At 55.0% G+C, this 57,671-nt stretch carries 51 protein-coding genes (1 of these 51 running past the window's edge); 21 read left to right on the plus strand and 30 right to left on the minus strand.

The genetic code is table 11. From position 1 onward, the window contains the following. The coding region (locus HXY34_01225; protein ID NWF94740.1) for a glycosyltransferase at positions 1 to 367 on the minus strand (367 nt) is incomplete at its 3' end. A gap of 91 nt (positions 368 to 458) precedes the next feature. On the opposite strand from HXY34_01225, the gene HXY34_01230 reads away from it, so the two are divergent. Further along, entirely contained in the window at positions 459 to 1,133 is a 675-nt protein-coding gene (locus HXY34_01230) for a PIG-L family deacetylase (GenBank protein ID NWF94741.1), read from the plus strand. Here HXY34_01230 and HXY34_01235 read toward each other — a convergent pair. Together HXY34_01235 and glmM are read right to left on the minus strand one after the other, a co-directional pair. Further along, the gene (locus HXY34_01235; protein NWF94742.1) at positions 1,119 to 1,526 is read right to left on the minus strand and encodes a hypothetical protein; all 408 of its coding nucleotides are present in this window, start codon (positions 1,524 to 1,526) and stop codon (positions 1,119 to 1,121) included. The two genes, HXY34_01230 and HXY34_01235, sit on opposite strands and share 15 nt — an antisense overlap. A gap of 336 nt (positions 1,527 to 1,862) precedes the next feature. Next, complete coding sequence (gene glmM, locus HXY34_01240; GenBank protein NWF94743.1) at positions 1,863 to 3,242, minus strand: phosphoglucosamine mutase; 1,380 nt, start codon at positions 3,240 to 3,242, stop codon at positions 1,863 to 1,865. Positions 3,243 to 3,378: 136 nt separating this feature from the next. Between glmM and HXY34_01245 the strand changes: the two genes are divergently transcribed. Next, positions 3,379 to 4,107: an acetoacetate decarboxylase family protein gene (locus tag HXY34_01245; protein NWF94744.1), complete on the plus strand. Its 729-nt coding sequence runs from the start codon at positions 3,379 to 3,381 to the stop codon at positions 4,105 to 4,107. Positions 4,108 to 4,115: 8 nt separating this feature from the next. Here the strand turns inward: HXY34_01245 and HXY34_01250 are convergent, their stop codons facing one another. Together HXY34_01250 and HXY34_01255 are read right to left on the minus strand one after the other, a co-directional pair. Continuing rightward, positions 4,116 to 5,831: a hypothetical protein gene (locus HXY34_01250; GenBank protein NWF94745.1), complete on the minus strand. Its 1,716-nt coding sequence runs from the start codon at positions 5,829 to 5,831 to the stop codon at positions 4,116 to 4,118. Beyond that, positions 5,831 to 6,613, minus strand: coding sequence for an ABC transporter ATP-binding protein (locus HXY34_01255; GenBank protein ID NWF94746.1), 783 nt, complete (start codon positions 6,611 to 6,613; stop codon positions 5,831 to 5,833). The genes HXY34_01250 and HXY34_01255 overlap by 1 nt, the downstream gene beginning before the upstream one ends. Before the next feature lie 82 nt (positions 6,614 to 6,695). Between HXY34_01255 and HXY34_01260 the strand changes: the two genes are divergently transcribed. Next, entirely contained in the window at positions 6,696 to 7,781 is a 1,086-nt protein-coding gene (locus HXY34_01260; protein ID NWF94747.1) for a GHMP kinase, read from the plus strand. Between the two features lie 271 nt (positions 7,782 to 8,052). Here HXY34_01260 and ftcD read toward each other — a convergent pair whose 3' ends face one another. The 3 genes from ftcD to HXY34_01275 are packed head-to-tail and all read right to left on the minus strand — an operon-like array spanning position 8,053 to position 12,213. Continuing rightward, complete coding sequence (gene ftcD / locus HXY34_01265; GenBank protein ID NWF94748.1) at positions 8,053 to 9,615, minus strand: glutamate formimidoyltransferase; 1,563 nt, start codon at positions 9,613 to 9,615, stop codon at positions 8,053 to 8,055. 57 nt (positions 9,616 to 9,672) lie between these two features. After that, entirely contained in the window at positions 9,673 to 10,608 is a 936-nt protein-coding gene (locus HXY34_01270) for a bifunctional 5,10-methylenetetrahydrofolate dehydrogenase/5,10-methenyltetrahydrofolate cyclohydrolase (GenBank protein NWF94749.1), read from the minus strand. Between the two features lie 12 nt (positions 10,609 to 10,620). Then, positions 10,621 to 12,213, minus strand: coding sequence for a formate--tetrahydrofolate ligase (locus HXY34_01275; protein ID NWF94750.1), 1,593 nt, complete (start codon positions 12,211 to 12,213; stop codon positions 10,621 to 10,623). Between the two features lie 230 nt (positions 12,214 to 12,443). On the opposite strand from HXY34_01275, the gene HXY34_01280 reads away from it, so the two are divergent. The 7 genes from HXY34_01280 (at position 12,444) to HXY34_01310 (ending at position 19,076) form a co-directional block, all read left to right on the plus strand. Continuing rightward, on the plus strand, positions 12,444 to 13,649 hold the full coding sequence (locus HXY34_01280; protein NWF94751.1) for an NAD(P)/FAD-dependent oxidoreductase: 1,206 nt from the start codon (positions 12,444 to 12,446) through the stop codon (positions 13,647 to 13,649). 85 nt (positions 13,650 to 13,734) lie between these two features. Continuing rightward, the gene (locus HXY34_01285; GenBank protein ID NWF94752.1) at positions 13,735 to 14,343 is read left to right on the plus strand and encodes a TlpA family protein disulfide reductase; all 609 of its coding nucleotides are present in this window, start codon (positions 13,735 to 13,737) and stop codon (positions 14,341 to 14,343) included. A 9-nt stretch (positions 14,344 to 14,352) separates the two neighbouring features. Next, positions 14,353 to 15,033, plus strand: coding sequence for a hypothetical protein (locus tag HXY34_01290; protein ID NWF94753.1), 681 nt, complete (start codon positions 14,353 to 14,355; stop codon positions 15,031 to 15,033). Positions 15,034 to 15,284: 251 nt separating this feature from the next. Further along, a complete protein-coding gene (locus HXY34_01295; GenBank protein ID NWF94754.1) occupies positions 15,285 to 16,469 on the plus strand; it encodes a hypothetical protein in 1,185 nt (394 codons plus the stop codon). Positions 16,470 to 16,592: 123 nt separating this feature from the next. Beyond that, a complete protein-coding gene (locus HXY34_01300; GenBank protein ID NWF94755.1) occupies positions 16,593 to 17,036 on the plus strand; it encodes a ribonuclease HI family protein in 444 nt (147 codons plus the stop codon). A gap of 124 nt (positions 17,037 to 17,160) precedes the next feature. Next, positions 17,161 to 17,670 (plus strand): nitroreductase family protein, encoded by a 510-nt coding sequence (locus tag HXY34_01305; GenBank protein NWF94756.1) that lies wholly within the window; start codon positions 17,161 to 17,163, stop codon positions 17,668 to 17,670. Positions 17,671 to 17,870: 200 nt separating this feature from the next. After that, positions 17,871 to 19,076, plus strand: a complete 1,206-nt coding sequence (locus HXY34_01310) for a ribulose 1,5-bisphosphate carboxylase (GenBank protein NWF94757.1) — start codon at positions 17,871 to 17,873, stop codon at positions 19,074 to 19,076. A 324-nt stretch (positions 19,077 to 19,400) separates the two neighbouring features. Here HXY34_01310 and HXY34_01315 read toward each other — a convergent pair whose 3' ends face one another. The 10 genes from HXY34_01315 to HXY34_01360 form a co-directional block, all read right to left on the minus strand. After that, a complete protein-coding gene (locus HXY34_01315; protein ID NWF94758.1) occupies positions 19,401 to 20,072 on the minus strand; it encodes an NAD(P)H-dependent oxidoreductase in 672 nt (223 codons plus the stop codon). Next, positions 20,069 to 20,680, minus strand: coding sequence for a flavodoxin family protein (locus tag HXY34_01320; protein NWF94759.1), 612 nt, complete (start codon positions 20,678 to 20,680; stop codon positions 20,069 to 20,071). Before HXY34_01320 ends, HXY34_01315 begins: the two co-directional genes overlap by 4 nt. A 70-nt stretch (positions 20,681 to 20,750) precedes the next feature. After that, positions 20,751 to 22,328 (minus strand): xylulose kinase, encoded by a 1,578-nt coding sequence (locus HXY34_01325; GenBank protein ID NWF94760.1) that lies wholly within the window; start codon positions 22,326 to 22,328, stop codon positions 20,751 to 20,753. Between the two features lie 239 nt (positions 22,329 to 22,567). After that, a complete protein-coding gene (locus HXY34_01330; protein NWF94761.1) occupies positions 22,568 to 23,098 on the minus strand; it encodes a methylated-DNA--[protein]-cysteine S-methyltransferase in 531 nt (176 codons plus the stop codon). Next, on the minus strand, positions 23,095 to 23,754 hold the full coding sequence (locus HXY34_01335) for a hypothetical protein (GenBank protein NWF94762.1): 660 nt from the start codon (positions 23,752 to 23,754) through the stop codon (positions 23,095 to 23,097). Before HXY34_01335 ends, HXY34_01330 begins: the two co-directional genes overlap by 4 nt. A gap of 353 nt (positions 23,755 to 24,107) precedes the next feature. Continuing rightward, on the minus strand, positions 24,108 to 24,887 hold the full coding sequence (locus HXY34_01340) for an SAM-dependent chlorinase/fluorinase (GenBank protein ID NWF94763.1): 780 nt from the start codon (positions 24,885 to 24,887) through the stop codon (positions 24,108 to 24,110). Further along, positions 24,871 to 26,001: an ATP-NAD kinase family protein gene (locus tag HXY34_01345; GenBank protein NWF94764.1), complete on the minus strand. Its 1,131-nt coding sequence runs from the start codon at positions 25,999 to 26,001 to the stop codon at positions 24,871 to 24,873. Before HXY34_01345 ends, HXY34_01340 begins: the two co-directional genes overlap by 17 nt. A 4-nt stretch (positions 26,002 to 26,005) precedes the next feature. Then, a complete protein-coding gene (locus HXY34_01350; GenBank protein ID NWF94765.1) occupies positions 26,006 to 26,605 on the minus strand; it encodes a hypothetical protein in 600 nt (199 codons plus the stop codon). 358 nt (positions 26,606 to 26,963) lie between these two features. Next, complete coding sequence (locus HXY34_01355) at positions 26,964 to 27,512, minus strand: GTP-binding protein (GenBank protein ID NWF94766.1); 549 nt, start codon at positions 27,510 to 27,512, stop codon at positions 26,964 to 26,966. A 356-nt stretch (positions 27,513 to 27,868) separates the two neighbouring features. Beyond that, positions 27,869 to 28,741, minus strand: coding sequence for a phosphatase PAP2 family protein (locus HXY34_01360; GenBank protein ID NWF94767.1), 873 nt, complete (start codon positions 28,739 to 28,741; stop codon positions 27,869 to 27,871). Between the two features lie 126 nt (positions 28,742 to 28,867). Between HXY34_01360 and pepD the strand changes: the two genes are divergently transcribed. Next, on the plus strand, positions 28,868 to 30,385 hold the full coding sequence (gene pepD / locus HXY34_01365; protein ID NWF94768.1) for a beta-Ala-His dipeptidase: 1,518 nt from the start codon (positions 28,868 to 28,870) through the stop codon (positions 30,383 to 30,385). A 12-nt stretch (positions 30,386 to 30,397) separates the two neighbouring features. On the opposite strand, the gene HXY34_01370 is transcribed toward pepD, so the two are convergent. The 3 genes from HXY34_01370 to HXY34_01380 all read right to left on the minus strand — a co-directional run bounded on the left by HXY34_01370 (position 30,398) and on the right by HXY34_01380 (position 34,609). After that, complete coding sequence (locus HXY34_01370; GenBank protein NWF94769.1) at positions 30,398 to 32,221, minus strand: aldehyde ferredoxin oxidoreductase family protein; 1,824 nt, start codon at positions 32,219 to 32,221, stop codon at positions 30,398 to 30,400. 11 nt (positions 32,222 to 32,232) lie between these two features. Continuing rightward, entirely contained in the window at positions 32,233 to 33,408 is a 1,176-nt protein-coding gene (locus HXY34_01375) for an iron-containing alcohol dehydrogenase (protein NWF94770.1), read from the minus strand. A 112-nt stretch (positions 33,409 to 33,520) separates the two neighbouring features. Continuing rightward, positions 33,521 to 34,609: a nitronate monooxygenase gene (locus tag HXY34_01380; protein ID NWF94771.1), complete on the minus strand. Its 1,089-nt coding sequence runs from the start codon at positions 34,607 to 34,609 to the stop codon at positions 33,521 to 33,523. Positions 34,610 to 34,827: 218 nt separating this feature from the next. Between HXY34_01380 and HXY34_01385 the strand changes: the two genes are divergently transcribed. Beyond that, positions 34,828 to 37,674 carry a cation-translocating P-type ATPase gene (locus HXY34_01385; GenBank protein NWF94772.1) on the plus strand — a complete coding sequence of 949 codons (2,847 nt, stop codon included), beginning with the start codon at positions 34,828 to 34,830 and terminating at the stop codon, positions 37,672 to 37,674. A gap of 155 nt (positions 37,675 to 37,829) precedes the next feature. On the opposite strand, the gene HXY34_01390 is transcribed toward HXY34_01385, so the two are convergent. Continuing rightward, positions 37,830 to 38,267 (minus strand): SCP2 sterol-binding domain-containing protein, encoded by a 438-nt coding sequence (locus HXY34_01390; protein ID NWF94773.1) that lies wholly within the window; start codon positions 38,265 to 38,267, stop codon positions 37,830 to 37,832. Between the two features lie 549 nt (positions 38,268 to 38,816). Between HXY34_01390 and HXY34_01395 the strand changes: the two genes are divergently transcribed. Continuing rightward, complete coding sequence (locus HXY34_01395) at positions 38,817 to 39,233, plus strand: hypothetical protein (GenBank protein ID NWF94774.1); 417 nt, start codon at positions 38,817 to 38,819, stop codon at positions 39,231 to 39,233. 11 nt (positions 39,234 to 39,244) lie between these two features. Here the strand turns inward: HXY34_01395 and HXY34_01400 are convergent, their stop codons facing one another. The 4 genes from HXY34_01400 to HXY34_01415 all read right to left on the minus strand — a co-directional run bounded on the left by HXY34_01400 (position 39,245) and on the right by HXY34_01415 (position 43,686). Beyond that, positions 39,245 to 39,895, minus strand: coding sequence for a PHP domain-containing protein (locus tag HXY34_01400; protein ID NWF94775.1), 651 nt, complete (start codon positions 39,893 to 39,895; stop codon positions 39,245 to 39,247). A gap of 190 nt (positions 39,896 to 40,085) precedes the next feature. After that, a complete protein-coding gene (locus tag HXY34_01405; GenBank protein ID NWF94776.1) occupies positions 40,086 to 41,237 on the minus strand; it encodes a leucine-rich repeat protein in 1,152 nt (383 codons plus the stop codon). A 626-nt stretch (positions 41,238 to 41,863) separates the two neighbouring features. Beyond that, positions 41,864 to 42,457, minus strand: coding sequence for a hypothetical protein (locus HXY34_01410; GenBank protein ID NWF94777.1), 594 nt, complete (start codon positions 42,455 to 42,457; stop codon positions 41,864 to 41,866). Next, positions 42,454 to 43,686, minus strand: a complete 1,233-nt coding sequence (locus tag HXY34_01415; protein NWF94778.1) for a hypothetical protein — start codon at positions 43,684 to 43,686, stop codon at positions 42,454 to 42,456. Before HXY34_01415 ends, HXY34_01410 begins: the two co-directional genes overlap by 4 nt. A gap of 449 nt (positions 43,687 to 44,135) precedes the next feature. Between HXY34_01415 and HXY34_01420 the strand changes: the two genes are divergently transcribed. From HXY34_01420 to HXY34_01435, 4 genes are all read left to right on the plus strand, one after another. After that, the gene (locus HXY34_01420) at positions 44,136 to 45,050 is read left to right on the plus strand and encodes a hypothetical protein (protein NWF94779.1); all 915 of its coding nucleotides are present in this window, start codon (positions 44,136 to 44,138) and stop codon (positions 45,048 to 45,050) included. A 75-nt stretch (positions 45,051 to 45,125) separates the two neighbouring features. Then, a complete protein-coding gene (locus tag HXY34_01425; protein NWF94780.1) occupies positions 45,126 to 46,046 on the plus strand; it encodes a hypothetical protein in 921 nt (306 codons plus the stop codon). A gap of 5 nt (positions 46,047 to 46,051) precedes the next feature. Beyond that, positions 46,052 to 46,696: an ArsR family transcriptional regulator gene (locus tag HXY34_01430; GenBank protein NWF94781.1), complete on the plus strand. Its 645-nt coding sequence runs from the start codon at positions 46,052 to 46,054 to the stop codon at positions 46,694 to 46,696. Continuing rightward, positions 46,693 to 47,454, plus strand: coding sequence for a hypothetical protein (locus HXY34_01435; GenBank protein NWF94782.1), 762 nt, complete (start codon positions 46,693 to 46,695; stop codon positions 47,452 to 47,454). Before HXY34_01430 ends, HXY34_01435 begins: the two co-directional genes overlap by 4 nt. 325 nt (positions 47,455 to 47,779) lie before the next feature. On the opposite strand, the gene HXY34_01440 is transcribed toward HXY34_01435, so the two are convergent. Next, entirely contained in the window at positions 47,780 to 48,196 is a 417-nt protein-coding gene (locus HXY34_01440; GenBank protein ID NWF94783.1) for a hypothetical protein, read from the minus strand. A gap of 188 nt (positions 48,197 to 48,384) precedes the next feature. Here HXY34_01440 and HXY34_01445 point away from each other — a divergent pair, with 188 nt between their 5' ends. The 4 genes from HXY34_01445 (at position 48,385) to HXY34_01460 (ending at position 52,737) form a co-directional block, all read left to right on the plus strand. Further along, complete coding sequence (locus HXY34_01445; GenBank protein ID NWF94784.1) at positions 48,385 to 49,680, plus strand: MFS transporter; 1,296 nt, start codon at positions 48,385 to 48,387, stop codon at positions 49,678 to 49,680. Between the two features lie 69 nt (positions 49,681 to 49,749). Then, positions 49,750 to 51,114 carry a hypothetical protein gene (locus HXY34_01450; GenBank protein NWF94785.1) on the plus strand — a complete coding sequence of 455 codons (1,365 nt, stop codon included), beginning with the start codon at positions 49,750 to 49,752 and terminating at the stop codon, positions 51,112 to 51,114. 55 nt (positions 51,115 to 51,169) lie between these two features. Beyond that, on the plus strand, positions 51,170 to 52,165 hold the full coding sequence (locus HXY34_01455) for an ATP-grasp domain-containing protein (GenBank protein NWF94786.1): 996 nt from the start codon (positions 51,170 to 51,172) through the stop codon (positions 52,163 to 52,165). 29 nt (positions 52,166 to 52,194) lie between these two features. After that, the gene (locus HXY34_01460) at positions 52,195 to 52,737 is read left to right on the plus strand and encodes a GNAT family N-acetyltransferase (protein NWF94787.1); all 543 of its coding nucleotides are present in this window, start codon (positions 52,195 to 52,197) and stop codon (positions 52,735 to 52,737) included. On the opposite strand, the gene HXY34_01465 is transcribed toward HXY34_01460, so the two are convergent. From HXY34_01465 to HXY34_01475, 3 genes are all read right to left on the minus strand, one after another. Further along, positions 52,730 to 53,758 carry a pyridoxal-phosphate dependent enzyme gene (locus HXY34_01465; GenBank protein NWF94788.1) on the minus strand — a complete coding sequence of 343 codons (1,029 nt, stop codon included), beginning with the start codon at positions 53,756 to 53,758 and terminating at the stop codon, positions 52,730 to 52,732. The genes HXY34_01460 and HXY34_01465 overlap by 8 nt on opposite strands. A gap of 116 nt (positions 53,759 to 53,874) precedes the next feature. Then, complete coding sequence (locus tag HXY34_01470) at positions 53,875 to 55,152, minus strand: tetratricopeptide repeat protein (GenBank protein NWF94789.1); 1,278 nt, start codon at positions 55,150 to 55,152, stop codon at positions 53,875 to 53,877. Positions 55,153 to 55,242: 90 nt separating this feature from the next. Continuing rightward, a protein-coding gene (locus HXY34_01475; GenBank protein NWF94790.1) for a hypothetical protein crosses the window boundary here: on the minus strand, positions 55,243 to 57,671 show its 3' end. The gene runs 4,306 nt beyond the window's last position; only the last 2,429 of its 6,735 coding nucleotides appear in the window; the start codon falls outside the window, past its right edge; its stop codon occupies positions 55,243 to 55,245.

Genomic DNA, 57,671 nt, shown 5'->3' on the forward strand with positions numbered 1-57,671 from the left:
CGTCCGAACCGTGCATGGTCAACACATATGGCGCTCCAGAGACCTCTCGCGCCATGTAGGCTGACATTGCGTGTGGTATTGCATAGTGAACGTGGTACAAGTCGAGTCTGGAGCTGTTGGTCACCTTGAGCATCTTGGATGCCAGGCAGAAGGTGTATGGAACTCCAATGTCTTCGAACAGCGGGTAGTCCAGATTGTCCACCAAGTCGACATACACCCTGCTGTGTTCCTCCCACATCAACGAGAAGGGGCGCTTGTACGTGATGAAGTGTATTTCATGGCCACGGTCGGCAAGGTGTTGACCAAGCCTGGTGGCAAGATAGCCCGATCCACCTAGAGAGGGAAAGAGGTTAACGCCTATCTTCAATGGACTCGCCAGACGAAGTTCTGTCTGGCGAGTTAAAAGAACGGTGGTTGAGACAAAGATTGATTAGCTGCCGACATGAGAGGTGTTCAGAATGAGTCCAGCTGAAGAGGAGTCACTGCTTGTCATTGCAGCCCATCCTGACGATGAATGCCTGGGCGCAGGAGGTACAATAGCCAAGCATGTGGCTCAGGGCACCCCGGTCGATGTGTTGTGTCTCACGGGCAACGAAGTGAGGAATCGTGAGCTGAGGGCTGCCTGCAGACGACTGGGTGTCCGCAAGACCTTTGTCAGCAGTAGAGACGACTTTGGCATCGACCTGACCGCCAGAGATCAGGTGGTCAGTGTGATCTTGGAGAGTCGTCCCGCAGCAGTCATCACGCACTCCTCCGACGACTACAATCACAATCATGTCCTCTGTTCCCAAGTCGTGACTCAGGCCATTGAGTGGGCCTCGCATGTGACTCTGCATGACGATGCCCACAGGGTCGGACGGGTGTATTTCATGGAGGTGAACTCAATCATGAGTCACCCTCACGTACTGATAGACATCACTGAATACTATCAGACTGCTGTCGCTGCTCTTCAGGAACACGCTTCTCAGATTACCAAGGCAGAGGGTTTCTACCCGAGGCTGTATGATGCACGTACAAGACTGCGCGGCGTTCAAGGCGCCTGTGAGAGAGCGGAAGCGTTCATGATGACACTGCCTGAGCACGCAGGTCCGTTCTACCCACGTAACACGTCACGGAGTCTACTCGGTCTCTGAGCCCACCTTTTTCTTGCGCGCAGCGAGGAGTGCCTTCAGCTCACCCATCATGCCGCCACCAGTGGGTGTTGATGTTGCTGCCTTTGGTGCAGCTGCTACAGGTGCCTTTGCAATGGCCGGACCGGCCTCAGCCGGGCTCATGTCCGCACCTGGCGAGGGGGCAACTCCTCTGGAAACCCTGCTCTCCAGAGAACTCACCTTTGCCTCAAGTGACTGCAGCTGACTCTGAATCCCTGCGACCTTTGACTCAATCTGGCCCATGGCTTCGACCATCTTCATGGTTATGGTAGTGACTACATCTCCAAGCCCACGAAGCTTCTCTTCCGTAGGGTCCTTGAGGGCCCACTCGAACTCGTCCTTGATTGCTGCTTCCAGGTCGTCATCGTCACCCATGTTTCTGGCCTCTGTTCTAGTTGACACTTGCTCATACTTGCTATAAAGATTGTCCGTTCGGAGAATGCTGCATCGCCCGCGTGCCCCTCTAGATATACTGCAACACTCCCTGAACAGCGGTGGCTGTTCTTGGCTTTGAACCTACTCATGGTGTTCTCCTGAGAGCAACTCTTCCATGACCGTCAGCAGCTGCTCGGCCGGTAGTACGTGAAACGACCGTCCCCGTGAACAAAGCGGATATGGAGTCTGCTGTCAGTGACAGTCTTTCGCATACTCGGCGTATGTCATAGTCCTAGGCGTGTGCTGGTTCAAGACCGAGCTGGAGCGCAATGCCTCTCAGGACACGCTCTTCACTGCCGCAGTCACCAGTCGTTTTGCGGTCTCAAGAATGTGGTCCACATTCTCATCTCGCTGAGCCTCGCATGTGATTCGGATGACTGGTTCAGTTCCCGAAGGCCGCACCAAGACCCAGCCGTCTCTCATGAAGACCGCAAGACCGTCAACGGTGAGTACCTTCGTTACCTGTTTCATACCTGCAGGAAGCTCCTCTCTTAGATGGGCCATTACTGACTCCTTTCTCTCGTTTGGACACGCGACCTTTGTCTTTCGCAGTGGATAGACCGGAATCTCCGATATCAGCGCGCCGAAGCTCTTGCCTGTCTTTGCCATGAGCTCGAGGACTCTGCACACGGTCAGGAATGGTTCCGGTGCGAGATGAAAGTCTGGGAATATGAAGACCCCACAGGCCTCACCACCAAACGAGGCTCCCTCCTCCTTGATCCTGATGGCCACTTGAATATCGCCGACGGGAGTCCGTACCACTTTTCCCCCGCTCCGCTCAACAGTCATGTCCAGCACTTGGGAACTGTCGACTGTGGTCACGGTGAGCTTGTGGGGGCTATTGCTAATGGCCTCCCTCGCCAGGAGCGCAATGATCCTGTCACCACGGATGACCTCTCCTGACTCGGTCACAAAGACCACCCTGTCAGAGTCACCATCATGTGCAACTCCCAAGTCTGCGCCTGCACTCTTCACCATGGCGACCAAGTCCCCGAGCGACTCCTCGTCAGGCTCGGAGCGTCGGCCAGGAAAGTGTCCGTCGAGCTGTGCATTAATGCTGAGGACCTTGCAGCCAAGCTTCTGTAGCAAGTAGGGTGTCATGACGCAGGCCGCTCCGTTGCCCGGGTCGACCACAACTCTGAAGTTCTTGGACCTGACGAGTCCCGCATCGCATCTCTCCAGCAGGGCGGCTATATGCTCAGAGACTGCACTCCCAGTAGACGAGAGTGTACCCAGTTGATTCCACTCTGCTACTTTGAAACTCCTCTCGGCAAACAGCTGTTCGAGTGTCGCCTCTTGTTCGGGCGTGTACCCCATTCCGTCCGGCCCCCAGAACTTCACCCCCGTATACTCTGGAGGGTTGTGGGATGCGGTCACCATGACTCCCGCTTCGAAACCGCCCTTCTTGGTCATGAACGCGAGGGTCGGTGTCGGAACGATACCCGCCCTGACAACGTTCACTCCCGTCGACATTATGCCGGCCACCAAAGCGTCTGCTATCATCTCTCCTGTGGTTCGTGCATCCTGAGCCACCAGCACACGGCCTGAACGAAGATAGGTGCCGAGTGCCTTACCAAGATTTAGCGCATCCTCTACGTCAAAGTCGGTGCCGTAGACCTTTCTCACGCCAGTCGTACCGAACAGCTTGCCGGCCATGTTGCTCGTTCTGGCTCTGACCCAAAGGGTGAGAAAAACCTAGTGCCGTGGCGAGTTCGAATCAGAATCACTCTGAGTGGCTCAATCTCGGCAGATTCAATAGGTGCACTCCAGACTGAGTGGAAAGGTGACGTGAATGGAAAGAGGCTACTCCGTTCCCCTCTCAAGTCCACTGTACTCGAGACCTCCGTATCACTATGACGGTGCCAAGATATTCCTCGCGCTGTTCTATGCGTCTGAAGACACAGTCAGGGAGCTGCTTCCTCCTCCGCTCAAGCCATCAGACATGAGGCTAATGGGCGTGATGTTTGGTGAACAGCCGTGCAGAGAGACCGGCCGCTTCATGGAGTCTGGAGTCCTAATCCAGTGCCTGTATCCCAACCCCGATACCGGACAGGACGAGGTTGGCGTATACTTCTCTCACAACTACGGGGACACAGACGTTTCACTGGTCTCAGGGAGAGAGATCTGGGGGTATCCGAGGAAACTGGGAGTCACTACGATGGAGTGGTCCGGTGACACTCTTGAGGCGAAGACAGTGCGAGATGGCATCACAGTCTTGCGTGCCAAGTGCACCTTCAATGAGGATGGGGAGTGGATTGACAGTGGTCCCAACATCAATGTCAAGATGATACCGAGCGTTGATGGCAAGGGGCATGACATTGCTGCAATCACGGCAGCCCATCTGACGTATGATGTGAAGGCCGGCAGGTCTGGTGAGGTGGAGATTGAATTGCGCAGCGGCCCGCATGATGACCTGAGCATGATCGAAATAGAGAGCACAATGATAGGTCTCTTCTTTGAGACCGACATTGTCGTTCCCCCGGGGAGAGTCGTCGCACGACTTGATGCACACACCTCATGAGTGCCCGTCTAGAGATACTCTGACGCCTCTTTCTGAGCAAGTCGTAGTCCTGCACTGTAAGAGTTCTGATTGGTCGACTTCCAGCAGATGAGAGAGTAGACTACGAGGACCACGTATGCCGCAACTGGATGAATGAGTATCCCGACCAAGAGCATCGACGCGAGTCCAGCCATGCCGATGACTCCCGGTAGCATCTGAGCCCGAAGAATCGACCAGCCACGAATCGGCATCTGGACCGCCGACCCCCGCTGTCTCAAGAACATCCGTTCTGCTCTGAAGTCGCCACCTATAGCCGCGGCATTCGCAGCAATGGCGCCCGAGGCGAGGTTTGTGAAGACAGCCGCTACTACGATGAGAGGCGCAAACACGAGGAGCGTCGGTTCAATTATGACAACAAGAGTCGTCACAGCGATACTGGCGACCGACGCAAATGGGACGGCACTGTAGACCTTGCCCTTGACATAGTCGCTCATATTTGCAGCGGCAAGCTGCAGATTCATGATGTTCTTTCCCTCGTAGACAGTCTCATAGCCTGCGAAGTACAGACCATATGCTGTGACGAACGGTATGATGGTCGCGACCACGAGGAATGGGATGAATGGCTGAAATCTGGTGCCACTCGCTCCAAAGACAGGGATGAAGAGAAACACAACGTAGCGTAGAGGTCCCATCAGGTAGTTGGCGAACACCCTCGCCTCTCTGCGAATGTTGGTTATGTTGTACCAAATGGACACACTGATGGTGGAGTTGAATCTGAATCCGGGGATAGAACGCGGCTCCCATGTGGGGTGTTTGACAACAACCTCCTTCTTTGAGGTCCGGACCGATTCCGTGGCCAGCCAACCACTGTAGTGTGCCACCTCGCTGACATATCCATTGGCATACACCAGAGCGCACGCGATTGCCCAGAAGATAATGCCTGCGAGCATCTCCTGAGCTGAGAAGGTGTATCCCACAAGGACTCCCAGTGAAACTCTACTGACAATACCTCCCGGTGTCAACTCCGAACTGAATCCCAGTCTCTCGGCAAGGGCGAAGAGCCACTCGAAGAACACGACACTCCCTTCCCCGCTGTAGAAGGTGTAGTAGTACACGAAGGTGCCGAGTATCGCTGCTGAGGTGCCTATGAAATAGCCCACCTGCTTCAGTCTCCTGCGTCCAGCGACAATCCTTGAGAATCCCAGTCCGAGAAGACCACCCGCGGATGTTCCTATTGTGAGAAGCGCGAGAAAGAGCAGGATGAATGCAGGTGCAGACAGAAGTGCCAGAGGGCTCGTCGAAACCAAACTCAGGCCCACGAAGACAGGGGTAATGAAGACAAGCCAGAACACAGAGCTGTAGAGAGTGATGAGAATCGCCTTCTCCATGAACAGGACACGCATTCTCAGGGGCATGATTAGCATGTACTCCATTCTCTTGCTGTTTCCAACCGTGGTTGCGGAGAGCATTATTGAACCGAGGAAAGAGAACAGTAGAATGGCGTTGAAGAGAGCTGCACCTATTCCCAGATTCGCTGCTATTATTTCAGAGAAGAGTCCCCATCCAATGACACGAGCTACATTTACGGTCATCCACGCGATGGCTGGTGCAATCACAAGTGCGGCGATTACGAATGTCATTCTGCGGACAATACTCTTCTGCTTCGTGCGACTTCCCTTTGCACCTCTGACACGAAAGCTCTGGAGCACGTCAAGCCTCAGCAGCAGGACTAGGTCTTCGAGCATCAGTCAGACCCACCGACCTGGCTCAAGTACTGCGTTATGAGCTGCATGTCTGGTCCTCCAGTGAGCTGCAGAAAGATCTGTTCAAGACTTCCCTGGTCCGCAGCTCTCTCCCGGAGCTCCGCCATGGTGCCTTCCGCCACCATCACTCCGCCACTGATGATACCAATCCTGTCCGCCATCTGTTCCGCAATCTCGAGAATGTGAGTGGACATGAGGATGGACGCTCCCCTCTCTCGCAGACCATTCAATATGCTCTTGATAGTGGCCGCTCCTCTTGGGTCGATACCGGCTTGTACCTCGTCAAGTACCAGCACACTTGGGCGGTGAATCAGGGCTGCCACAAGGCTGACCTTCCGTGACATTCCCTTCGAGTAGGTCTCAATCAGGTCATCACTGGCATCCATGATGTCGAGCAGCTTCAGCAGCTCCTCTATCTCTTGGTCACGCTTGGGCCCCCTCGGAATTCGCCAGATGTCGCTGACATAGTTGGCGTACTCCCAGCCCGTGAGACGCTCGGGCAGGACGGGCTCCTCGGGGACGTACCCCATCACTCGCTTTGCATCCACTATGTTGGTCCGCAGATCATGACCCGCAATCCTTGCGGTTCCAGCGGTCGGTCGCAGGAGTCCCAAGAGCATCCTCATGGTCGTTGACTTGCCTGAACCATTGGGCCCCAGCAGTGCATATATCTGACCGGGTTCGACTCGGAAAGACAGATTATTCACTGCAACAAACTCATTGAACTTCTTGGTCAGTCCTACGGCCTCTATCATGTCAACCATGGACTCACACCAGAGCATGACATTTATGCCTTCGGTTCGATGCGGCGAGTCGTGGATAACAATGTCATCCGAGATACACTCGTTGACTGAGAATGACCAGTTTGTGGTCAGTGCACCGGGGAGAGTGTGTCTATTCGGAGAACACAGTGACTACTTGGGCCTGGATGTGATAGCTGCGGCCATTGATCGCTACGTGACCATTGTCTGCAAGCCCAGAAGAGACCCGCTGATATCCGTAGGATATCCTGACCTAGCAGAATCAGATGAGTTCGCCATCGACCAGGAAGTCGAATACAGACACAGACGAGACTACCTCCGAAGCGCTTTCAACGTCTTGGCAAGGAGAGGTATGCGACCACTGGGCGGGGCAGAACTCATCGTGACCGGGGACCTTCCCATTGCATCGGGCCTGTCAAGTTCCTCGGCACTGACAGTGGCTGCAGTACACACCGTGGCCGCTCTAGCACACGAGACCCTTGGTCCCAGAGATGCAGCCCTTCTTGCATACGAGGCGGAAGTGAGAGAGTTCGGTGAGAGCGGTGGCACGATGGACCACATGGCCTCAGCATACGGTGGCATAGTCCATGTTGAGATGGTACCAGATGGGGTGACGTCTCGTCTGCCTGCGAAGATTGACGGGATTGTCATTGGCGACTCACTTGAGCGAAAAGAGGATACAGTTGGGGACCTGCGTAGAATCAGGGCTATTGTTGAGAGCGAGTACCGGGTCCTTGCAGGTATGATCAAAGACTTCGATCAACGTACCACGCCTTTGAGCATTGTATATGGTACGTGTCATTCCAGACCGAGCGCGGAACGGAGAATGGCTGAGGCGACTCTTAGGAACAGGGACCTGACAGCCGATGCCCTCACTCTCTTGAGCTCAGAGTTCCCTGACCCGCACAGACTGGGCGAGATGCTTGATGAGCACCACAGGATACTCCGAGATGACCTAGAGCGGTCCACTCCGAAGATCGAACGACTCATACGGGCTGCAAAGGACGCGGGAGCACTAGGATGCAAGATTAATGGGAGTGGCGGAGGTGGAACGATGATGGCTTATGCGCCGGGACGCGAGGAGGACGTAGCAACCGCAATTGAACGGGCAGGCGGAAAGGCACACTGTGTTGGACTGGGCAAAGGCGCTTCGGTGCAATTCAAGTTATGACAAGTGTCGCCTCTCATGACTTGGACAGCGTGCAGCGGAGACTCGAGTCACGTGTGCAGATGGAATGATGCATCGTGTCGCAGGATGAACGGTCTGCTCTCTTCAGACAGCTGGCAGTTGTCGCTTCAATCAGTTGCTGCGAGTGCTCCTTGTGGCTTGTGGCAACGCGTATGGAGCCTCTCGTGCGCTGGCTCTCCACTTGCGTACACTAGGTGTAGAGTCCACAGTATTCCGCACTTAGCGGGTAATTGCATTCCAACGTGTTTCAGGTCTATGCGACCTGACTCAGCTCTCGCATCCTTCGTTCCACGACCTGGAGCGTTTCCGCCTTGAGCTTGGACGCTTCCGATATGATTCTCTCGACCTCCGCCGCCATCTCAGTCGTGAACCCTCGGTCCCGGATGTTTCCAAGGTTGATACGCACGTTGAGCGCAGCACCTTCGATTGCGGCCATCAGTGCGTGTGCGGCGACGCCAGCATCTGTTATCGCATTGGCATTGCCTTTCTCGGCGGCAACCCTTGCACCGTGCATCGCCTTGAGAGAGTGTCTCATTGTGTCGAGTGGCACCTGTGCGGCATGCTTGGTCGCCTCCTCCAGCACCTGGGCCTTCTTCTTCCTGTCCTCCTCGGATTCCTCTGGGAGCCGAAATGCGGCCATCACTGAGTCAAATGCTGCAGAGTCCAGCTCAACGTTCTCCATGAGCTTGCCTCTGTCCACTTCTGCAGCATGCCTGACCTCTAGCATCTCCTCTTTCACTGCGGCAAACTTGCGTCCTGTCAGTGACAGTCCGGTGACCATGCAGACCAGTCCCGCACCGAACGAACCCATTGCAGCTGCGACGCTACCCCCTCCGGGGGTCGCACGGGCCCTGCGCACCTCATCACCGAACTCTATGAGCGACATCTCTGTGAATGTCTTTGCAGTTGGGTCCTGCGCTCCGCCCATATAGTACAGGTCAAGAATCATCGACTCCTCAAGTCGCTCGGGCTGCACGTAGTACTTGAATGCGTCAAGGATGGCAAACAGGGGTATCATGCCAACAATCTCGGTCTCCACGACCGTTGCACCATACCTGCGAGCCTCGGTCCGTACCGCCTCCAGCACTTGATGTATCCTTGTTCGTCGAGGATGAGTGAGGTTCAGTGAGACCTGTACCATCCCCTTCTTTGGCAGGTCAAGACCAATGCCCTGAACATGCACGAAGCCGCCAGTCGTTGCCCGCACTGCGTCTGCGCACTCCTTTGCAACTCGCACATCTGTCGTGTTGAGGTTGCAGTTGAAGGCGATTAGGAAGTTCCGCGCACCTGTCGCTGTGCAGCCTGCGGTCGGGTGGATCTTCTTAGGCCCATAGTCTGGATCCTTGGTGGGGTCCATACCTATCAGCTCACGAAGACGTTCGAACTCTCCCTCGCGGATGTTTGGCAGGTCGACACGGTCAGGTCGCGTTGCAGACTTGGCGTAGAGAAAGACGGGGACACCACAGCGCGTCGAGAACTCCTGAGCGAACTCCTTTGACAGCTCTATGCACTCACCGATGGTCACACCGTGCAGTGGAATGAATGGGACAACGTCCACTGCGCCCATCCGCGGGTGTGCACCCTGATGCTTGTTCAGGTCGATGCTCTGCACGGCCAGCTCTGACGCCTTGAGAGCAGCCTCCTTGACTCTCAACGGCTCTCCGATGAACGTGAACACGGAGCGGTTGTGGTCGCTGTCATACTCGACATCCAAGAGACGAACGCCCTCGACACTCTTTATGGCCTCAGCAAGGGCATCAATGACGTCTTTTCTTCTGCCTTCAGAGAAGTTGGGCACACACTCGACTATTCGCACGTTATGTCACTGCGGCGGCTCCCAATCTTCCAACAGAAAAGCGTTTGGGCATGAGTGTCAGCTGACATAGGAGCCGTAATCGAGGGCATCTGCCGTCAACACGTTTGTCTGCGCGAGCTGGAATGAGTAGGCTGCAAGAACATTTCTCAGGAGCATGGTTATCGTCATCGGTCCGACACCCCCGGGCACAGGGCTCACCAGCATGGCCTTGCACTTCACTGCCTCGAAGTCGCAGTCACCATGCGGAGTGGCGACGTCAATCACAATTGCCCCTTCCTTCACCATGTCGGCAGTTATGAAGAACGGGTCTTGCGGCGACTTCCGCCGTCCAATGGCAGTTATCAGCACATCTGCTTGACGAGTGAATGACGCGAGGTCTTTTGTGTGAGAGTGGCAGACGGTCACGGTGAAATTGCGATTAAGGAGCAGCATCACCAGTGGCTTTCCCACTATTGTGGAACGATTCACTACTACCGCGTGCTTGCCCGAGAAGTTCTGTCCAAGCGAGTCCAACATTGTGACAATGCCCTGAGGTGTGGCGGCGCTCAGCAACTCGCCACCGTAGAAGAGCCGGTATATGTTCTTGGGCGAGAAACCGTCCACGTCCTTGATGGGATCAATGGCACTGATTATGCTCTCTTCGCTGATGTGTCTGGGAAGCGGCAGCTGCACAAGAATGCCATGCACCTTGGGGTCTTGGTTCAGACGTTGGATTAGGTTAAGGAGCTGCGCCTGCGTTGTATCCACCGGCAGTTCGTGGCTCTCCGACAGAATCCCTGCCTTGCCACAAGCTTTGTGCTTCATTCTCACATACATCTTTGAGCCCGGGTCTTCACCAACGATGACGGTCGCCAGCTTGGGCATTATGCCGTGCATCTCAGCTAGCTGACGAACCTCAGCAGCGATATGCTCACGAATCCGGTCGCCAAGTTCTTTGCCATCCAGAATGTGGTCGTGACAGAAGTCCTCGGGCCGTATCTGCGACTCGGTCATCGGTTGTACCTCCTAGAAGACCCCAAATATGTTGCCATCCTCGTCGATTCCCATGCCCTCAGCGGCAGGCTCCTTTGGCAGTCCCGGCATCAGCATCACATCTCCCATGATCACTACCACAAAGCCCGCCCCTGCGCTGACTTCCACATCACGAACGAAGACATGGAATCCTCTCGGTCGGCCTTTGAGTCTTGGGTTGTCAGAGAGTGAGAACTGGGTCTTGGCAATGCAGACTGGCAGTTCACCGTATCCACGCTTCTGTAGAGAGCGAATTGATGCCTCCGCTTCCTCGGAGTACGTCACTCCGTCAGCCCCGTAGATGTCCATTGCCACTCTCTCAATCTTCGTCCGCAGGTTGTCCTTCAGTTCGTAGGTCCTCTTGAGATGAGGCTCTGTGCCCATTGCATCTAGGACTGCCTTTGCAAGGGCCAAGCCCCCCTCTCCACCTCTTGAATAGACTTCGGACGTTTCCACCCTCCACCCTTTGTCCGCGCAGAGCCGCCTGACAATATCCAGTTCTTCAGAGGTGTCCTGTGGAAACCTGTTCAGTGCTATCACCACGGGTAGTCCGAAACTCGTGATGTTCTCCATGTGTTTCTCCAGATTCGGGAAGCCTGCCTCGATACTTCCGTCACCATGTTCTTTCAGGGCACGGACAGAAGTCACAAGGACCACAGCATCAACAGTAAAGTCCCCAACACGCGAGGCAAGGTCTATGAACTTCTCGGCACCCAGGTCTGCGCCGAAGCCGGTTTCGACCACAACGTAGTCAAAGAGCCGCAGTGCGAGGTCAGTCGCAATGACGGAGTTGGTTCCGTGGGCGATGTTGGCAAATGGACCTGCATGGATTATCGCCGGAGTACCCTCTGAGGTCTGCACCAGATTCGGCATGAGCGCGTCAGTGAGAAGAACGGCCATTGCTCCCTCGGCTTTCAGGTCGCCTGCTGTTATCTCCTTCCTGTCACCACGCGCCACGACGATTCTTGCCAGGCGTGCCCTCAGATCCTCGTAGTCTGTTGCAAGTGCTAGGATTGCCATTATCTCCGAGGCGGCGGTTATGACATACCTGTCCTCGCGCGGGTAACCGTTTGCCTTGCCACCGAGTCCCACTATCACTTCTCGAAGCGCGCGGTCGTTCATGTCGACAGTCCGAGGCCACGATATCCTCCTGACATCGATACCAAGTGCGTTGCCTTGATGTACATGGTTGTCAATCATTGCGGAGAGGAGATTGTGTGCTGCACTGACAGCGGGAAAGTCTCCTGTGAAGAGCAGATTGATTCGCTCCGAAGGCAGGACCTGCGACTTGCCACCTCCAGCGGCTCCTCCCTTGACTCCAAAGACTGGACCCAGAGATGGCTCACGCAATGTCACGACTGCGCGGTGCCCCATCCGATTCAGCGCCATAGAGAGGCCTATCGAGTTGGTGGTCTTGCCCTCTCCCGCAGGTGTAGGCGTGGTAGCTGTGACAAGAATGAGCTTTGCCCGTCTCTCGCCCAAGGTCTTTCTGATGCCCAAGTTGATCTTTGCCATGTACTTGCCGTAGGGTTCCAGATACTCGACAGGGATTCCTGCTCGCTTCGCCACGTCATATATCGGTATCATTTGACCATCAGTCCTTCTGCGCACAGTCGCTCTCACGCCTGTTGCTTCGTCCTTTGCGCACAGAGAGCCCGTCTGAAGAAAAACCCTTTGTGTTGTAGCAGTCCCCGCCCGGTCTTGGACTCAGAAGCGAAGACACTTCGTCACTTCGGTGGCTGTCGAATTGTGTCCCACATCAGCACACAACCATATTAGGGGGACTGGGAGCAGATAGCGGAGAGGTGACACTTTGAATGACACGTGACCTCATTGTTGTTGGTGGCGGCCCGGCTGGGTCTGCATGTGCGCGGACCGGGGCAAAGGCTGGACTGGACGTGCTTGTGATTGAGAAGCAGCCGCATCCCCGGCGAAAGGTATGCGCTGGCGGCTTCAGAAGTGGTCTTGTAGACTTGTTGGACTTTGAACTCAGTCCTGCAATCGAACGCATTTCTTGTGGAGCGCACCTCTACGCTCCGTCGGGCACCAAGGTCGTCTGCACCAAAGACATGACCACGGGCTATACTGCCAAGAGAAGCGTCTTGGACCACTTTCTGCTGAAGAAGGCAGAGGAGGCCGGGGCTGAAGTCACGTCTGGTGTGGAGGTCATCGATGTCACAGAGAGCAGCGAGGCAGTCACTGTACACTGCAGCGATGGTACCTCTCACGCAGGCAAGTATGTTGTCGGAGCTGATGGCGTAAACAGCAGAATCGCTAGAGCCAGCGGCATCAAGCGGCAGTGGCGTGACGACGAGATAGGGCTGTGTATCGAGGCAGGCGTACCCATGGACCAGTCTGAGATACTGAGGATAACCCACGGTCCGTATGATGATGACCGTGTGTGCATAGAGATCTTCTTTGGCGGGCTCCAGCACGGCTACGGGTGGTGTTTTCCCAAGAAGGACGAGGTGAGCATGGGCCTGGGCTGTCTGATGCCATTTGCTGGGGGTCTGAAGGCAGCTTGGGCTCGATTCATCCAGAAGTTTGAAGAGCGTAATGGCGTAAAGCTTGACCTCTCCACTCAGAGTGCCATGCGGGTGCCACTGAAGGGACCTATCAAGAACACCATCACAAAGAGAGTGATGCTTGTTGGTGATGCTGGAGGCTTTGTCTCTGCTGCAACAGGAGAGGGCATCTACTATGCCATTGCCAGCGGTCAGATGGCCGCCCAGACAGCAGCAGACATCATCCACGGACAGGCCTCAGGAACGCATGAGTACCAGACACGCTGGAAGAACACAATAGGCAGACAGCTCGACGTGTCCAACTTTCTGGCAGGCCTGCTCTTCAACTCAGAGAAGAACATGGAGCTGGTCATCCAGATGGCGGCTCGCGACGATGTGATTAGGGGTCACATGACCGACCTCATCTCGGGGCTGAGACCGTACAGTGAGCTCAGGAACTCAATAATGAAGCGTGTGCTTGCGAAACATGCGAGAACTGGGATTAGTCTACTCAGGTAGAAGGATGCAGTCACACGCATAGCATGCCTTATTAGCAACCAAGCTGACGAACCGGAACAAAAGCCGATATGGAGCGAGATGTGCTGTGCAGCCAAAGTCAATCACAGCTGTTGGACTGGTCCTCGCAGTCGTGCTTGCAGGAACTGCAGGCGGTATCGTAATCCTTCAGATGCAAGCAAGCGGCCCAACCAACGGAAACACCACGACGACCACAACCACCACGACAACCACGACACTCAAGATTATTCTTGAGGACACGGACCTACTCCAGTATGAATTCAAAGTGCCAGACTGGGTATTCCTTGGCATCGATGGCCTAAACCACTCAATCTCCGACTATGCCGGCAAGTTCCTGATACTGGACTTCTTCGCCACTTGGTGTGGCTACTGCAAGCTGCAGAATGCCGACATGGTCCAAGTGTACAACACATACACAAGAGATCAGCTTGACATAATGCACATCACTATCGCTCTCTCTGACACAGTCGAGATGCTTGAGGACTATGTTGCCGAGTACGGAATCACATGGGCGTGCGTCTTTGGCACGGACGATGTCGCTGCAGACTATATCGGAGTCCGATACATACCCACCATCGCGATAATCGACGGTCAAGGTATGCTCAGATGGAAGCACGTTGGCTGGTGGACGTTTGACGAGATGAACCCGGTAATCAGTAATCTCATGGGAGTATGAAGCAGTCTGATGTTCATAGAACAGCTTGTTGAAGTGTCTGCAGTGTTCTTCACCGGTCTATATGTGGCAGTGTCCCCATGCCTGTTTCCGCTACTGCCTCTCTTCCTGATACGAAGTCTTCAGTCGGAGGATAGCAGAAAGAAGAGCCTCATGGTCACCTCAGCATTGGTGTTGGGCATAGTCAGTTCCTTGGTCGTGTTCATGTTGATTTCGAACTACATAGGGCTGCTGCTGATGAACTACTATGCATACATAAGTGCGGTCCTCGGATTGGCCATTGCCTTCACCGGGATACTGACCATGTCCAGCAGACTCAGGGAAATACTGCGAGTCGGCAGGCTGTCCATGTCCGACCCCGGAACACCCTCCACTCTGGCAGGCGTCTTCTCGATAGGTTTTGGTTACTCGTTGCTGGCAGCTCCATGTGCACTGCCTGCAGTGTTCTCCCTCTCGTTTGTATTTGCGACGCAGACCAATGCACTTGTCCTTCTTCTCATGTATGTGGGTCTAGCAGTGGGTGTGGCAGTACCTTACCTTGCACTCGCACTTGTCACTGGTGAAGCAAGAATGGTCATGGCCAGCAGAATCTCCAGTCAGGCGAGGAAGATTGAGATTCTTGCGGGTGTGTTGCTCGTAATCGTCGGGGTCTGGCTGATGCTGCCATGGGTCGAGTCCGTTCTTGCCGACTAGCGACAGTCCCTCTGGTCATCTCTTGTCCCTCACCTGATGAGCCGCAAGAACAGGACTCTTGCATAGGTGGTCATGCCATGTCACCTCACGGCCGGGAATGACACACATGGTGGCTTTCATTGTCTGTACTCGTACGAGTCAGGCAACGTTGTTGCCTCTGCCGACTCTGGACATGGCTTCTGCAACAGACTCCGGAAAGAGACAATTCCTATAAGTTTGCGAAGCGCAAGGACAAAGCTGTGGTGATCTCGTTGAGATATGGAAGTAGGTTAGTTACAGTACTGGCCTTCAGCCTTCTGCTCATCATGGTTTCTGCGCCCGTGAGACCTTCGACGGCCTTTGCCAGCGATGGTGTCAACCAAGTGTCTTATGCGGGCGTATTACCTGGTGACATGATCATACTTGGGACTCCCGGCTCGTTCTTCGACTACCTGATTCCCGGGGCATACTCGCACTCGGTCATATACTGTGGTCTTGTTCAGGCAGGTGAGTCTGTGTGGGACCGGACCAACAAGGTCTGGATGAGCGTGGGGACTCCGTATGTCATTCACTCCACAAAGAGCGATGTGCAGGGTAACGGACTGGGATTTGACACATGGGCGACAGCTGTGAACGCGCACGCGGAAGACGCCCTTGTCTTGAGAGTGATGAAGCCCGGTGGCGTGCCGCTCACATCGGCGGAGCGTTCTTCAATAGTGGCGTTTCTGAAGTCACAGTTGACTGGTGGGACAGACGGATACCCAGTTGGTCCTGCATATGACTGGGGCTGGACAAGCAAGCAGGTATATGCAAGTGAAACCAACCCTCTCTCCGGTGTTGCAGGTTACTACTGCTCTGAGGCTGCATGGGCTGCCTACTACCATGTGCTCGGCATAGACCTCGACAGCGAGACAAGCACACTTGGGCTTGGCGTCTCTCCTGACGACCTTCTCAACTCACAGCACACATCGGTGATAGCTGGAGAAGTCGGCGCCTCAACATGGTCTGCTTCATCCGGCCTGTACAAGCTCACTGTCTTTGTCGATGAGGTCTACTATGACGACGACTACGACCCGTGGCCGAAGGGAGCTGGTGAGATGTATCTCAAGAGCTTCAGCGGTGATGGCCTGATCCCCACACAGGAGGGCTACCCCGGCTGCGGAAAGATCGGGTCGACTCCAGACGGATACTGGTCGCGCAATGGTGCTGGTGCACTCGACTGGAACAAGTACTTCTACACCATTCTGAACTACAACCGTGATGCAAAGGTGAGAGTGGAAGCGTGGGAGGACGACGACATCGACGGTGATGATCAGTATCCTGTATGGCAGTGGTACTGGTCGCCTTCGTCTTGGCACTCGTACATCAACGCAGGGTGGTATTGGTCCGGATCACGCATCGACCTCGGCGACTGCCGGTACACAATCTACTTCAGAATAGACAGTGTCACGTGGTAGGGCTCTCTTGTGCCCTATCACTTCTTTTTCTTCTTCTCTTTCCTCTCCTCCCGAATTCTCAGACTCAATCGGCGCTTGCGTTGCAGACATAAGGAACTGGTGAGCTGTGTCTGCTGAGTGAAAATGACCTCATACACGCTCTTCTTTGATGGCGCCTGTGAGCCGAAGAACCCCGGTGGAGTGGCCAGCTATGGGTATGCACTTGACGAGTCGGGACAGCTCTTGCAGAAGGGGGACGGTGTTGTCGGTGAAGGTCCCGCCATGACCAACAACGTTGCGGAGTACCACGGTCTCATTGTGGGACTTGAGGTTGCCAGCAAGAGACTGAGAGCTGGAGACGAGTTGAGAGTAGTCGGTGACAGCCAGCTCGTCATTCGCCAGATGAGAGGTGAATACAAGGTCAGCGCATCAAGACTGGTCCCTCTACATCGAAAGGCGAAGGAATTGGTATCGGCTCTCAGCAAGAAGGGAGTCAAGGTCTCGTTTGAGTGGGTAGCTCGGGAGGAGAACGAGGTGGCGGACAGACTCTCCCATGAGGCCTTCGAAAGGCACAGGCGTGGACGATGACTGCTCTCCACCAGGGCCTCTCTGGCACATCTCGTGGCCTCACATACGCGGCAAGTGCCACGCGGTCTTCCAGTAGGATGCACTTATCTGGACAGATCATCATTCCTGACTCGGTGATCACCAGTTGGACGCATTAGAGGCCATCCGGACAAGACGCAGTATCAGAAAGTACGAAGCCCGGCCTGTTTCGAGTGACATGATTGAACAGATTCTTCGTGCAGGGATGAGCGCCCCTTCTGCGGGGAATCAGCAGGCATGGCAGTTTGTCGTGATTACTGACAGGGACATACTCGACAAGATTCCAAGTGTCCATCCTTACTCGAAGATGGTACGGGAGGTGTCCGTTGCAATACTCGTCTGCGGGGACCTGGATGCAGAGAAGTACAAGGGCTTCTGGATTCAGGACTGCTCGGCAGCGACGCAGAACATGCTCCTCGCAGCACATGCATTGGGACTGGCATCAGTGTGGCTCGGCATTCACCCCCGAACGGAGCGCGAGGAGGGCCTCAAGAGACTACTGGGCTTGCCCGAACACATTGTGCCGCTGGCTCTTCTGCCAATAGGCTACCCGGCCGAGAAGAAGGCCCCAGAGGACAGATACCGGAAGGAGAAGGTGCACCACAACAAGTGGTAGTCGATGCCAGATGTGAACGCGCACCAACATGACCTCTCAGGTCGCTACGCTCAAAGAAGAGATAAGCAAGAGACTGCATCAGGGACTCTGGTGATTATGTGACCAGACTTCCGCTTGAAGCCCTGCCTGACGCATTGCCAGATGCCATTGATCCAGAGCGGTACGTGATCTGTACGTACTACGTCGGACTACCGCCCTTCATGAACGCAAGGGATGTCGCCTATGCCGCAGCAGTCGAGCAGAGCACGGGAACATGGACGCTTGTGCCCGGCGAGACCCCTGAGGTAAGAACGAGGCATGTTGCAAAGGTGATTGGCATATACGAGGTTCCTGCCTATGAGTACAGCACTCCAAAGGACCTAGAGCGCAGAGAGTACATCATTCAAGTCGCCTTTCCGTGGGAGAACTTCGGCGCGCAGATACCCATGCTGATGAGCACGGTCATAGGCAACATCTCCCTCGGTGGTCGTATCAAGTGCGTGGACATGAGGTTTCCCAAGAGCTGGCTGAAGGAGTTCAAAGGACCGAAGTTTGGAATCAAGGGGCTGAGAAAGCTTCTCGGCGTGAAGAACCGACCCCTTCTCAACAACATGATAAAGCCCTGTGTGTACACCTCTGCCAAGATGGGGGCGGACCTGTGCTACGAGGCCGCTGTCGGTGGTTCGGACATAATCAAGGACGATGAGTTGCTCGCCAATGCCGCCTTCAACACACTTGAGGAGCGAATACCTCTCTTCATGGACGCAATCGATCGTGCCAGTGCTGAGAAAGGAGAGAAGACTCTGTACACGGTGAACATCACTGACGAGGTCACCCGGCTATTTGAGCACGCAGAGAGGGCTCAGGAGCTTGGTGCGAATGCACTCATGATAAACTTCCTGGCGGTGGGCTATTCGGCCTTTCGTCAAGTATGCGAGGACCCCTCCGTGAAGGTCCCGGTGTTAGCACACATGGATATCACCGGTGCGATGTCCTATTCGCCAATAACTGGAGTTGCGACCAACTTGGTGATTGGGAAACTACCGAGAATATGCGGTTCGGACATCACGGTCCTTCCCGCACCCTATGGCAAGGCCCCCATCCTGAAGGAACGCTTCCTGAGCATCGCTCACGACATGGTAATGCCACTGCACAACATCGAACAGAGTGCGCCAATGCCCAGCGGGGGGATCTCTCCCGGGATGGTGGAGGAGGTTGTGGATGACCTTGGTCCGGACATAGTCATCGGTTCAGGCGGAGCAATACACGCACATCCGGATGGACCACGGGCAGGGGCTCGCGCCTTCCGGCAGGCAATAGATGCGAAGATGATGGGAGTCTCCGTCAAGAAGGCCGCACAGGAGAACGAGGAGTTGAGGAGGGCCCTAGAGTCGTGGGGCTCGGGTCGAACGGGATTTGACCTGTAGTATGTGTGTACGCGTCGCGTCGAGAAAGAGGCTGGAGGGCCCCTAGTCCTCCACTCTTCTGCCAGTCTGACACACTGGAACGTACTCATACTCCCAGATTCCTTGCGCGTGATGAGCGGATGGAGCTGCCAACTGCCATCGCACTGTATGCGCCGCGACCAGAGCGAAGGTGGCTCCAGTGTGACCGTTCAGTGGAACGATGTGTTACAATGCTGAATCAGAGCGCCTGCACTCGAACTCGTGTCAGACCATGCGTTTCGAGATGCCTGCCCAGACCATGTACCGGCCGCCGTCACGCTTGCCGTTGAGTTGACCTGCGATGTCTCACTCTCGTGCAAATGGCATTGCACCCAGCTTATTATGCGCCCCGTGGTGCTTGGCTATTCTCTTCCACGTCCTTGTGGCCATGGTGAGGTATATGCTCGTAGGCAGCATCGGTCTGGCAGCGAGCCGGATTGCGCTATCTGGAATCGGGTCTCCTTTGGCTAGGGCTGCAGCCGCCATGTCGAGCGCAGGTCTGAGAAAGCGAGTGATGCCTCCTGTCTCCTGAAGGGGCCTCCCGGCGATTGCTGCTCCCCCTCCAAATGCGATGCCGCCCGCCCATTGGAGACTGGCTCTCTGAGCGAACAGGCGGCAGTTCTCGATTGCGCAGTCACTCTGGAATGCCTCGGGAAAACCACTGTTCATGACCACTCCGAACATGGGCCTGGTGGACCTGCTCTCTTGAGTACGATGCGAGGCGATGAACTGCAGGGCCGAGATGACAGGTGCAGGAAGGCTGTCCACATAGAGCGGTGCACCGAGGACCACGATGTCTGAGGCATCCACAGATGCCAAGAGCGACTCAAGTCCATGTTCATCCTGCAGACGATAGAGATACGTCTTCTCGATGGTCACTCCATGTTCCACAAGTCTTGTGCCCAAGTAGTCCAGAATAGAGTTCGAGGAGCTCCTCTCACTCCTTGGACTGCCGACAACAAGCAGTGCTCGCTTCATCTTCCGACCACTTCCACTCTGGTAAGCAGGCTGCCCAACACGGAACGCAGACTCGGGGCACCCTTACTCTCGGACTTTGCATACAGCGACTCCTCCGGCAATGCAACCCCGGCGTAAGCCACACTGCGATTGTTGATGCTCATCCTCGTCATCAGTCGCTCAAACAGCGTGCGGCCCTCTGTGTCATCAGTGTCGGCTATGCCTATGGCGACCATCGAAGGATACCTCTTGTACCTTCGCTTGTGATGCACCTCGCCGTTGACTCTCTCGAAGAAGGGCTGTACCAGGCATATGTTCCGGTCCATGGCAGCCTTCAGTGTGGGAGAGACACCTCCAAAGACAACTGGCGTGACGTAGACCATGACATCGCACTGTGCGATCATTCGTGCGACTCCTATTGCATCATCATCTATCACACAGATGCCCGGAGTCTTGGTCCAACAGTGAAAGCAGCCCCTACAGGGGGCTATCTGAAGACGTTCGACCTCAATCCACTTCCATGTGGCGCCGCGCGACTCCAATTCTGCAGTCAGGGCACTGCGGACCGGGTCTCTACGAGCGTCTTCTCCCTTGAAGCCGTCAAGTATCAGGGCGTGCATGATCTTCAACCCAGTTGTGTGGACATTGAGCATTAGACTGTCGGATGCATATGGACTTGCCGTTGTCCGCCGGGGCCGTTCAATGAATGGCAGTATTCATCTTGCGCCACAGGCTCTTGTTACGTCTATAGTACTCCTTCAGGACATCGTAGAGGCGATTGTAGGTGGCAAAGACCTCAGGGTTGGGTTCGAATGTCCGATCCACCTTGACTTTCTCTGCAGCTGTGCTGAAGTTGGGCATTTCACCCATGCCGACGAATGCGACCATAGACACTCCGACGGTGCCGGCCTCGAGCGGGTTCGCCATGCGGTGGACTGGTTTTTGCAACACGTCTGCATAGATCTGGGGCCAGAGGTCCGAGACTGCGCAGCCGCCAATCATGTTCACCGCTCGTACCTCTCCCAACATGCGTTTCTTCTCAAAGCTCTCCATCATCCAGCGAGCATGATATGCGACGCCCTCAAGCACAGCTCGTGTCATGTGCCTCTTCTCGTGAGCCAGAGAGAGATTGAAGTAGCCTCCCCGGACACTGTGGTCGTCAAGGGGACTTCGCTCACCGAACATCCATGGTGCGAATACCAAGTTGTCAGAACCAGGTGGCGCCTGTGAGGCCACCGCATCAAGGCTCTGGTACGGATTTCGTTTTCCGGACCTGCACTCGTCACACGCGGGGCTGGCGTAGTCAAGTGTGTACTTGCACAGGTCGCAGTGCCAGTGCTCTCGCAGGTGTTTGAGGCAAGCTCCGGCAGACTCCTGTTCTGCAATCAGGATGAACCTTCCCGGTATTGCAGAGCGTATGGACCCAGTGTAGGTGAATATGTCGAGCTTCCGCTGTCTGACGTGAGCACCAAGCCATGCACTCGAGCCTGCGTAGAGGTGGACTTCCTTGTCCCGAACAGCACCTGAGCCCACTCCTGCCGCGGTCATGTCCCCCGCCCCGTTCACCACCGACGTTGACGTGCTAAGGCCAAGTTCTCGGGCCGCCTTCTCAGTCAGTGTGCCAACCACATCAGTTGACTCTGCCAGTCTTGGCAGTCGGTCCTCATCCAAGTCCATCCAGCCCAGAATGAGGGAGGACCACTGGTTCTTCTTGGAGTCCATGAACCAAGTCAGAGTGGCGCAGTCCACAGATGTGACGTACTCGCCCGTGCACTTGTAGATCAGATAGTCCTTGCAGTCCAAGAACTTGTGCGTCTTCTCATAGACCTCAGGACGCTCCTCTCTCACCCACAGGATCTTCCCTATGATGTCCTTTCCCGACGGAAGACCTCCTGTAATCCGAAGCATTCTGAGCATTCTCAGCGGGCCCTTAGCAATGGCCTTGTTCTGACGAGCAGCACGTGAGTCCATCCAAGTCATGCAGTTCATGAGCGGCTGCCCGTCAGCATCTACAGGGATAGTCCCCATCATCTGTGTGCAGAATGTCACTGCCAGCACATCAGCTGGCCGCACCTCTGCCTTGGACAACACATCCCTTGTCGTTGTACAGACGGCTCGCCACCAGTGCTCCTCAGGGTCCTGCTCCGCCCATCCCGGCTGCGGATAGAGCACCGGGTACGGCTGCATGGCTGAGGCTAGGATATGGCCGTCGGTGTCCACAAGTGATGCCTTGTTGCCGCCCGTGCCAAGGTCATGGGCAAGGACATAGCCCGTCATGTTTTCACCGTGTAGGTAAATGCATGCATACAGTGCAGGACGTGAAATATCTTTCGTCCGACAGGTCGTGTGCCGACTTGCATGTGTTGTTGTCCGAAACGTACCTTGTCCGGTTCCGTCAGCACGACAAGTGTGTCCAAGCATGTGACTCCAGTTCCTACTCTGCTCAGTCTAGACACTACTGGTTGCATAGATGACACATATGAGACCGGACTGGAGGGACCTGTTGCTCGCCAGCATCACGGGAGAAAGAAGTCGACAGAAACGCGACCGTCCGGATCGAACCGGACTCCTTCCATCTCGAGAAGGCGGCGCTTCATCGGCGTTCCACCTTGGTAGTTGCCCAGAGTCCTGTCTGAGCGAATGGCTCTGTGGCAGGGCACAACGATTGGAAACGGATTGCGTGCCAAAGCGCTGCCCGCAGCCCTTACCGCTTTCGTCCCAGCTCTTCGGGCAAGCCATGTGTACGATGCTGTCATTCCCCGTGGTATTGACCGCTCCGCTACTAGCACTCTGAGTTGAAAAGGCGTGCACACAGAGGTGTTCACCAAGTCTAGTGGGATGTCAACGTCTTTGCCGCTCAGGAAGTCGACGACTCTCGCAACGAGTTCCTCTGCTAGTGTAGGCTCCTCAACGGAGTGAGGCCACGTCTGTGCAACTCGTTGTCGTGATGTGTCATAGTCTGCAGGTAGCAGGACTGCAAAGATGCCCTGTTCGTCTCCCAAGACTGCGCTGATCCCCATTGAGGTCCTGAAGAAACGGTGCTTCATACATGGCCCTCGCGGATGACTTCAGGTACCACGCCGGTCGGACGAAGACCCTGAACACCGTGGCGCGCACTTCTTATCCCATCCGCTCCGAGTCCCATCTTACCCAGCTGGTCTGATATTCGTCTTGCGAGGAGCACAAAGTACACTTGAAGGTCAAGGTCGTCCCATGCGGCTGCCGTAGCACTTCTGGCAGACTCGATGACGGTCTGACCGTCAACTTTCAGTGCGGCCTTTGCATCATCGATTGATGCCTTCTGCACGTTGTCCTCATTCTGGCACCAGTAGGTTGCAGAGATTGGGTCGAGGAAGACCTCGTATCCTTTGACGCCATGACCCAGAAAGAACACATCACTGTCCCCGGGTGACGGTCTGGTGGGGCATGTTGATGGTCTCCTTCCGAAAGTGGCGGCGACCTCCTCCTCTGCCTTATGAACATGGCTCATGGGCGTGTCGATATACCTCAAGGGCAGTCTCAGACCGAAGAAGGACAGAGCAGTGTCGGCGTGGCGAAGAACAGCACCACCCTCTTCGACAACCCACACCGACTCGATTACCAGCGGCTCAGTCCCAATACATCGTAGGGCAGTCATCACCCTGATTCGTCCGTCGTCACCATCGCGTTCTGCAGTTGTTGCTATTGTGTCGCCTTCGCTCAAGTCCTGCGCCATCCTTACTTCTGTCTCTTGCCTATGTGTCCATACACTTAAGCGCCGTCCCGCATCAACTGGTCCTTCCGTGTGCAGATACCGGCGAAATGACACTTGGGACTCCCTTTGGCTTATTTGCCTATTGTGACTCCGTTGTATGACTCGTTTATCCCGCCCATGTGAGCTGTGGGGGTATGTAACAGCTGCCCGGGAGTTGGACAGTTTCGGGAATCGCTGAGTGGTGGATATGCATGCCTCCACGCGAAGACGGAGAAACCATGGTCGGCTTGTGACTACTCAAGGCCATCTCGCCACACTCTGGTTCTCTACCGCCTGTCATGGTCATTGTGCGACAATGCTCTCTATTGCAATTCAAGTAAGTCACCAGGCCGCATCTCAAGGACATCGTTTGCACTACCATTCTTCACAGTGAGCTCCAGAGTACCATAGCTACTCTTGGTGACAAACAGGCCACTGTCGGGGCCCTCCGCATAGGTTCTGCAGAATGGGAGTGAGTGCCTCTTGCTGCCGACTACAAGCTTGACTGACTGCAGTCCAGACGGAGGTATGTTGGTGATGATGTTGCCGAAGCGGTCGATTCGTACTACCTGTCCCGCCCGTCCTGACAGGTAGAAGTGAAGTTGCTTGTTCAGACTCTCGCACTGAGACCCCAGTGCAAGAGGCTCTGTGCCGCACCACAGGCGCGCAGCAGCCCGCGCGAACACGTCGCGTCCATGAAATGTGGGGGCCGCATCCTCAGGGACCTCTAGGTCAACTATCAGTCTGACTCTGGAGCCGGAGACTGTCGGCCAGAGAAGACCATTGTCGGGCGCAAGAAAAGTGTAGTCCGATGTCTGGACCAAGACTGCTCTACGACTGGTACCCACACCGGGGTCCACAACACATACGAAGACTGTTTCAACAGGAAAGAGCCTGTGGCTGTGCATCAGGACCCACGCTGCCTCTATGACGGACTGAGGACTTATGCTGTGTGTGAGGTCAACTACGGTTGCACTCGGGCAGTGGGAGTAGATCACCCCCTTCATCATGCCTACGTATTCCGACTCCCCGAAGTCTGTCAGCAGCACAATCATGTGAACCATCACAACCTCTGCATAGTCGCCTCTATTCAATGCTAACAAGACGAATCTCTGCGTAATCCGTGATGACCCTCATATAGCCGCGCAACATCTCATCAACACTTGCATCGCCCGTATCGACTCTCAGCACGCCTCTCTCAACCCCCTGAAGCTTCGACTGTGTACAGACGACCCATATGTTGTCGCGGCCTGCTCTCCTTATCACCTCTGGGCTGATCTGCTGGTTTCCTCTGCCGAACAGCATACCCTGATGACCTATCGGTGAGACGATGATTCGGACCTTTGTGAAGTCCGCAACCATCTTGAGAATCACCTCCTCGTTCACATCGTTATAGGCAGTCCCGTGATGGTAGATGTCAACGCCGAGAACGGTCTTCCTCACACCGAGCAGGTCAGCAATTGTCTTGACCGTAGTACCGGGCCCAAGGATATAGAACTCATCGTCACGCATCTTCTCGACAATGTATCGTGCGATGGCCTCTTGCGCTTCATGCTCATCTATGGTCTCTGGACTGGCCTGCTTGGCACCTTGAAACCGGGCTGGCACTGCGGGCCCACGTAGATAGCCATAGAGTCGCAGACTGAATCGGTCCTCGCGGATGGCATCTTCATCCGCGTCCATGACCTCAAAGTCGGAGGGCTTGGCTTCGCCTGACATGACAAGCTGAATCACAGCAGGAGCATCCTTGGGACTGATGACGAAGACACCGCTGTACATCTTGACTCCCGAGGGTACACCCAGTACGAGCATGTCGGTGAGACCGTGTTCGCTGACAACGTCGAGGATGTCGCGTGCAGTGCCATCACCACCAACAAACACCAAGAACCGAACACCTCTGTCATACAGCGCCTTGACACACCTTCTCGTGTCCTCAGCATTGGTCAGCTCCCCTATCGATATGTCCAGAGCCTCGTACGGAATATGCAGGGGTGCCACAATGTCAGCACCCATAGGACCCGGACAGACAACCAGAGTGACCGGCTCCGCCATGAGTGTTTGCGACTCCCTCAGTGCGCTCAGAAACTCCGCGGCGCGCTGAGGAGCCACTGGCACTGCGCCCCGGCGTCGAGCCTCGTCCAACACTCCATCAGTGCCTTTGAGACCAACACGACCTCCCATTCCAGCAATGGGGTTTACAAGAAGACCGATCCGCATCAGTCTAGCCTCCGGATGAAGAAGTTCTCAAAGCCTTAACTGCAGCAGCAGCTTGAAACCAGAATGATGTCCTCACCAAGAGTTCCTCAAGAAACCGCTCCATGTCGTCGGGCTTGATGTCCTCAGGCCATCGGGTTCTGCGATACTCGTCGAACTTCTGGAAGGTCTTACCGTACTGCGTGGTCAGCGGGATTTGCACGTAGCGGTCACAGACGGTGGTCAGTGCACGAATGAACAGGACGAGGTCCAAGTCTAGGCGCAGCAGCCACTTCCGGATGATCTGGAAGAACTTTCGTGTGTTTATCTCAGTCCAAGAGATCTGTTTGAGGGTCTCTCTGTCTCGTGCTTCAAGTCGCTCACTGTTGAAGCTGCATGACTTGGTCTCCATGCATCTGGCCCTGACGTACATCTGTCTGCTGGAGATCCATACTGTGATGTTGTGTTCTGCCTTCTTCTTCATCATCTCCTTGTGATGACCTGCTGGCAGAATCACCTCTACGATGGGTACGTCTCTGAAACGGCCATTGTGCCTGAAGTAGAGATCGAATGTCCATGCAAGAGGTGGCAAGGTGTTCACAGGATAGTACTCGTCGGGGTCTGTCATGGCGTCGGACTAGAGCCTGAGTCTCTACCTGATATGCGTTGGGTTTGCAACAGCTGCGGAGAAGATGGGCCCATTGAGCGGTCCATGTTCCGAATCCAGGCGTTGGTGGAGAGACACTACAACTGGGATTCTGCGACGATTCGACCCGCCTCGACGAGTCACCCTTCCCCCTCAACGCGCCTTGACAGTACCAATGTCTCCGGCCCTGTGCATTTGACAGTGAACATTCTGAACGGTCTGTCAACAGTCGGCGCTGCAGCCCTGTGCATTGCAGGCGTATCATGACAAGGCGCAGTGTCTGGCCTGTCATATCGGGTTCCCGTTGTCAGAGAAGAACTCAGTGTGAACGGCGTCCGGTCTACTCCTCGCCACGCTCGCGCATCTGGACCAGTATGATTGCGAGCTGCTCAAACACATCGAGAATGCCTTGACCGGTCTTCGCACTTGACTCGACATAGGGCATATTGTGCTGCTGTGCGAACTGACGCCCCTCGGCGGTCGTGACAACTCTGTCAGGCAGGTCAGTCTTGTTAGCCACAAGCACGAGTGGAATGTCCTTGTTGATGGCCTTCTTCAGCTCCGCAAGCCATTCATCAAGGACAAGGAAGGTCCTACGTCGTGTCACATCGTACACAAGAATCCCGCCGCTAGACCCACGGTAGTACATGGGACGCAGAATCTGGAACCGGCTCTGTCCTGCGACATCCCAGATCTGCAGCTTGACCGTGACCTTGGAGCCGCTCTTGGTTGCCACATCGATGTTCTTCACTGCAAACTGTGACCCGATGGTGGTCTTGTAGTCCGTGCGGAAGAAGCCGTGCGAGAACCGCGTCACAATGGCGGTCTTGCCGACCGCGCCCTCTCCCAACACCACAGTCTTGAACAGATAGTCGTACGTACTACTCATGCGGTTCTAATCCCTCTGATGTGACCTTCTGTACCATGGATGGTCGCGGGCTAAGGAGGCTAGGGCGTGCGGACCTAATAAGCTTTCTCGGGCCATTGTCAGAGCTGTCCGGAATGTCTCCGTCAGCGGCCAATGACGGCATCCTGTATGATTGACCAGTTCTTGATGTACTCCAACACCTTGACACTGATCTGCGCCACAGGCTCTTGATTCAACCGTGGGACTGGCCGCAGTCCCGGCATTGCGTACGGCATTCGGATCACTGTTACTTTTCAAGATGCACGAGCGGATGTCCGCCCGTGCCAGCATCTCCCGCATACCACCGGTCACACTAGGTAATGTCGAGTATCTGGTGTCTAGAGCTTCGCCTTGGAGAAGATGAGTGGCCAAACGAATCCGCCTATCAGGGCAACTATGAAGTACCTCGTGGCCCTTAGCCACACATCAGCAGTCGGCAACAGTGGACTTAGGCCAATCATGACTACTATCACGAGGGCTAGACCCAATACGACACGCAGTACCAGACGCCACTTCGCTGTCGCTTCAGTGGTGAAGTTCACGTATCGTCTTTCCAGTGGGAATGCCACTGCGACTCCCATGACCAGTCCCCCTATGTGTCCGAAGTTGTCGTCCGGAGGTAGAGGCAGCAGCACATAAGTTCCGACGACTGTCATGAGCAAACCTATGACGAAGAGAACTCCATAGAGCGCATTGGTGTCATACTTTGACAACAGGGCCTGCAGCGGTCTCTCGATTCGGATCGACAGAAGCAGGAGGCCAAACCCAACCGCCCAACCGACCAGGACGTCTTCAACGAAGTGAAGTCCAAGGTAGACCCTGGAGACTCCTATGAGGAGCGTCAATGTGACCGCAAGAATCACTGCCCACCATGTCTTGACTCTGGCAGCTAGCCATCCGAAGAGCATTGTAGAGTTCTGTGCATGACCGCTCGGCATGCCGTAGTTTGCTTCGGACGCCCCCGGGTACCAATATGACTGGGGTGGTCTCGGACTGTGGATCGCCACCTTGAGCCAGTAGTTGGTGACTATGGAGGTCAGCAAGACAAATACGACAATGACCGACTCGCGCTTCCTGTAGGCCCAGTATCCAACCAGTGCCAGTGGGACATAGAAGAGCTCTGAACCCAGCTGTGTCAACAGCTTGAAGAGCTCACCAGCCCATGGGAGTAGGTCTCTAAGGACATTGGTGATTTCCGGATTGAACTGCATACGCTCTCTCCTCAGTTCATCGTTTCAGCTACCCCGGTATTTGAAAGAGCTGCTTGGCTGGGAGCCTGAGTCTGAAGCCAATGCTTATAGCGCAGGAGGAGCGCGCAGACCCACGGTTGAGCTGAGATGGTACTGGAACATCTTGAACCAAGACATGTGTGGCGCATATTCGAGAGAGTCTTGGTAGCGACCCCACGAGAGTCGAAGAAGGAGGAGAAGGTCAGGGCAGCTGTGCTGGAATGGCTGTCGTCTGAGGTTGCCTCCAGAGGTGTCCGACTCAAGACGACCGTGGACTCTACTGGCAACCTGCTGATATCAGTGCCTGCAACCAGAGGGATGGAGTCATGTCCAACAGTCATGCTTCAGGGTCATCTTGACATGGTCTGCGAGACCAATCGTCCACACGGTTTCGACTTCCAGAACCTGCCGATACCTGTCCGTATCCAGGACAACGGAGAGTGGGTGGATGCGGACGGCACGACATTGGGGGCTGACAATGGCATAGGGGTGGCTCTGGCTCTGGGCCTACTCGTGGACGATGACCCCGGTCTGGCTCACGGTCCGCTGGAGATCCTCCTGACTGTGGACGAGGAGACCGGTCTCACAGGGGCCTTTGGTCTTGATGTGAAGGCCATGAGTCTGCAGAGCAAGTATCTCATCAACATCGACTCAGAAGAACTCGGTCTTCTGACAATCGGGTCTGCTGGCGGTGGTGATATCCAACTTGACAGAGAAGTGAGTCAGCATCCGCCGCCGAAGGACTACGCGTTCTATGCTCTCTCGGTCTCAGGTCTGCTCGGGGGGCACTCCGGGATGGAGATAGTGAATCCGAGAGCAAATGCGAACAAGCTGGTGGCTCGCATGTTGTCCTCACTGATTCGAGATGTACCCATCATGCTGTCCAGTTGGCATGGTGGCAGCAAGCACAACGCGATACCTCGTGACTCTGTCGCTGTGTTCTGTGTCAGAAAGAGAGACACCGGGAGAATGGAGGAGATCCTGAAGGCTGAGCGCGACGCGATTCTCTCCTACTACAGAAGTATGGTCAAGAACGCAATGGTCCTTGAACCCGAGATGGTGGTGGAGTGGAAGCAAGCCAGTCCGTCAACCTGCATGAGTACCGAGGAGTCTGCCATCATTGTACGTACCGCGAACGCGCTGCCGCATGGCTACCGTAACTTCTCCCCTGAAGTCGCTGGACTTGTGGAGACCTCATGCAACTTCGCCATTGTCCGGTCTGAGGACAGGAGAGTGAGCTTGCGCCTGTCGGTTCGAAGCAGTGTTGACTCTGAGCTGTCAGCATACCGCTACTCGATTGCGGACATGGCGGAGCTTGCCGGCTGGTCAGTGGAGATGAGTCCCGCATACCCGGGGTGGAAGCCAGAACCCAATAGCCCGTTCCTGCAGTTTGTCAGAAAGCACTACGAGGAAGTTCTTGGTTCCGAGGTCCGGATGGAGGCGATACATGCAGGTCTCGAGTGTGGGATTATTGGTGCTAAGATGCCCGGCATTCAGATGGTGTCACTCGGGCCGACTGCAAAGAATGCTCATACCCCCGATGAGCGACTGCGGATTGCAGATGTGGGCATCGTCTATAGGGTCTTAAAGGCAGTGCTGAGAGACCTGCCGAGACTTGAGAGTTGAGCGGGTGTCCTCTCAGCTGTTGAGCCGGGACAACCCCAGCGCTTCAAGTCGCTCCTCGTGTGGCACTCCAGTCTCTCTGTCCCACTTACGATATGCGTACCATGTGTCGAGTTGAGCATTGACGTCAGGCACATGACGCTCAGTGGGTCCGTCAAGGGGTCTCAAGACCACCTCGGGGAGTCTCTCGTTCTTCGTGTCATAACCGAGACGGAGGTTGAGCAGACGCATGAGCGTGAAGATCCTCTCTCCCGTGCGTCTGAGTTCTGCGACCGTGATGTCCCACCCGGTGACCATGCGGAGCAGCTCGGCCAGTTCCTCAGAGACGATTGGATAGAAGTGACAGATGACAGCAGAGTTGGTCAGGCATCTGAAGTCCTGCACTCTGGCGGCAATCTCTGCCTCGTTGGCGAACCTGTCCATACTCTCAATCTCGAAGCCTGCATCCAGTATGCCCATCTGATAGTTGTACATGTCCGCGGTCATATGGCATGCACCACGAGGAGACGTCGCGTAGCCAATCGCCATGCCTGAGAAGCCACGTGGGTCATGCTGCGCCAGTTCCATCCCATTGACCTGTGCTGCTAGCGACTCGTATCCGAACCGCCTGCCAAATGCCCTACTGCCCTCTGCCATCAGGTCTCCTATCCCTCTCCTGTGAGCGATTCTCTCAAGGAGGTCAAGCGCAGCGGATACATCTCCCCACTTGGGCTCGACTCCGTCAAGATCCTGTGCGGTTATCTTACCTTCACTGAAGAGATAGTAGGCAAAGGCGATTGTGTTTCCACCGGATATCGTGTCTACACCCAAGAGGTCCATCTGCTTGTTGATGAAGCAGAGGGCCTCAAGGTCGTTGTTGAGGATGAGGGACCCCATGGTGCCTGTCACTTCGAGTTCCGGTCCAGCGAACCGCCCGGTGGCATACTTTCCCTCCCTTATCTCAATCACACGACCGCAACCTATGGGGCATCTGAAGCATGCAGTCTTCCCGACCAGGACTCTCTCCTTCACAGTGGTACCGCTGATGTTGTAAGCGTCAAAGTCAGACACAGAGTAGTATCCCTGAGGAAGGGAACCATACATCATCGTGGCCATGTCAACATAGCCTGCAGTACCAAGGTCGGAGTACATCTGGAAGGTGGGTGTCTCCTTCTTGTCAGCATTCAGCTTCTGGCAGTACTCCGCCAGCTTCTCTGGCTCCGCGACAGGTACCTTCCTCTCACTGCCACTCACCACAATGGCCTTCAGCTTCTTGGAACCCATGACCGCGCCCATGCCTGTTCGTCCTGCCGCCCTGTGGTGGTCCACTATGATGCTCGCGTACTTCACCAGATTCTCTCCCGCGACACCAATCCTGGCAACACCGGGGTTCTTGAGACCTGACTCCTCCTTCAGAACCGTCCAGGTGTCCTCGGTGTCCCTGCCCCACAGATGGGATGCGCCCTTCAGACTCACTTCGGAGTCATTGATGATAAGATAGACCGGGCTTGCTGACCGACCTGTCAGTATGATCCCATCGTAGCCTGCAAACCTGATGTCCGCTCCAAAGTGGCCTCCGACAGTACTGTGTCCCCACAGCCCTGTGAGAGGTGACCTTGCACACACAGAGGTCTTGCTACCCGTGGGTACCATCGTCCCACAGAACGGTCCTGTCATGATGAACAGAGGGTTCTCCGGTCCCAGGGGGTCGGTCGCACGACTGACCATGTCATAGATCATCCTGCAGGCAAGGCCAGCGCCACCAATGTAGTCTCTGAGAATCTTGGGGTCAAGGGTCCGCTCTCCCGTCTTGCCACTTGTCAGGTCAACTGTGAGAAGCCTGTTTCGATATCCGAACACGGGACCACCTCTCAGAAGTCGATGGGCCTGCCCTCGAACATCGCGTCGTATAGCCGTCTGATTCCTGCGCTCTGGATGTCTCTGGGATTCATTGTTATGCTCGAGTCCATCATAGCATACTCAACAAGCTTGTCGAGTCCCTTATCAAAGTCCGTTCTCTTCACACCTGCTTCTTTGAGGCTTCTTGGAAAACCGGTCATCTTCTGCAGTTCCCTGACCTTTGCGGCAAATGCTCTTGCAGCCTTGAACGGGTCTGGCTCAAGAACCCCCACCAGTCGCCCCAGTTCCTGATACAGTCTTGCAGTTGCCTCGTTCTCTGCTGAGTTGTACTCGATTGTGTACGGCAGTGAGATTCCCACCGCAAGTCCATGCTGCACCCTGAGTACTGACCCGAGACTATGTCCGAGTGAGTGGGCAAGAGAGACCTGAGAGTTGCCAAAGGACATCCCTGCCAGATTCGCTGCGACCAGCATCTTCTCCCTTGCCAGCAGGTTGTGAGGTTCCGACATCGACTTCGGAAGCCATTCAAAGACCATGGTGACTGCCTTCATGGAACACGCGTCGGAGAAGTCGTTCTTCCACACCGACGCGTAACTCTCAACAGCATGGGTGAGCGCGTCCATGCCTGTGTAGGCTGTCATTGTCTTCGGGAGGTCCTTTACAAAGGTGGGTTCAAGTATCGCAAGGTCCGGAGTGAGTTCGGGGTTAATGGTCGCGAACTTCCGCCCGGTGTCATCCTCTCGGACCACAATGGCCTTCGTGGCATCCGAACCTGTGCCCGCGGTGGTGGGAATGCAAACCAGCCTCGCCTTGCTTCTCAGGTTCAGTGTGTCAAACGGTGTGAGTTCCTCGAGCTTGAAACCGGGGTTGACATACAATACCCATGCTGCCTTTGCGGTGTCCATCACGCTGCCTCCGCCAATGGCCACAATGAGGTCTGCGCTCGACTTGGTCATGGCGTCGGCAGCACTCTTCACCACTGAGACTCTTGGGTCAGACTCGGCCTCTGCCCAGACCGTGACCTCCCAGCCATTGTTCTTCAGCATCGACTCGACCTTTGCAGGGTATCCGAGGTCTGCTACGACCCTATCGGTCACTATGATTGCCCTCTGGCCCTTGAGCTGATCAAGTTCCGTCAGGGCATCTTCTCCAAATGCCACCTTCGGGACTGAGAACCACCATACCATCCATTGTTCACATCCTGATGTCGTAGGACCGGCTCACTCACTCTCGCGAGCCCTGTGTTCAGATTCAGGTGCAGTGCTGACTTATATCATGTCCGACGGCTGTCGGATTGACTCAGGGGCTTGCCATGGAACAGGTCTTGCTGAGCACTTCCATTGCCTCAGTGACTATGCTCTCAACCACCTGTTGCACTGATGGTATGTCGTGTATTCTGCCTGCGCACTCTCCCCCAAACATCAGTGCGGTGTCACGTCTTCCATCGAGGAGGTGGTCAAACCCCTCTCGTTCCAGACGGAGTATCTCCTCGTTTGACTCGACAGGTTCTCCCAGGTAGAAGCGCGGCACATCGCGTAGTGTCTGTTCGACTATCATCTCCGCTCTCTTGTTGCGAAGGAAGCGCATGGGCCCAAAGAGTCCTCGTCCCGCAAGCGTCTGTCGCTCTTCGAGGTCCACAATCGTCTGCTTCCACAGCGGCTCGAAGTCGCTCTCCTTGGTCGCAATGAATCGCGTACCCATCTGGATCCCCTTCGCTCCCAAACACAGAGCCGCAGCCAGTGTTGCGCCATCGCAGAACCCTCCGGCGGCCACGACCGGCCTTCTCACGGCCTTTGCCACTGCTGGCACGAGCACCATCGAGTGCACTGGCTCCCACGACACGTGTGCCCCACCCTCATGCCCTGAGGCGACTATTATGTCGGCTCCCGCTTTCTCTGCCTTGAGAGCGTGATACACTGACGGGACCACATGTGCCCATATCAGCCCCTCCCTCTTTATGATGGCCCATGGTGTGGGATTCCCCGCAGAAGTGATGATGACTCTCAGACGTCTCTCGATGTCGGAGTCACTATTCCTAGACTCGATTGTCTGCTCCACAAACATCTGTGATGCAACTGTGAACTCTGCTGCGACAGGAATGTTGACGCCAAAGACGCCGTCTGCATGTCTTGTTTCAGCGGCCACACGCTCAATTGACTTCCTGAGTATGACTGCAGGCGGGTCCGTGCCAAACAGACGGAGCGCATCCACAGGGGCGGCATCTGGCAGTAAGGTCGCCGCCATGCCAATACTACTTATGACTCCAAGGGCGCCCGCCTTGGACACGGCAATCGCCAGGTCTTCGGTCTTGTATGGTCCCATGCCACCCTGGAAGATGGGATGTTCTATGCCCACTAGGTCGCACAGCTCGGTCCGAAGCGATCTCATGCTGCTGTCTTCCGGTCACAGTCATATAAGCTTCCAGTACGACTGGACATGTCTGCCCGCGGTGTCCTGATGTCAGGTGTCCAGTCAGGTCTGATACCGTTCAACACTGTGAGTCGCCAGGCATGTCCAGTCCCTCTCTATCCCCTGCAGCGGCGATAGGTATTTCTTCAGACCTGCTCACGCCGGAATTAGGGGTTTCTCTCCAAGACGGCGGAGGAATGACTCTCATTACGGCAAATCACCCGTGGCATCTCAAGGACATCAACAGCCTGCTAGAAGAGCTGCATACGACAGCAAAGGGGCTCACGACCGCTGAAGCACAGGACCGGATAGCCACCCACGGGCCAAATGAGCTCGTCGCCGAGGAGCGCCCCGGGCCGCTTGTCATATTCCTGAATCAGTTCCGGAATCCAATGGTCGCCATCCTCATGGTTGCGATTCTCATATCCATCGCAGCATCCTTCATGCCGGGGCACGGAGAAGAGGGCGGTATTGTGGATGCGGTGATAATCGGAGCGATTGTGATTGCAAATGCAGTCTTTGGGTTCGTTCAGGAGTACCGCTCAGAGCGTGCACTTGAGGCTCTGAAGGAGATGGCTGCACCGAAAGCACGTGTCATGCGTGACGGACTGTGGACAGTCATCGAGTCACGATATCTTGTACCCGGTGACCTCATCGCGCTTGAGAGCGGTGACCGTGTTCCAGCAGATGGCCGGCTCATCTCATCGGTTGGCCTCGGTGTGGATGAGTCGATTCTCACCGGCGAGTCTCGGCCCAGCCATAAGACGCAGGAGACGCTCACTCAAGAGAAGGCCAGCATCAGCGAAAGAAAGAACATGGTCTATCAGGGAACGATTGTGACATCCGGCAAGGGGCGAGCGATAGTCACAGCAACAGGCATGCTGACCGAGTTCGGCGCGATTGCTCGATCTGTGCAACAGAGCGCCGAGATTGCCACACCACTTCAACACGACCTGGAGGACCTGGGCCGCAAGCTGGGTGTTGTAGTTGTCCTCTTAGCCGCACTAGTACTTGCAGCGGAGGTTGTCCGGAACGTCTCCGGCTCGTTCGTAGAGGAACTAATGGCTGCCATTGCTCTTGCCGTCTCAGCAATCCCTGAGGGACTGCCCGCGGTCGTGACAATCACCCTTGCGATAGGGGTGCAGAGGATGGTCCAACGGAACGCTATAGTCCGTAGACTGCCCTCTGTGGAGACTCTTGGTTCGACGACCGTGATTTGTTCAGACAAGACTGGAACGATAACCAAGAATGAGATGACGGCCACGGTCATATATGCTGATGGCAAGTTGTTTGATGTCAGCGGCACAGGATACAACAAAGCTGGCGACTTCACCTACCATGGTACAAAGGTAGACCCACTGGCAGACCCGCAGCTTCGCCAAGTGCTCCTGATTGGCCAGCTGTGCAGCAATACCGTGCTGCAGAGCGACCCGACTGCGAAGGCTGACTATAGTGTGGTTGGCGACCCCACGGAAGGGGCACTCATGGTTCTCGCTGAGAAAGGAGGTCTCTCGTACAGCGACACAATCACCAAGTATAGGGAAGTCCATGAGATCTCGTTCGACTCGATTCGAAAGAGAATGACCTCTGTGGTGACTGGTCCCGAAGGCGATTTCCTTGCCTTCACAAAGGGTGCGCCGGAGGTTGTGGTGGCGCTCTGCAAGACGATGCTGCAAGGTGGCCGCACACTGACACTGGACAGTGCTCATCGAGAGGAGATTGCAAGAGTCAACTCTCAGCTTGCCGAGAAAGCTCTGAGAGTGCTGGCGTTGGCGTATCGACCGCTCGGCCGTGACGTGACTGACTTTAGCGCAGACACCACAGAGCGAGACCTCATCTTTGCGGGGCTTGTCGGAATGATAGACCCTCCGCGTGAGGAAGTGCGCGATGCGATTCAGCTCTGCAAGAGCGCGGGCATCCGTGCAATCATGATTACTGGTGACAACCAACTGACCGCAAAGGCTGTGGCACAAGGTGTCGGCCTCATAGGCAAGGATGCCTCGGTCATGACCGGGCCGGAGCTAGACGAGCTGAATGATGAGGCGTTTCGGCAGTGCGTGTTCACGAACAACGTCTTCGCCAGAGTGGCTCCGGAGCACAAGCTGCGGATTGTCGCAGCCCTGCGCAGCGCGGGCAATGTGGTCGCCATGACCGGGGACGGCGTCAACGATGCTCCTGCCATCAAGTCTGCCGACATCGGAATATCGATGGGTATCCGGGGCGCGGACGTGACAAAGGAGGCCTCTGATGTTGTACTGGTAGATGACAATTTCGCCACGATTGTGTCCGCCGTGGAAAAGGGACGAGAGATCTACTCAAACATAAGGAAGTTCGTCAGGTTCCTCCTCTCATCCAACTTTGATGAGTTGTTCCTGGTGTTCACGATTGTGATGATAGGTCTTCCCCTGCCTATCACTGCAGTCCAGATACTGTGGCTCAACCTTGTCACCGATGGACTTCCAGCACTTGCGCTTGGTGTTGATCCTCCCGAGCAGGGTCTGATGAAGCGTCCTCCAAGAAAGCCGGGCGCGAAACTGATGGACCGAAGAATGGGCGGCTTCATTGTCCTCTCTGGTCTGGTCGCATTCCTGGGCGCAGCCTTCGTATTCCTCTACTCGTTGTACGTGTACGGCGGTTACATCCCCGGATTCACAGGCGAAGCTCTGTCTGAACTGGAGTGGAGATCCGCGGTCTCATCTGTGACTGGTCTTGCTTGGGCTGACGTCTTGACGCACGCACGCACTGCAGTGTTCGCTTCTGTCGTGGCTTTCGAGCTCCTCTTTGTGTGGAACTGCAGAGATGAGTACAATCCAGTGTGGCGGTCAAGCCTCAAGGGGACAACGTACCTGTTCATGGCTGTCTTGGCATCCGCCCTGCTGACCCTGGTCACCATCTACGTGCCCTTTGTTCAGCCATTCTTCAAGACCGTGCCGCTCACTCTCTCTGACTGGGCAGTGGTACTCCTCGCTTCTCTCCCGGCTCTGCTAATCCCTTCGCCCATCATCTTCGGCCACAGAAAACTGCGCAGACCGAGAGCCCGGTGAGTTCATCATGACTTTCCGTGTGCCTGTCAATCCGGTACAGTCATGTAGCGAGCCTTTGACGTCTGACGTACTCGACCTACAGTGTTGCCCATGTTGAACGGATGCACACATGAGTGCGACTGGCAAGTCATGCTCCTTTGACTGCCTTGGACTGATCACTCATCAAGGAACTTGGTCGGTATCTTCACTGCAGTGGCCACCAGCTCTGCTGCTGCCTTGGTGGCTCGCATGACCTTGCCCATGTCCCCAGTCAGCTTGAACTTTCGGGCCATAATTCCCTTGATGGGATCTATCTTACCCGCAAACAGCTGCTTCCAGTTCTCGTAGGGGCCGGCGTACACAAACGGGGCCTTGTCATCGGGAAGCGCCATTCTCGCAAGTCTGCACTCGCCGTGCCAGAGGTCCATGTAGAGCCGCATGTTCTCCTTGATGACCTTACCATCGGCCTCGATGACAAACAGGAATGCGCCCTCCCAGTCCTTTGCAGCGTCCTTGTAAGCAGTATTGGCATTGAGCAGTTTCCAGTACTCGGCAATCCACTCTTCAGATGGGAAGACCAGTTTCTTGGTCAATGCTATTCCTCCTTGAACCATCAGAGTCATCGGTCGCCATGTTCACCTCGACCCTGGTCAAGTCCTCGTGTAGTCCTCTCCGCGTTCCTTTCTCCCCCTGATAAGCGTTGTGAGGTTGCCTTTCATACAACCGGATGGCAGCCCGTACGTTGTCGCGCAACGACCCAGTATACCAATCGTGTTACGCGAACACGATGCACCACGACTCAACGTCTGTCGTGATGACATCCTATGGCCCATCCTTCTAACGAGTGGTGTGCAGTGGTCCGCAAGTCTTGCCTGCACTCTGTCACGTCCAACGAGAGACGGCAATGCTCTGCTCGACGAAAGGGAATGCACCAGTCGAACACGCTTTAACCAGATCTGTCAACCAGTACGTCCACGCACCATGCCCCACGATAACGGAACCACAGGTTCTCCGAAATCTCTCTGAGGTGACTTGACTCCACGAAGAAGCGCGGCAAGCAGGACTCTCTCTCTGAGGCCTTCTACACTCTACTTGGTATTGCTAACTGCATAGAGTCGGGTGGCAGAGGCAAGGACTACCTAGTCCTTGAGGACGGCGACGAAATGAAGGGATATGTCCCGACACCGCTTGAGAATGACTTCGCTAAGGGTGTGGCGGACCTCGAGCGGATACTGTCACAGTGCGGCCCCGAGGTGCTGAAGGACCGTCCGCAGCTGATGGCATTGGGTATAACCGTCCTCTGTCGTGCCAACGCTGCCGCCCATGCCTACCGGTCTCGAATGTGGAAGTACTCTACCGAATACGGTTCTGAGGTGAGCGTAGTTGCAGAGTCGTCGCGGAGGCTGCTACAGCTCATAAGGACCGTGATTGAGTCAATGTTGCCTGAAGAGAAGCAGCTGGTGTACTCCTTTCTGCCCGACGAGACAAAGGAGTGTTCTTTCATTTCGTACTATTGGACAGACTGGAACAAACACTCGGAGGAGATGCTTGTGGTCCGAAGCCTGCTCGGCATGGAATGAATGGTGTTGCATCACCTGTCGAGCAATGGCAGCGCAAGTGCTTCAGCCAGACGGAGTTGGTCCTGGAGACGGCCCACTGTTGTTGCAGAGTGTGAGTCGCTGCCAAGTGCAAACTCGCAGCCCGCATCTCTGGCCAAGACGAGAAAACCCTCGTCCCTAGTCGGATAGCGGGCACTCAGCTCTACGGCAACGCCCGCGTCAGACAGAGCACGGGCTGCTCTCTCACCGTCTTCCATCCTGTATGAGGTCAGGTAGCCGTCCCAGTGGGCAAGAATGTCGATGTGATTACTTCTGACCACCTTGCACAGGGCAGACACCCAGACCTCTGATCTACATGGTGCATGGACAGAGCCGATGACAATATCGAACTGCTCTAGTCCTCCTGCAACAGGACAGAGCGAACCATTCGTCTCGATATCGACCTCTGCTCCCCCAAGTATGCGGAGACCTCTCTGTTCGTCTCTGAGAGCACTGAGGACCCTGCTCCTCTCTTCCACGAGGCTCTCTGCCCCCATCTTACTTCCCAGCGATGGCCAGAAGTGGTCTGTGATAGCAACTGTCTTGAGTCCGACTCTCTGCGCCTGTGCAACTATCTCCTCCACTGTGGACACTCCATCTGAGAAGTCCGAGTGTGTATGCAAGTCGTGGGTCACGGTCTTCATTGGCTACTGGTCACCTGTGTGGTCCGCAACAGACACGCGGAAGATGCATGCTCATGGACAGACTCTGCGTGGCTCACATGGTTCCCGCGTCATCCTCTGTCAATCTGATGATGAGCGGCATGAGTGGCATTCTGGCCATGCAGCCGTTTCCGTCGTTCCGTTCAGGGCCGGCAAGCCTTGTACGAGCTGCCTAAGGAGCTTGCCCTGTGGAGACCCATTCAATTCTATCCATGACGTCATGGAGACCCCGTGGATGTGCTGCAGTGGATAGCTCGGACCTGGCCTGGATGAGGACTGCTCGCCCGGGCGTTGTTCTTCCGACATTGAGGCGTCTGAGCATGGGGCACTTGAACAGGGGACTGACATCAATGGAGCTCATGCTGTTGTCCTCAAGGTCAAGCACTCTCAGTACAGGGAGCCCCTCAAGAGCATTGAGGTCCACTGAGGTCAGATGGTTAGCCCTTAGATGCAGTTCAATCAGTCCTCTGCAACCTGCAAGTCCTTCAAGTGATACCGACTCTAGAGCATTCTCTTCAAGGAGCAGGTACTGAAGTCCACTACATCCTGCAAGTGGCGAGAGGTCAATAGCCTTCAGGTCGTTGGCAGAGAGAATCAAGTGCCTCAGGCGCGTGAGTCCTGCCAACGGTGACAGGTCCACAGAACCGAGTCTGTTGCCCCTCAGGTTCAGGTACTCCAGACTCTTGCAAGAGGCCAGTGGTGCCAAGTCTACACTGCTCAAAGAACAGCGTTCCATCTCAAGTTTCGCGAGTGAGAAGCACTTTCGAAGCGGCTCGAGACTGACCTCTCCAAGCTCATTGCCCGTGAGTCCCAGATACTTCAGCCCAGTACTGCCATCAAGTGGTCCCAGGTCGACACCTCTGAGTGCATTGTGTGTGAGACCGAGATACCTGAGGTCTTCACACTCCGACAGAGGTGTGAGGTCTACTGATGAGATGTCATTGTCAGACAGAAACAGGTTTCTCAGTGAGGTGCAGTATGCCAGAGGTGCTAGGTCAATCTCCCCAATCACGTTCGATGACAGATCAAGCTCGGTCAGTTCCTTGCACTCGCTCAGGGGCTTCAAGTCTATCCTGTCAATGCGGTTCCATCTGAGACAGAGTTCTCTGATCCTCTTGCAGCTTGCAAGAGGGCTCAGGTCCACGCTAGTCAACGGGCATTCGGAGAGGGTTAGACGCTCGAGCATTGGGAGCTGTATGAGGGGCTCAAGGTCTATCGCCTTGATGTCCATGTCCACAAGATTGACCTCAATCATCCCCTTGTGCAGATGCAGCTCCTCCTGTTCATCGTCAGTCCGGATGAATCTAAGGGCAACCTCCGACACGATATGGACCTCTTGTTATCTTTTCATATTGCTGTTATCTTCCACGCCCTTAAGGATTCACCTCATGCAGCTCGTGCCCTCAGTACCACGTCATACCTTGCAGGACACCGTCCGCTGCGTTCCCGCATGAAGAGTCATTCGTCTTCATTCTCGACGGAGTACAGGTATCGTGGACATGTGGAGCCACTCCAATCAACAGTCTTCGTGTCTGTTCCTTGCTCCCTTGATTCAGTTTCCGTGTGGACTTGACTCCCAGCATCCCGGAGGCGGCTTGCAGAAGGCTTCTCTCTCTGCAGGAGAGCCGGTCACTCGTCTATCCGGAGCGGCATGACCACGCCAGCGTCCCACGTATGTACCGCGCCATGGCTGAGGCTGACGCAGGACGTGGCATTGAGTGTCCGTACTCGTGCATATCTGGCAATGTTGTTTCCTCTGCCGACTCCGGACTCGACTTCTGCGACAGAGTCAAGAAGACTGAACAGGTCATATGCCTGGATGTGTGTCGGGATTGGATTATGATACAGGTAGAAAGGGCCCGGGGAGTTCTCCTAAGGAGCTAGGGCTGCAAGACGGAAGAAGATCACATGCCACGCGGTCAAAACGACTGCCAACTGGGATACTTTACCCTAGGGCTTCCTCGTCTTGTACACCGCGATTACCATCGCGGCCGTGAGCGACGCTATGATGATGGCAGGACCTCCAGTGTGCATCAAGAACCATATAGAGTCCGTGACCTGCTGGGTGTGCGTGATCTGCACCTTCACAGGCACTGGCCGTGAGGAGACGGACATGTTGGGACTGTAGGCTGTCAGGAACATGCCGGTTGAAATCGGTTCGAACTGTGTCGGGTGTGCAGAGCCATCACCAACATCATCAAGCTGAACTCGCAGGTAGAGTGTCACCGTCCTCGTGTTTCCAGCCGTGATAGACTCGGTCGGAGGAGGTAAGGCAAACAGGACACTGTGCGGTGAACGGTCCTGCTCAATTCTCACACTTACGGTGAGGTCTTGAGGACTCAAGTTCTTCAGTACAACACGGAATGGACATACGGACTGGTCATCCATTGCCAGCGAAGGGGGAGCTTCTAATATCAGATACTGCGTGTCCTCCTCCGATACCTGCTTCATTGCTTCGACTGTCTGGAGTGGCATCAGACTGGTGATCACCAGAATCGAGATGATGACGACGATTCCTAGCAAAGGACAACTGAACACTCTCAATTCGGCAGACCTCTGGAACCGTATGAAGACAGGTGGACCTGCATCGTGTATGAGGTGCCGGCCCAGCCTATGGCGATGTTGGCGTCGTATATTGCACTTGAGATTGATTGGTCCTGATATGTAAGCGACCACCAGAACTCCCCTGTCCAAGGATCCATTTCAAGGGGCAGGTCGAATGTAGAACCCACGTAACCTCTGGCGCCGAAGTTTACGAAGGCGTCACCCATCTCGGATTCGCCATTCTCGCCTGTATTCCACAGGCTCTGGCACGCAGATGCTAGGACGATGGTCTCGTCAGGGCGGACATAGTAGTCGGATGAGTATGGCCCCCAAAGCGCCTGCACTTCCGATGGGTAGAGCCATCCATTGTCGTAGGTCATGAATGCTCTGTCAGGCTCGTCATTTGAGTGACCGTGTGTGTCAATCTCGTAGGCGCCAACTATCTTCGACTTAGAATCGATTGTGTAGTGCTTCTTGTTGTAGTACTGCAGATCGCTCTTTATCTGAGCCTCCGAGACAGCTTCGCGATATAGCGCATAGTCCACCCAGCTGTAGTCAACACACCATGAGCCAACCTGTTCAGGCACGTCGTTTTGACTGTCGAAGAAGACCTCATGCACGATGCTATAGACCTTGGGACGGTCTGGTACGTATGACGGTAGAAATGGTGCAATCTTCTTGTCATTCTCGTGACGAGCGGACATGATCGCTGCTTCTGTGGAGGGAATGCCAGCCGTGGAAACGTGTCCTCTGCTATCCGTGGTTGACAACTGCTGAGTGTGGTACTCGGTGCACGGGATGTCCGGACGAAAAGGAACTGTGCCTGCCACAGAATACTGAGTGTCCCCCACATCTGCAGCTAGGTAGACAATTGTTGGTCCATCTGCCGGCACTGCAATGTCTATGAACGCACCGTTATCATAGTCACTTATGTCATACTTGATTGATTGTGAACCGTCAGCATAGATTGTGACCTCACCTCTGACGGGTATGTCATCCAGAGTAATCTCCGCGACTGTTGCGTCACTCACTAGACGCGCATACATGTCCACATGACCAGAAGAGTACTCGGTCAGGACTAGCTCACATTCCACTGTTTCACTGGTGACAGTAGGACCCCAGCAAATGTCATGACCCACCAAGACAACGACTATGGGGGCGTTCTCCCAGTTCTTAGAGTTCGTAAGAGGAGGATTGCCCACCGGCATGATTACGACAGCACTCGTCATGCCGATAGACAGCATGAGAGCTATGAGTGTTAGCAGTCGACCAGACCTGCAGACAGAAGCAGTGCTTCGAAACCCCGACATAGACACAGGCCCACCAATGCCTGATGCTGCGCATCTTTACACAAATCTATGATTAGCTGGTATAAGAGCGTTATGGATTACGTCTTCCAGGTGTGAAACCAGGCAATGTAGGACACCACATGCTCCTGCGGCTTCGCTGGAAAAGTCAGGTCGGGAATCTGCAGAAGGGTCATCAATCGGCCTGGCCTATTCGAGCATGGACACTGAAAGGCAGTCCGTTTATCATTCTTGGCCTGTGGTGAGAGGATCATACGACTTGCTCAGCACAGCCTTGCTCCTGCGAAATGCTTATATGCCTTCGATGTTTGCCATTTCTCAAACATCAAACGTTCCGCATTTATAGAACGTGTTCGCAAGGTGTACAGACAATGACAACAGAGTTCAAGACAATACTCGACGACCTGAAGACAAGTGCCGTCCTGGCAAAGAGGAACATACTGAGCTTCCTCCTAGCCACATTGGGTATGGCCCTGCTCGTCGGTGTGATCCTTCTAGTATTCGCGATGCCGTTCGCTATACTTGCAGTCTCAGCTGGTCCTGCTGCCGTACAGGCATGGGCAGATTCGCTTGTTGCGCTTGCCATGGCGAACCCCATAGGGACAGGCGTGGCATTCTACGTGCTGCTTGGCCTTCCTATCATCACCCTCATCCTGATTGTTGTCGGTTCCATCTATGGCATCAGCAAGGAGATAGTTGAGACCGGCACGACCCGTGCTGAATCGGCCTTCTCATGGTTTAGGCGCAAGTTTCTCTCCTTTGCAGGTGCAGGCTTCCTGCTGTCTCTTGTCATCGTGACCCCCGCCGCAGCAGTAGCGGGTGCAGTGTCCTTGGCCTTCAACTACACTCCCCCTGTCTGGGCACAGCAGGTGGTTTCGATGTTCTCGTTCATCTGGTGCTTCATCACAGTGGGTCTGTGCATGATGGTCCTTCCTGCAGTCACACATGGCAAGGGCGTACAGGAGTCCTTCAAGGAGTCCTTCAGGCTTGCGAGGACAAGGTTCGACCGTGTCTTCGGTCTGTTGACAGGCATTGTAGTGCTTCTAGCAATCAGTTTCGGTCCCGCGGCAATCTGGGGAATGTGGATAGGTCTGACCGGCGTACCTCCACCAATGACACTGAATCCAGTCTCCGTTTTTGTCATGGTATGGAGTGCTATCGCAGGACTGTTGTGGTTCGTCCTGTTCATCCCAATGAGCATAGTTGCCTCGTGCAAGGTCTATGCTGAGCTGACCAACGCCAAGGTCGGTTATCAGCAGGCTCCCCCAGAACTACCAATGGTCTAAGCGACACACAATTGAGGGCATCCCGACAGTACACAACCCGAGGGTGCCCTCCTCAACTCCCCCAGGTGAAGAGATATGATATCGAAACAGGCGAGCTTTAGGACTCTGATGGACGACATTAAGATCAGCATCAGATTTGCCGTGAAGAACTTGATCACTTTCCTGCTCGGCATGGTTGGTGTTCTCATCGTGACCGGCCTCTTGATGGGACTGGTCTTTGGTCTAATCATGCTGCTGCTGTCAGTATTGATAGGTTTTGACGCCATCGTGACCTTCTTCATGTCGTTGGGAGTCCTCCTCGCGGACAGCAACGCACTTGCCGCACTACCACTGGTGGGTCTCTTCGTACTTCCCATGTTGAGCCCATTGTTCATTGCTTTGGGAGCACTCTACGGCATTGGTCGAGAGATTGTGGAGAGCGCGGGTGCAACAGCTGAGGGTGCCTTCGTCTGGTATAGGTCCAAGTTCTTGTCTCTGGCCGGCGGAGGCATCATCATCGCTCTGTTCATTCTGGGTCCACTGCTTGTGGGCTTCTGGTTGGTGCTTCTCCTGGCGGGCCCAGTACTGAGCGTGTCCTCACAGGCTATCCTTACAGCAGTCACCGTGGCATGGATCCTGCTCGCTCCCGGTCTGGTCTCGATGGTCTTTCCAGCCATAATCGACGGCCACTCGGTAGTCAGCGCAGTGAAGACATCGCTCAGGATGAGCAGGGACCACTTCGACCGAGTCCTCTCCACATGGCTCTCCTTTGTCCTCATGGCACTCGTCATCTTGGCTCCTACAACGGTGAGTCAAACGATACTGCTCTCTGGCTTCGTGGACGCGCTTCCTTGGACTGCGCTTCTCGGTGGCGCTGCTGCCATATTCACATTCACTGTCCTGTTGCCGTCACTCATAATCGCTCAGACTCGAGTGTACATGATACTCAGCGGGGAGGATGTTCCGCTCGAGTCTCAGGAGACATTGCCCGACATGAGACTTGTCGGAGGAGTGTGAGCGAAGTGGCGACACCCGACCGTGTGGAGCCAATGAAGGACCTCGAGGTCATCTCGGACCCGGAGACCCTGAAGGTGCTGTTCGACCATGTGAGAGCTGAGATTGTATTCAAGTATCTGTGCAAGAACGCGATGACGGTCAAGCAGCTCTCCGATGCCCTTGGAAAGAATCCGGGGACCATACTTCATCATATTGACAAGCTCAAAGCAGCCGGACTGGTTGTCCAGGAACGCACTGAACAGACAGTCACCGGCATAGTGCAGAGATACTATCGAGCGACTGCGAGAGAGTTCAGACTAGGCATCAGTGAGATGATGCGGTCTGAGGGTGGAGTCCGTGACTTCGCCGCAAAACGCCTCTCGTCAATGGTGTCTGGTCTTGCTGTGTACGGAGTTGAGATTCCCGAACACGACATGGCCGAAGCGATTGAGCGACTACAGCGGCTCATTGAACGGGAGAACGAAGTGAGTTCTGATGTGCCAATTGTGGATAGTAGGACTTACGACAGACTCCCAAAGGCTGTACGCGACGACGCATCCCGGATCATGCGTCGCTTCGTGTTGGACACTGATCCGGAATACACCCGACTGAGAGAGGAATGGCATGCATTCCTTCAGTCCCACCTAAGAACGAAGGTGAAGAGACAATGAGTAATGGATACACACAGAATAGAAGCATGGTCATCTGCATCATTGCGATGATCGGTATCGGTTCCTTGCTGGCTGGTTTCGCAGTGTTACTGGGCTCTTCCGGCTGGAACTGGAGCAGTGACAACACGCCGCGCCACTTCGACTTCGATGAGCTACGAGGCCCAATCAACGAGACAGTCGTGCTGAATGTGACCATGGACGTCGGAGCGGTGACGGTCAGCTTCGTGGACAACTCGACCCTGTTGTACCGGATTGGACTCACCACGACAAACAGCACGGTCATCAAGGACGGGGCTCCGACAGTCACCCTTCAGGCTGGCGTCATCAATCTTGACTATACAGTCGGCACAGTGGTCGTATACCTCGGGTCGGGCATTGCCTACGACCTCAGAATCAAGACGACTACAGGTGATGTTGTGGTCACCGCATTGGGCGTCGCTTCTGTCAGCGACATATCGCTCACGTCCAGTGTCGGTGCTGTTCGCCTGACGATGACTGAGAGCGCATCCCTTGTAGGGAACGTCACATGCGATTTGGAGACAGATGTGGGCGACATCAGCGTCAACATCGACCTTGCAGCAGCAATAGGAGGCAGCTTCGGATGTACCACTGGTATCGGTTCGGTTTCAATCAGTGCTCCCGGTTGGACACAGATTGACTCAAGGCACTACCAGACCGCCAACTATGCCACCGCATCACAACGCCTGACAATCACTGCAAAAACGGGCACCGGGAGTGTGTCCGCTGTCTTGATGTAGTTCCAGTCCTATCGTTGAAGGGAGGTCCTTCTCCTCCCTTCCTGTTCTCTTCTTCTCCCATCTTGACTATCCAATGAGTCATGCGTTCGTTGCCATGTCGCAGCGTTTCAGTTGTCGTGCTCTCTTGAAATGCTGTCATCCAGCGCATCCCGGTGCTGCCCGGTGATATGGAGGTCTTGCCTCTCTCCTCCGGGAGTGAATAGCCTTCAGTGTCAGACTTTGTCAGACGAACCGCGGACGGTCCTGTTGAGGTGAGCTGTCTCGAGTATTACTGGAGCGTGTCCGGCCCGGTCACAGCGCAAGGAGCCGCCTGCTCAATGCGACCTTACTGCTCTCGCCTGCTTAGTCGTTCTGCTCTGAGCTCCTGCATGACTCTGCATCTCTCAAGCCATAGAGTCTCATAGTCGGAGTGCTCAACTAGCCTGTGCTCCAGATCCGGTACAGAGTGAATCCCCTCGCTCCTGCACCATCTCACGCATATCCTGTATGCTTCCCAGTCCAACTCCTCATCTTCCCACACAACCTCTATGCTGCTGGCACCACTCAGATGCCATGCCAGCCCCCTTGTGTGGCCATCAGTTGAGACGAGCTCTCCATCAAGCTTCTTGACCGGGATTGGTTCAATCAGTTTCCCGTGCCCCGCAGCAAACTCGTTCATTACGGCAGCCAGCTTGGCCTTGCTGACATAGAGTTGATTTGGCTGAATCTCCCCGAGCGGAGGGCTGAATCTCTCTGTTGTCACATGATCACATGCTGACTGTGCCTTGGGACTCACTTGAATTGTTCGCAGTCGTTACCAGCGGTCGCATCTCACCAACGATGTACCAGTTCAATAGCAACAATCGTTCGTCTTTTATTCCGACACCATCTCTGGATGCTGATGTAAAGGTAGAGGAGTGTCAGCATCTGAGCGAATCACAGTGGCTTCTGATGGAGAGCCCAATCATCCGGAAACTGTTCGTCTGCGTGTTTGCATTCGGTTTCACACTCGGTGCACTCCGTTTCCTGTTTCCCTTTCAGATTGTCAATCTGGGCGGGACTGAGGCTCTCGCATCGCTGGGAGGTACCTACTCTGCCATCGGCCAAGTCCTCGGGCTGATGCTGATTGGCAGGCTCTTTCGTAGCGAGAGGCGGTCTCTTGCTATCATCGGTTTCAGCGTAACTGCCTTCACGCTCACAATGGGACTGGTCCAGGACAGTGTGCTCCTAGCCACATGCCGCATCACAGAAGGCATCGCGTCAGCAGTGTTGGTCCTCCTTATAGTACGAGTGTCGTGTCAGTTCGCTACGTGTCGAGGGGAGTCTGTCGGAACGCTTCTTGCAGCGCTGTTTCTCGGGTCTGCAATTGGCCAAGGGCTTGTTGGTCTCCTCGTAGAGAGCGCAGCCACCTCGTTCATGATTGCCCAGAAGGAGGCCATTCAGTTCCTTTCTCTGCTTCTTCTTGTTCCGCCAGTACTCGGTATGGCGCTTGCGCCATCACCAACCAGCGGGCCCCACACAAAGGACACCGCACATCTGAATGCCGACCACGGGCATGTGCACCTCTCACACATAGTCCACTCATTGATGTCCAAGAGAGCGGTCCTCTTGGCAGTGGTCTATCTCCTCTATGACTTCTCCCATGGACTGTACACGCCTGTGCTGTCTCTAGTCGTCAGTGGTAATGGCGTACCATTGGAACTGATTGGTCTATCGTATCTGGCTGGTGACATAGTCTGGGGTCTCGTACAGCTGTACTCTGGTCGTTTGGTGGACCGTCTCGGTCATGTTCTTCCGCTGGTGGTCAGTCTGGCGACCAAGGGGGTCGTCGTGCTATTATACCCCACAGCCACTTCGCTGTATGGTTTTGTCCCGCTTCTTGCCGTAGCTGGTGCTGCAGAGGGCTTCCTAGAGCCATCACGAAACGATGCGGCGATGGAGTACAGTACAGCGAAGGAGGTGGTACACAGCCATCCCCATGTCTACTTGAGCCGAACATCAGGTGCATCGCTCCCTCTGTCGAGACACGAACACGAGCACACCCACAAGAGTGCCCCCGATGAGGCAGTCTCACTGCTCCAGATCCTCGGAATAATGGGCTTTGGACTCGGTTCTGCTGGGGGTGCCTGGCTGCTCGTGACTCAAGCTCCACTCACGTTTCTAATACTGCTTGGAGGATGGGTGCTATTGGCGACAAGCATGATCTCTGCAGCTCTGTACCGAAGACGTCCGTCTCCTGAGATGTGAGCGCCAACAGCATCCGTCGCTTCCACAAACAATATCCGTATCGCATGGTGGAGCAACCCGAGGTCGAATATGCAGTTCAAGTCAAGGACCAATAACAATGGCCTAGAGGTCGAGTTCCGAGGACGATGGTATCCTATTGTGTACGAGAAGGATGTCTGGATGTCCACGCCGGAGCGTACCAGAGTTGCGATCAAGGACAACCTCGCTCTCGCAGTCACGATGCACCTTCCGTTGGTGTTCGGCGAGAGTGAGGCGGTCTATCACTCGGGACGTCCTGTTCTTGAGCCGTACTTCTTCATGAACTTCATGAGGGACATACCTTCGTGCACAGAGGTCGATGGTCTGGACACTGCTGAGACCACCCGAAAGTGGTTCAATACATACTACCGGTTCATGGACCCCGTGGTTGTGTACCCCTCCTCTGAACCTGTGAGGGACCCGCACCGTGCGATAGTAGGGCTCAGCTTCGGCAAGGACAGCCTTCTGACATTTGCAGTGGCTGATGAACTGGGTCTGGACCCCGAGATAGTCTATGTAGTAGAACACAGCCTCACCTATGAGGAGAAACACAAGACCGCCCTTGCCGAACGCTTCAAGAAGGAGTTTGGCAAGTCGCTCTGGAAGCTAGAGCATGAGACCGGCCTGCTACGTGACTACCCCCATCTGGGACTACCCTTTTCCGAGTTCGGATGGGGTCTCCAGACAACCGAGTACGCGCTTGAACTGATTCCCTTTGCATATGCGCTGGGCGGCAAGTATCTCCTATTTGGAAACGAACACACCACCGCTGAGACCTACATGAGCGCTGACAAGAGCGGTCCCTGGCTTGTGAACCCCTGCTACGACCAGACTCATGAGTGGACCGTTCACATAGACCAGATAACTCAGATGTTCTCGGGCCGCTCGGTGCGCACAGGCAGCCTGATCGAACCATTGATGGACATGATGATACAGCGTACGCTCGCGCGTAGATACCCCAAGTATGCCAAGTATCAGATGAGTTGCTTCACTGAGACCGAGGCGGGCAAAGACTACCACTGGTGTCACAACTGCTCCATCTGCGCAAAGATGTACCTGCTCTGTGCAGGCAGTGGTGTGGACCCGCAGGTTATAGGACTGAGGCAGAACATGCTCAATCGCGAACACAGACGTCTCTTCACTCTATTCGGAGGCAGGTCTGCTCTGACGTATGCTAACACCCCGACAGCCAAGGACGAGCAGCTGTTTGGCTTCTACTGCGCGGCGCTGAAGGGCGCTAAAGGGGAGCTCGTTGAGGACTTCAAGTCCAGTGAGCTGTTCCAAGAGGCCAAAGAACGCGAAGACGAGTTGTTCAAGAAGTTCGTCACGGTGTATGAGCCCATCTCGGTACCAGCTGAACTCAAGGCACAGGTGATGTCAATCTATAGAGAAGAGCTCGCAAGCTTTGAACTATAGGCGCTGGTAGTAAGGTTATAAGCTGAGCCGAGCTCGTCATTTCAAGTGTGGTCACATGCGCATCGGACTTGTACTGAACACAAGGAAAGGGCACTCGGAATTTGAGGTCGAGTACGATCCCCCTCACACAATCGAGCTCATCAGACATGGAATCGAGGCGACGGGTCACGAGTATGTCTTCATCGAGGCCGATGAGAACTTGGCCGAGCGTCTGAAGGCAGCTCGACCCGACTTGGTGTTCAATCGGGCTGAGGGCATCCGTGGAGACAGTAGGGAGTCGCACGCCCCGGCCATCCTCGAAATGCTTGGTATCCCGTACGTGGGCGGCAACGTCCTCACGACAGCCGTCGGCCTCAACAAGGCATGGACCAAGAAGATACTCGCATATCACGGCATTCTATCAGCGCAGTTCCAAGTCCTCAAGGCAGTGCGTGATGCAGACGCGGCTGTGTTCAAGTACCCTGTCATTCTGAAGCCCAACGAGGAGGGCTCCTCAGTGGGCATAAACGAGGACAATGTAGTGCACAACAAAGAGCAGCTGAAGAAGAAACTCGCTGAGATGCTGAAGGATTACCAGCAGGGTATCCTCGTCGAGCAGTTCATTGAAGGGCGCGAGTTCAGTGTTGGTGTCCTGGGCACGTCCAACGGAGGGTTTGAGGTACTCCCCATACTTGAGATCGACTTCTCTCAGCTGCCACCTGAGGTGGGCGGGGTGTTCGGTCAGCGCGCGAAGACAATCTATGACAGCCTGGACAACTACATATGTCCGGCGAAGATCCCCGCCAGTCTGAGAAAGGCCCTCGGTGACTTGGCCGTCAGGATTGCAGAGATACTCGGCTCTGTGGACTTCGGGCGTATTGACTTCAGAATGGATGACAAGGGTGACATCTACTTCCTCGAAATCAACCCACTGCCCGGAATGGACCTTGACATGGAGAACAGAGACTTCTCGTTCTATCCATTCATGGCCATGAAAGCAGGCTATTCGTATGACGAGCTGATTCGACGGCTTCTGGAGTCTGCATGTCATCGCTATGGACTGAAGCTATAGCCGTGGTTCTTTCCCATTGGGCGTGAGCGATGATGCTTGACGGTCAACCGACGCCGGATTCTCCAGTCTGGGTCAGTCTTCTTGAGAGGTTGAGGCAGGAGCTGGGACCAGACACAAGGCTCGTCTTCCCGAGGACTTGGACTGAACAGCACACCATCTGGTTTCATAAGATCGAGTCAGAGTCGTTTAGAGCGGAGCTGAGATACTCCGACAGGGAGATCATGGAGCGGCTTGAGAGGCCCAAGTCGATGGCCATGTTTGTTGTCACGGAGGAGCAACCTGAGGCAGTATTGCTTGGTTATCCGCTCGGTGAGTCGACTACTCGGAAGTTCTACTTGGACACTATGGCGGTGATGAAGCGGGGCCGTGGCCTCGGCAGACTGATCCTACAGACACTCATCGACTGGTTGAAGAACCAGGGGTACACGTCATTACAGCTCGACACGGAGGAGTTCAACGAGATTGGGATTCCCCTCGTATCCTTCTACACTAAGCTGGGGTTTGCGGTTCTCTCACAGGACAAGACCGGGAACGTGAGTATGGAGCTGGTCCTTCGACCACTGGTCAGCTGAAGTCCCTGCCTGTGAGGATGGCCACAAACCTGCCCATCACAGTCACTTTGCTGTCGGCGAGGTCGTTCATGACTGCAAGAGTACTCGCAGATGCAGGCAGCACGTTCAGACCTTCTTCCTGTCTCAGGAGCCTCGCGAACTCTATCATCTTGGTGTCCGATGCGTACTCTGCAAAGCCTCCCGACTCGTAGATGGCATCCAGTGCCTCCTGTCCATCGAAGGAGTGCCAGTTTGTCAGCGGTTCGTTGACCCTGCTCTCCCTTATCTCGTCCCGGCCGAGGTCAATCATCCTCCTGCTCTTGAGCTTGTAGGACTTGACTATGGGGTTTCCACGTCTCGTACTAGTGGCCACTATTCTTGGAACCAGCGGTATCTTTCCGCTCTCATGGAGCTTCTTGAAGCCCTCATAGACACCTGCAAGAGTTGTCCCGTTTCCGACCGGGACAAAGACATAGTCTGGTGCACGCCGCAGTTCTCTGAAGATCTCCATGCTGATCTCAGCATACTCCCTAATCGAGAGTTCCTTCACACCGTCCACTCCGGGGTTTGCATTGAACCAGCCGTATTCCCTGCACAGCTCCGATGACCTGATGACCAGGTCCTCGTACTGCCCCTCTTCGTAGTGTATCTCGGCCCCCGAGTCGAGCATCCTCTTGACTCTGTCCTTTGGAAGATGATAGTCCTTCGGAATGAAGATGTGCGACTTGAGTTCCCAGAGCTTCGCTGCGTATGCGATGGCAGCTCCAAAGTTCCCACAGGACGCGGTGGCTATAGAGTCAAAGCCTTCCAGTTTTGCTTTCTCGGCCAGAGCGAGTGATATCCTGTCCTTCTGAGTGCCGGTAGGATTACCTCCCTCAAACTTCAGGTACAGCTTCTCAACTCCGACATACCTGGCGACATTGCGTGACTCAATGAGCAGGGAAGAGCCAACAATGTCTCTGTATCTGGCTTTGGGCAGTTCACGCTTCACGATGGCCCCGTTCGGTCCCGGTCGCTCCGTTCCGTTTAGTTCCCTTTTCATGTCAAGCAATGCCCGGCCTAGAAGGTGAAACCCGTCGAGCTAGAGCTGAAACTGAGGGAGTCCCTTCGTCAAGACAATGCTTCAGTTGTCATGTCTTTATATTCTTATGCTCGACCTCACTTGACACTGCTATGTGTGTCACTCTGGAGTCTCTTCATGCGTGCCAGAGTCTCAGCAGCCTTTGCCCTGTCACCTGCCTCTTCGTAGAGGTCGTGTGCCACACTCCATGTGCGGATTGCCTCATCTCTCCGACCCATCCTCTCGAGTATCTGCGCACGATAGTATAGGTTGATTGGTTTGTCAGGACTGAATGAGAATGCAGCATCAAACTCATCAAGTGCCTCCTTAAGTCTGCCCAGTGATAGCAGTACGAGCCCTCTCTCATGGGCCACATCAGCATCGTTGGGAGCAAGTGCGCGGGCCGTGCTCAAGCACTCGAGAGCGGTCTCTCGGTCGTTGGTTATCAGCATTATCTGCGCTGTCCTCACCCATGCACGGGCGTTCTCTGGGTCTACAGCCACTGCCTTTTCATATGCGGCTGATGCCTCGCGATACGACTTCAGGAACCGGTGAAGGTCTCCCTTCTTTATCCACAGCTCAGCATCATCAGACTTCACCGCCAGTGCTCTTCCTATGTACTGCAGCGCCTGTTCGAGCTTCCCTGTGACAGTATAGGTATCGGCAAGCGTATCCAGTAGACCTGGGTGTTCGCCGCACGCACGAAGCCCATCCTCAAGAACCTCTCTTGCCTGCTCCAGTTTCTTTTGTTGTACGTAGGTCTTGGCCAAGTCGAGGTAAGCAGTCGAGCAGCTGCCATCTGACCAGAGCGCCTTTCGGAACCACAGGACCGCGACGTCATCGTTCCCCTCTGCGCGGTGTAGAAGGCCTCTAACATGAAGTGCCTTCGCAGAGTTTGGTGTGATTTCAAGCGCCCGTTCGAGATGAGTCTTGCTGCCCTCAATGTCACCCACTTCCAGCAGCACTCTGGCCATCATAGAGCGAACGTCCGGGTTGTCGGGGTCAAGCGCTATCGCATTCTCGAGGCTCGCGATTGCTTCACGGTGATTGTTCATGGAGAGATGCGTGTGCGCCATGTTTACCCATGCGACGATCTGTTTACCGTCCATGGATACGACACGTTCATACATGCTTAATGCTTTGACAAAGTCCCCCTCTTGGAAGTGCATGTTGGCCAGTCTGAGAAGTAGCTCTGGCAGCCGCTGATCACCAGCAATAGAGTCGATTGCCTTCTCCAGCTGTTCCTCTAGGTCTCCCACTGCTTTCCTCTCGCGTGTACTCGCAATGGGAACTCTGACTCTCTCTGGGTCGACCTGAGTTCCAATACTGATGTCGGCAAGTCGCCTCATGATTGAGGACACGATATCGTCGGGCAACGTACATCCTCCCCTTAGAGGGAAGTATGCATGTCTGCTTATGAATCTTCACGATGGTGTGAGGGCATCAGGAGAAAGCCGGCAGACGAACTATGCAACGACCTTCACAGGTCTGAGGTTCACCGTCCTGCGTTCACCTGCAACACTGTCATACTCAAGCACTCCGACGAGTTCCCCTTCGGCGCCAGGCTCAAGCTCAAACTCCACCTCTGCCACTGAAGTTGTACCGGGTTCGACGGTGCCAATCTCTTGAGTCTTGATCTGGTCCGTCAGGTTTGGAATGCCCAGCACTACTTGCACACTACGCATGGGTGAGGCAGAGTAGTTCCGCACCACAACACCGAAGATGAGTCTGCCCTCGCGAATCTTATACTCAACAACGACGTCCATCCCGGGCTCAAGACCCGGACTGGTTGGCTCAGCAATCGTAATGAACTCCTTTCTCGATAGCCGCTCCCGTGTCTTGATTCCCACGATGGCCAACAGGACCCCTAGCAGCATGATGCCACTCAGTGCGAATGCCCAGTGGAGCCTCGGGTCCGGGTCCAATGAGTCTGGAATCCAGTCGCCGTCTGTATCAGAATTGAGCGGGTTCGTCCCATAGACCATGACTTCCTCCCAGTCTGTGAGTCCGTCGCCATCGCTGTCAGCCAGCTTCGGGTCTGTCCTGTGCACCGTGTACTCGATGCCATCAAGGAGCCCGTCTCCATCTGTGTCATTGTTCCGTGGGTCAGTGAGCGTGGTCATTATCTCGAAGTAGTCATTCAGGAGGTCGTCGTCAGTATCCGCCTTCTTTGGAATCGTGTGGTGAACCATGACCTCGTCGTAGTCTGTGACCCCGTCATTGTCCGAGTCTGGGTCGAGCGGGGCGGTGTCCCATGTGATGACCTCGTCATAATCTGACAGTGAGTCGTCATCTGAGTCGGAGGAGCGCGCGTCGGTACCGAGTACAACGACTTCTTCGTAGTCGCTCAGACCATCATGGTCTGTGTCGTTGAGCAGTGGTGATGTCTGATACAGATGGTATTCGGCCCCGTCCAAGAGCAGGTCACCATCCGAGTCAGTACTCAGAGGGTCTGTGCCGAGACTGACCTCCAGTCCATCCAACATGTCATCATTGTCCGAGTCCGGGTCCAGTGCGTCTGTGTAATAGACTCGGAGTTCTTCCAAGTTTCCAAGGTCATCATCGTCCGAGTCCCACAGAGAATCGAGGACCCCCGGGTGCGTCATCTGTTTCGACGGGTCTGTGTTGGTCAAGAAGACCTCCTCGTAGTCGGTCAGGCTGTCCGAGTCGGTGTCGTTGACCAATGGGGAACAAGAGTAGGTCTTCACTTCCTCGCCGTCCGTGAGACCATCTCGGTCCGTGTCGCGAGTAAGCGGGTCTGTACTGTACTTCGTGACCTCTTCATGGTCTGTGAGTCCATCGTCGTCAGTGTCCCTACTCCGCGGGTCTGTTCTATGAGTGTTGACTTCAGCACCGTTGGATAGACCGTCGCCATCCTCGTCATCATAGTAGTCCGAAGTGCCATCATCGTCTGTGTCCTTGTCCCGCGGGTCTGTCTTCGTGAGACGACACTCTTGGTAGTTGGTCATGAGGTCTCGGTCTTCATCATCGCCGCCATCTGAGATGCCATCGCCATCTGTGTCGTAGAGTTGAGGTTCTGTCCTTGTGAGCGTTATCTCCTCAAGGTTGGTTAGCGTGTCATTATCAATGTCCCAATCCGCGTCGGATGTACCATCGCCCCTTGTGCTGTACCGAAGTGGGTCTGTGAGGGTCATGTTGACCTCCTGAAAGTCAGTCAGGTCATCAAGGTCCGAGTCTGACATGAGCGGGCTCGTTCCAGTTGCCACTTCCTGTCCGTCAGTCAGACCATCGCCATCGGTGTCCTCCTTGAGCGGGTCGGTGTTGTGAACATACAGCTCGCCACCGTCTGTGATGCCGTCTAGGTCGCTGTCCGGCTGCAGTGGGTCGGTCTCAAACACCTTAATCTCGTCGTAGTCTGACACTCCATCCGCGTCGGTGTCTGTGCTGTTCAGAAGTGTGTGGTAGACCCGGGCTTCCTCGCCATCCTCGAGAAGGTCATTGTCGGTGTCCGTGTCGTTTGGGTCACTGAAGTAGCGGAACACCTCGTCCCAGTCATCAAGGCCGTCGCCATCCGAGTCAATGGATAACGGGTCTGTCATGGTGACATTCACTTCGTAGTAGTCGCCCAGTCGGTCACCGTCGGTATCATAGAGTGAGCAGTTGGTGTCATGAAGGTAGATCTCGAGGAAGTTGTTGAGTCCATCAGCGTCGATGTCCTCTAGGTTGTCATTGATGCTATCCCCATCTGTGTCCGGATTGAGGGGGTCCGTCTTGCTGTTCTGTATCTCATCATTGTCCGCCAGACCGTCTCCATCCGTATCGGCAAGTAGTGGGGATGTCCCGTACACATCGACTTCATCTCCATCTGCCAGAGAGTCGAAGTCCGAGTCAGCGTTCTCGGGGTCTGTTCCCAGACTTACCTCTTCGTAGTCAT

It is taken from the genome of Candidatus Thorarchaeota archaeon (assembly GCA_013388835.1).
Classification (GTDB): Archaea; Asgardarchaeota; Thorarchaeia; order Thorarchaeales; family Thorarchaeaceae; genus JACAEL01.

Coding starts and splice junctions, on each gene's coding strand:
- HXY34_01455 (NWF94786.1), top strand. CDS start 51,170: ATGCGCATCGGACTTGTACTGAACACAAGGAAAGGGCACTCGGAATTT.
- HXY34_01400 (NWF94775.1), bottom strand. CDS start 39,895: ATGAAGACCGTGACCCACGACTTGCATACACACTCGGACTTCTCAGAT.
- HXY34_01360 (NWF94767.1), bottom strand. CDS start 28,741: ATGCAGTTCAATCCGGAAATCACCAATGTCCTTAGAGACCTACTCCCA.
- HXY34_01315 (NWF94758.1), bottom strand. CDS start 20,072: ATGAAGCGAGCACTGCTTGTTGTCGGCAGTCCAAGGAGTGAGAGGAGC.
- HXY34_01375 (NWF94770.1), bottom strand. CDS start 33,408: ATGGTATGGTGGTTCTCAGTCCCGAAGGTGGCATTTGGAGAAGATGCC.
- HXY34_01280 (NWF94751.1), top strand. CDS start 12,444: ATGACACGTGACCTCATTGTTGTTGGTGGCGGCCCGGCTGGGTCTGCA.
- HXY34_01310 (NWF94757.1), top strand. CDS start 17,871: ATGAACGCAAGGGATGTCGCCTATGCCGCAGCAGTCGAGCAGAGCACG.
- HXY34_01395 (NWF94774.1), top strand. CDS start 38,817: ATGAAGGGATATGTCCCGACACCGCTTGAGAATGACTTCGCTAAGGGT.
- HXY34_01450 (NWF94785.1), top strand. CDS start 49,750: ATGCAGTTCAAGTCAAGGACCAATAACAATGGCCTAGAGGTCGAGTTC.
- HXY34_01330 (NWF94761.1), bottom strand. CDS start 23,098: ATGAAGCACCGTTTCTTCAGGACCTCAATGGGGATCAGCGCAGTCTTG.
- HXY34_01250 (NWF94745.1), bottom strand. CDS start 5,831: ATGCTCGAAGACCTAGTCCTGCTGCTGAGGCTTGACGTGCTCCAGAGC.
- HXY34_01325 (NWF94760.1), bottom strand. CDS start 22,328: ATGACGGGCTATGTCCTTGCCCATGACCTTGGCACGGGCGGCAACAAG.
- HXY34_01245 (NWF94744.1), top strand. CDS start 3,379: ATGGAAAGAGGCTACTCCGTTCCCCTCTCAAGTCCACTGTACTCGAGA.
- HXY34_01345 (NWF94764.1), bottom strand. CDS start 26,001: ATGCGGATCGGTCTTCTTGTAAACCCCATTGCTGGAATGGGAGGTCGT.
- HXY34_01255 (NWF94746.1), bottom strand. CDS start 6,613: ATGGTTGACATGATAGAGGCCGTAGGACTGACCAAGAAGTTCAATGAG.
- HXY34_01420 (NWF94779.1), top strand. CDS start 44,136: ATGACAACAGAGTTCAAGACAATACTCGACGACCTGAAGACAAGTGCC.
- HXY34_01230 (NWF94741.1), top strand. CDS start 459: ATGAGTCCAGCTGAAGAGGAGTCACTGCTTGTCATTGCAGCCCATCCT.
- HXY34_01300 (NWF94755.1), top strand. CDS start 16,593: ATGACCTCATACACGCTCTTCTTTGATGGCGCCTGTGAGCCGAAGAAC.
- HXY34_01435 (NWF94782.1), top strand. CDS start 46,693: ATGAGTAATGGATACACACAGAATAGAAGCATGGTCATCTGCATCATT.
- HXY34_01355 (NWF94766.1), bottom strand. CDS start 27,512: ATGAGTAGTACGTACGACTATCTGTTCAAGACTGTGGTGTTGGGAGAG.
- HXY34_01270 (NWF94749.1), bottom strand. CDS start 10,608: ATGACCGAGTCGCAGATACGGCCCGAGGACTTCTGTCACGACCACATT.
- HXY34_01290 (NWF94753.1), top strand. CDS start 14,353: ATGTTCATAGAACAGCTTGTTGAAGTGTCTGCAGTGTTCTTCACCGGT.
- glmM (NWF94743.1), bottom strand. CDS start 3,242: ATGGCCGGCAAGCTGTTCGGTACGACTGGCGTGAGAAAGGTCTACGGC.
- HXY34_01445 (NWF94784.1), top strand. CDS start 48,385: ATGGAGAGCCCAATCATCCGGAAACTGTTCGTCTGCGTGTTTGCATTC.
- HXY34_01415 (NWF94778.1), bottom strand. CDS start 43,686: ATGACGAGTGCTGTCGTAATCATGCCGGTGGGCAATCCTCCTCTTACG.
- HXY34_01465 (NWF94788.1), bottom strand. CDS start 53,758: ATGAAAAGGGAACTAAACGGAACGGAGCGACCGGGACCGAACGGGGCC.
- HXY34_01235 (NWF94742.1), bottom strand. CDS start 1,526: ATGGGTGACGATGACGACCTGGAAGCAGCAATCAAGGACGAGTTCGAG.
- pepD (NWF94768.1), top strand. CDS start 28,868: ATGGTACTGGAACATCTTGAACCAAGACATGTGTGGCGCATATTCGAG.
- HXY34_01385 (NWF94772.1), top strand. CDS start 34,828: ATGACTCTCATTACGGCAAATCACCCGTGGCATCTCAAGGACATCAAC.
- HXY34_01275 (NWF94750.1), bottom strand. CDS start 12,213: ATGATACCGATATATGACGTGGCGAAGCGAGCAGGAATCCCTGTCGAG.
- HXY34_01460 (NWF94787.1), top strand. CDS start 52,195: ATGATGCTTGACGGTCAACCGACGCCGGATTCTCCAGTCTGGGTCAGT.
- HXY34_01425 (NWF94780.1), top strand. CDS start 45,126: ATGATATCGAAACAGGCGAGCTTTAGGACTCTGATGGACGACATTAAG.
- HXY34_01390 (NWF94773.1), bottom strand. CDS start 38,267: ATGGTTCAAGGAGGAATAGCATTGACCAAGAAACTGGTCTTCCCATCT.
- HXY34_01380 (NWF94771.1), bottom strand. CDS start 34,609: ATGAGATCGCTTCGGACCGAGCTGTGCGACCTAGTGGGCATAGAACAT.
- HXY34_01350 (NWF94765.1), bottom strand. CDS start 26,605: ATGACAGACCCCGACGAGTACTATCCTGTGAACACCTTGCCACCTCTT.